Source organism: Bacillus sp. AR8-1 (assembly GCF_008042345.1).
Lineage (GTDB): Bacteria > Bacillota > Bacilli > Bacillales > Bacillaceae_G > Bacillus_A > Bacillus_A cereus.
This window is the reverse complement of record NZ_QNUB01000033.1, coordinates 1-50,598: the sequence shown is the minus strand read 5'-3', so window position 1 is coordinate 50,598 and position 50,598 is coordinate 1. Positions and strand designations below refer to the sequence as shown.

Below are 50,598 nucleotides of genomic sequence, written 5' to 3'. Positions count from 1 at the left end.
ATAAGTATATAGTAAAGGTTGGAGGAAATAAAAATGGGGTTAAAATCATAAAATTAATAACTACCCATACCATAACGACACTCGATCTTACACTGCCAGGCATCAATTTCTGAATAATTTGTTCTGTGCTTTTTCCGTGGTATTTTTCCATATTACTCTCCTAAAAACTAAAAAATTTTATCTAAAGTTGCTCCGATTCCAGATTTAACTCTATCTTTTATTGAATCCTGTTTACCATCATGATTCCAATCACCTTTGTTAAACTTAATTCCATCTGTTATTATACTAGCTCCTATAGAAACACCAAAGCCAATACAAGCTCCAGCAACAGTTCCGATTGGACCGCCAAAAACAGTTCCAACAGCTGCACCTAGCTTGGCTCCCGCAAAGGCACTTACAGCAGTTGTACCAACCCCAATTGCTGCATCACCAATAATATCACCAGCTATCTTAGTTTTTGACGCTTTATTTTCAATATTTTCCTTTGTATCATTAATTACATCCCATCCTACAGCTGCATAGCCTAAAGCATTTGTTTTTAATTTCAATGAATCTTTAAGAAATTCTTTTGGTGATAAAACATGTCTTTTTACATCGTCTATTTGCTTTACTTCGGCTAAAGGTAATTTTGTACGCCTTATCACATTAAGTCCATTTTTATCCTTTAGTACGGTCCGATTTTGAAATCTTACCATTTCTTTTCCTTTTCTATCTGTGTAGGGTGTTACACGCAAGCCTTTATTATGTAAAGATGCCAATTTATAGGCAGCTGCACCTTCCGTTACAGTACCCAGTAAAGTAAATGCAGACCCTGCAGGGTTATCTTTCCAATCACCAATATCGCCACCAAACGGTGCGAACCAATTTATATCAATTGCTTCTTCTCCAAATGAAACTTCTTGTTGATCAGCCTTCTCAAAACGATCAGCAGCTTTTCTTAATGAATCACTATGTTCTTTTAAAGCGGTCGTTATAGTAGCTAACATTGATCCTGCGTATTGGGATTGATTTAACACAGCATCTCTTCCAGATATCTGGAAAGGCAGATCGAATAACTGCTGATTGATACGTTGATATGTTTCAGATAGCTCATGAGCTGTTTGTTCTATATTAGAAGCCAGTTTCCTTAAATGGGCAGGAGTAACCTTAATTTCACCGCTCACCTTGTTTCACCGCCTAATGATTTAAGATAAAGCACCATCTTTTTTATCTCTTCAGTAAGAGTAAAGGTATCAAGACAAATAAAATTTGTTTGTGTTTGTTCATTATCTAATACTTTTTGGATTAGCCAATATTGGTTTTGACTATATAAAAACTGAATACAATCTGTAGACCATGAGTCCTTTATATAATAATGAACTTGAACAGTATTTAATTCTTCACGATTATGTATAATGTTTGCTAACTCTAAGGAAGCTTCATCATCTAAGTAAAGTTTCAAGTAATCTACTAATTGCTTGTTTGATTGATTTAAAATAGTTTCCTTATATGCAGAAGAAGGGATTTTAAATGTATAATTTGGACAAGAGAAAGTATTTTTAGGCTGTAATGCTTGATATATATATTGCCAAGCTACCTCTGGTGTCCCGCATTCTTTAAATGTACATTGTTTATCACCGTTAGCATCTGTTATTACATTTTGTATAACTTTTTTTTCACTAAAATAGAAAATATTTTTTTCTAAAGCGCTGTTTTTACCTATCTGTACTTCAATAACAAATCCTGTAGTTAAACAAATGCGGAAATATTCTAAAAGTTGTTTGTTACATAATGTTTCATCTTCTTTTATTATGAGTAGTTCTTCGTTTGTCCAATGCTCGTGCATTACATCTAATTCTTTGTCTATTTCTTCATCTGACCAATTTTCAAAGGGGTTCTCAATTCCAATCATAGTTTCACGGTCAAACATACCAGTTAATACATATACTTCTTTATTTGATAAAATAAGAGGTTCAATAGTCAAACAGTCCCACTCCCTAGCGTAATATGTAATCCCTAAGAAATATAATACAATAAAAAAATGGTTCAATCTAGTAATAGTCAACACTTAAAACTAAAAACTAAAAAAATTCTAATAACAAAAAAAAGAAAGAGAATTAATTTGCATATATCTTTATAATAATAATGTCTCTTCACTACACAATCTTTATTTTTTAAGCCAAAAAAATAGAAGTATCGTCCTATAAAAGACAATACTTCCTTAGTTACTTAAAAATCACATAATAAATTACTCATTACCTCCTCCAGCATTACATCTGGATTTACCACTGCTTTTTCTGAACGCCATCCAATAAAGCCATCTGGTCTAATTAGTACAACTCCTTCATTCTCTATCCCATATAATTCACAAAAAACATTTTCTTGAGCAATAAAATCTCCGCTTAACCCAACTCGATACACTTTAATATTTATCCCTAATTTAGATGAAACATCATATACAGCTTCAGCCCAAGAACTATTGTCTACTCCAGTAAGTAATACAAAATGGTTACCAAATAAGTCTAATATAGAAACTTCTTTCCCTTTATACATCCCCCAAAAGTGAGGTGCTCGTGTTCCAGGTCTTCCATTCAAATCTACGATATCCATTCTATGTGGAGTGGCTGATTCATCTAGTATTGCTTCTGAACAATACTGATACCCGACAGTTACAGCTAAACCATCCATATTATTCAAACTGCCTTCCTCTCTATTTGCAGCACGGAACAACAAACTACTCGCATACTCCGTCGTTAATTTTGCAACAGGATATCTCTCTTCACGATATGTTTCTAACAGTTTTGGTTTTGCCTTCCCTTTTATAACAGCCGCTAATTTCCAGGCTAGATTGTGTGCATCTTGTATTCCTGTATTGGAACCAAACCCTCCTGTTGGCGGCATAATATGTGCGGAATCACCAACTAAAAAAATACGATTTTCTTGAAATTTTGTAGCAGTACTTTCAGCCGCTTTCCACGGTAAAACACTTACTATTTCCGGCTCAACATTTGTGCTTCCAATTGCGGTTTGAATGATTTGTTTACAACGTTCTATAGTGAAATCCTCTGGTCGTTCTCCTTTTAATGGATCGTAGGATACATGGTAAATCCATCTTCTTTCGTTATCAACTGGAATAAGCGCACCAAGAACTTCCGGATGAAGTACCATAGAAAAACCAAATGCATCTCCTTGTATAAACTCACTTAAATCCGCTTCAAAATAAATATTCATATAATAGCCACCGATTGTACCTCGTCCCTCCGTACTTATCCCTAGTTGCTTACGTATTTTACTTTTCGCTCCATCCGCTGCAATTACATAATCACAATAAATAATACTTTCTTCTTCCGTTTCGCGATTCCGAATCGTTGCGATTACTCCTTGCTCATTTTGTTCATAAGAAACTAATTCATGATAAAAAGATAATTCTCCGCCTAGTGTTCTCGCTTCTTGTAACATCATCTCTTCTAAAATAATTTGATAACAAGCGGTTTGTTTTGATGGACTAATCTCTTCTATTTTTTGAAGTAACTTTTCATCGTTTCCATACTGAGCCGCCCTCATTTGTACCAATTCTTCCTTATTCGCCTCAGCTATTGTATGAACTGCTATTCTTCCGCGGCAATTTTCTAACGCTTTACCCGCTGATCTAATTCTTTGTTCTAAACCCAATTCTCGAAATAACTCCATCGTACGAAAAGTGATTCCACCTGCTTTTGGATGAATTGCAGTAGACGGGTGCCTTTCAACCAGTAAATAATCAACGTTATGTTTTGCAAGGAATAGCGCAGATGCTAATCCTGATAATCCTCCTCCAACAATTAAAACTGGTACATCATTCGATTTCATATATTTACCCTCCACATCATTGTTCTGAGCTCAGTGACATAAATATAATCAAAAAAACAACAAAGATATAGACTTATATTTCATTTTAAATTATCATATAGATAGATTACGCCCCAAATTACTTTTACTTTTTCATACATCTATAATCCACCTGAATTGTGTCTGTATGAAAGTGTAAAACAAAAGAACGTACTTTACGTTGAACCATGTTCTATCGTAAAAATCAAAAATAATACAAACATTATAAGCGATTGTAACCTTATGGATTATACAAGGTTACGACCGCTTATTTTATTGTTACATCATTTTTTGTTTTTAAAACCTCATCTATTGTGTTATGTAGTCCTTCCAATCCCTTTTCTATCTCCCTATAATTTTCAACAATAAAAAATTCATTCGTCTCGATTTTCTTTCTCAATATTGCACCTCATACAACAATCATGTAGCATTACCGTATCGAAGTAATGGTTCATCATCTTAAACCTTTCGACTAATTACCTGGAGGCAAAGTGATTGAAATGAATAAACAAGAACAATTAAATATTATAAAAAAAGATTTTATTGATTCTCAAAAAGTATTATTGGCAATTGGTGATGAAACGCGTCAAGCTATTTTATTAGTGCTAATGGAAACGGAATGTCAAACAGGATTACGTGTAGGAGAAATCACGAAGCAAACACACCTTTCCCGTCCAGCAGTATCACATCACCTTAAGATTTTACGAGAAGCTGGCATTATTTTAATGAGAAAAGAAGGTACAAAGAATTTTTATTATATTGATATACGTACAAAATTAGGTTTATTAAAAAATCTTGTATTAGATATTGAGAAGCTATTGCAAAACTTTTATTAAAACTTGGAGGTATAAGAAATGAAAGCAATGATAATTGATAGATATGGAAAAGTCCCAATGCGTATGGCAGAGGTACCTACTCCTGAAATAAATGAGTATGAAGTGCTCGCAGAAATTCATGCAGCTAGCATTAACCCAATTGATTTTAAAATACGCGACGGAAAAGTAAAAATGTTACTGAAATATGAAATGCCCCTAATCCTTGGTAACGACTTTGCCGGTGTCATCACGAAGGTTGGATCAAAAGTAACTCGTTTTAAAGTTGGTGATGAAATATATGCTCGTCCAAGAAAAAATAAGATTGGTACTTTCGCGGAGTATATAGCCATTCATGAAGATGATATAGCTTTAAAATCGAAAAATTTAAGTTTTGAGGAAGCTGCTTCGATTCCACTCGTTGGCTTAACATCATATCAAGCATTACATGACATCATGCAATTACAAAAAGGACAAAAGATTTTAATTCACGCCGGATCCGGTGGTGTTGGTACTTTCGCTATTCAGCTAGCAAAAATAATGGGTGCCATTGTTACAACGACTGCTAGTGAAGCTGGTGCGAATTTAGTAACGTCTCTTGGCGCAGATGAAATTATTAATTACAAAACAGAGAAATTTGAAGATATACTAAAAAATTATGATGCCGTATTTGATACAATCGGCGGTGCAACACTTGAAAAATCATTCAATATTATAAAAAGGGGAGGAAACATTGTTTCCGTTTCAGGCATGCCGAATGCTCGCTTCGGTAAAGAATTTGGTTCAGGATTCTTTAAAACTCTCTTATTTTCATTAGCCAGCAAAAAACTTACTGCACTTGAAAAAAAGCATAATGCTCAATATTCATTTTTATTTATGAAGCCAAGTGGGGATCAATTACGTACTATTGCAAACTATATTGAAGCTGGACAAATCAAACCTGTAATCGATCGAGTTTTTCCTTTTGAAGATGCGCAAAAAGCAATGGAATATTCAGAGTCTGGAAGAGCAAAAGGAAAAATAATTGTAAAAATTAAATAATAATAAAACCTCCATTTTTAAAAATGGAGGTTTTAAATTTGCTGTTAAATAGACATAGTACAATGAAGTCCTTACAATAGATTGCAAGGGGAAATATTGTATTATACTTTTAGTTAACTTTACAAAGAATACATACGTACAAATACATAATTTAAAATACAAAAAGGAGGAGATACAATGACTAAAAATAATGAAACAGGTTGGAATTTAGATAATAGTTATATGACTTTACCACAATCATTTTATACAGAAATCCCCCCTACTCCCGTAAGTTCACCGGAGTTAGTTAAACTAAACCATTCATTAGCGATATCTCTTGGCTTAACCCCTGAAGAACTGAAAAAGGAAGCTGAAATTGCCATTTTCGCTGGCAATGGACTTCCAGAAGGAGCTCATCCATTAGCTCAAGCATATGCTGGTCATCAATTCGGACATTTTAATATGTTAGGCGACGGTCGTGCTCTTTTAATTGGCGAACAAATTACTCCTTCAGGTGAGCGTTTCGATATTCAACTGAAAGGTTCTGGCCCTACTCCCTATTCACGCCGAGGAGATGGCCGTGCTGCACTCGGTCCGATGCTACGTGAATATATTATTAGTGAGGCAATGTATGCACTTGATATTCCGACTACTCGTAGTTTGGCTGTTGTCACAACTGGTGAACCTACATATCGTGAAACAAAGTTACCTGGAGCACTTTTAACTAGAGTAGCTAGTAGTCATATACGGGTTGGTACATTTCAATATGCTGCAGCTCGTGGTTCAATAGAGGACCTTAAATCGCTAGCTGACTATACGATAAAAAGACATTACCCAGAAAGTGAATCCCATGAAAACCGATATACTGCATTACTACAAAAAGTCATTAAAAAACAAGCAAGTCTTATCGCAAAATGGCAACTTGTTGGATTTATTCACGGCGTAATGAACACTGACAATATAACGATCAGTGGCGAAACAATTGATTACGGTCCTTGTGCATTTATGGACAATTACGACCAAGGAACCGTATTTAGCTCTATTGACACACAAGGCCGTTATGCATATGGAAATCAACCATATATGGCCGCATGGGACCTCGCCCGATTAGCAGAATCTTTAATACCAATTCTGCACGAAGATGAAGAAGAAGCACTAAAAATCGCCCAAGACGAAATCTCGAAATTTAGCGTACAGTATGAAAACCATTGGTTCCTTGGAATGAAAAAGAAATTAGGACTATTTAGCAACGAAGAACAAGATCAATCACTTATTGAGCAACTTTTAAAAATGATGGAGAAATATAAAGCGGATTATACAAATACATTCCGTTCATTAACTCTTGATGCTATCGAAAATACAGCTCTATTTGAAAGTCCTGAATTTAAAGAATGGTACAAACTGTGGCAATCTCGATTAGAAAGACAAGAACAATCAAAAGAAAACGCCTACGAGATGATGAAAAATAATAACCCATCAATCATCCCGAGGAACCACCGTGTAGAAGAAGCACTAGAAGCAGCTGTTACAAATGAAGACTATAGCGTAATGGAGCAACTTCTTGAAGCTTTATCAAACCCTTATGCGTATTCTACAGATCAAGAAGAATACTGCATTCCGCCTGCACCGACGAATCGCCCTTATCGTACTTTTTGTGGGACTTGATTGTTTAATATGTAAAAAGGTGCGTTCATATAAATTGTGTGAACGCACCCTTTTTATATCCCCCCACTCAACTAAAACTTTAAAATGCACATCCTCCGATGCCATTTCTTTAATCCAAAATAAATTCTACACTATTCCAATAGAATTACTCGTAAGCTTGTTAAACAAATATTGAGAAATATAAAACATCATTTCTAAATATTTTTATTTTTGATACTATATTTTATAAGAATATTCAAAAAGTGAGGGGATTTCATGAACGTTCAACTACAAGGTAATGAACAAATTACAAAATTATTTAATGACTGGTATTTGGCTATGCTAAAACAAGATGTGTCCCAAGCGACAAACTTAAAGCATGAAATTGAGGAAAAGGAACTAAACTTCGAGGAAGATGAAAATTTAGCATTATATCATTCCTTACTAGAGTTTCGACATAAAGTTTTGACAGATAGTTTAAGTATTTCAAAAGATAGCTTTGATAAAATAGATTCTTACGTAATCTCATCCAATCATCCACTGTCTTACTACTATCATTTCTTTAAAGGCATTTATGCAACTTTAACCACAGACTATAACTTAGCTAGCGAACATTATGAACAGGCTAAGTTATTATTAGTAAATAACACTGATAATCTAGAGCATGCTGAATTTTATTATCGAATGGCGATTTTCCATTATCACTTTTACCAACCAATTGAATCTATTGAATATGCAACTAAGGCTAAAGAGATTTTCGATAAACAAACTGGCTTTGAAGTTAAAGTTGGATTATGCAAAAATACATTAGGTGCCTCATTTGTATATTTAAAACAATATGAACAAGCGGAAGAGCAATATAATTCAGCAATACACCTTTTACAAAAATCTGATGAAAAAGAATTAATTTTAAGTGTACGTAATAATTTGGGTTGGTTGTATGCCAGTCAAAACCTCTCCACACTCGCAATCCGTCACCTATCAGAAGTGACCGAAAAGAAACCAACACATTTCAAGGCTCTCTTCTTGCAAGCAAGAGAACACTCTAAACTAGATGAAACAAGTATCGCTGAAGGATTAATCCAAAAAGGGTTAAAAATTTGTACGGAATTAAATAATGAAGAATATATATATCATTTTAAAATTCTAAACGAACTAAATAATAATGTTGCTTCTGAAGAATTAGAAACAATTATCCTTAAAGGAATTACGTTTTTCGACAAAGAATTATTATATAACTACACTCAAGAATACTCAGAAAAATTAGCTGTTAAATTTTATAGTGAAAATAACCACATTAAGGCAAGTGAATATTTTCATAAAGCGTTACAAGCAAAAGAAAAAACGTTTGAGAAAGGGGCATTGAAATGATTAAAAAAATTAGCTCTGTTTTTTTAGGACTATCTGTTTTCGGTATTTTGGCTACTGGCATTCATAGTTCATTTACATACCAAGCGGGTCATGCTGATCTTCCTGCACCCCAAAGACCTGACCTTGTTCAATCCGTTGACGTAAGTAAAGACTACAACTCAACAACAACTGAAAAAGCACTTTAAAAAACGGAAGACCTTCAATTAAGAAGGTCTTTTTAAATACGCTTATTTAGAATATTTTCCTTTCATGTAGACTTTATTTTCTCATCAACTCCGCAATCCTCTTACTCCCCTCACTACCAACTTTCTCAAGTTTCTCCACAACTAAATTTCGTCTCTCTACAGAATGATTTTGACTTAACTTCGCTTTTCCTTCTATTTTATTTATCTTTATTTTGAATCCAACTATTCCCTTACTTAATCCTCCCATATAATTTGGATCTACATCATTAAGTGAGTAGGTGCTCTCTGGACCTTCATATTTATTTACTAAATCTTGAAGAGAATCTACTAATGTCTTCTCATCTTCAACAATTTCTAATTCACCATATACATGCACTGCAACGTAATTCCATGTTGGTACTGCATTGTTTGTTTCATACCATGACGGAGAGATGTAACTATGTGGTCCTTGAAATATAGCTAGTACTTGCTGAGTCCCAATATCTTTCCACTGTTCATTCGGTCGTGCGAAGTGACCATGTAAAGTAAGAGTTTCCCTATTTAGCAACAACGGCAAGTGCGTTGCATATGGTTCTCCGTTATGTTGAGAAAATAATGTCGCAAAGCTATTTTGTTCCATTATTTCGTACTTCATCTCTTCATCTTGTATTGCGAAATATTTTGGTATGTACATAAGCTCCCTCTTTTCCACTCTTTTCTATTTTATTTCCTATTATATTTAGTAACCGCATCAATCAACAGGGCCAGTTTGTATTTGTTTTATAATGGCAGCTTTCTATTTCAAAAGAATAGGCAGCATGTATTCCATGCTGCCTTAGTTTATTTTTTCTAATATATTTGTAATAAATACGGTCTTACCTTCAATATAACTAGATCGATTTTTCGTCTCTCTCGCTAACTCTTCCTTTAAACGTCCATATTCAGCAGCAACATCGTCATGTTCACGAAGGTAATCTCGAAACGCTATATGCCTTCTCAACTCTTCACTATTTTTATCACACACATATAAATGATGTTCCATCCAAACTGTATTTCCCTCGTTCCATGGAACGAACGCATCCTTTCTTCCAAACGCCTCTCTGCCTTTAAATCTCCATTCTAACTGATGATAGTACCCTATCTTCTCAAGTTTTTTTACTACCTCATAAAAAATTTCGAACTCTTCTATTACAACATCAATATCTAGTATTGGTTTTGATGCAAGCCCTTTAACAGATGTACTCCCAACATGTTCAATAGATACAATGCTGTCTTCCATTACATTGTTAATAAGAGTGTGTATTTTATTAAATTCACTTTCCCATTTGACATTATATTCTTCGATAGCAATTCTCTGCTTCAACGTACCCCTCTTCTCAAAACAAATTATAACCGTTGAATATGAGTATCCTTAAAATCCGTCTCATATTTCAATCCATATCCAAACATTCGATCCATTCCAATATGTGCTGTCCATATTAAGCCAATCATTATAACGGTATCTATCTTAAAATAGACACCTATTAGAACAATTAATATGGATATGATATATGTGTGACATACATTATATATTTTCGCACCAACGTGATTATTGATCCCATACGCTAACATGGATAAATCCGGCGCTAAAAGGAATACAAAAAATATAATCCAACTAAACTCATATATCGAATACATATAAATCGTGGCTAAAAATACAACCATTCCTTCAAAATGTACAATACGTTTTTGCATTATTTATCATTCCTATTTTTCTATATTTATTGATACATTTTCATCGCTGAAAGTGTTCTTTGCATTTTTTGACCAGATGGTTGCTAATATTGGCCCTGCAATGTTATGCCATACTGCCGCTAATACACTTGGGAGTGCAGCAGCCGGTCCACAATGCAAAATACTTTCCAGCTATATTACTTATCGCTTCTAGTACTTTCATCCACTCAGCCCCTATCTTTTAATTGAAACACCTTATTCGGATTCAAAATATTTTGCGGATCAAGAGCTTTCTTTATTTTCTCCATTACAAATAATGCCGCCCCATGTTCTTCTTCTTGATACTTTCGTTTTCCGATTCCAACGCCATGTTCTCCTGTACACGTTCCTCCTCGTTTAAGAGCATACAGAACGATACTTTCGTTTATTTCGTCCGCCTTCTTTACTTCCTCTTTATCATTTGTGTCAATCATTAAGAGTACATGGAAATTCCCATCTCCAACATGACCTAGAATACCGCCAATAAGCCCTACTTTATCTAATACCTCTTTCGCATGTTGAATCGCTCCAGCTAATTCCGAAATTGGCACACATACGTCTGTACTCATTAGCTTTTTACCAGGATAACTATGCACGTAAGAGTACGCTAAGTTATGTCTTGCATCCCACAGTTTATTTCTCGCTGCTGTTTCCGTCTCAAACGTAATTTCTATACATTTATGATCAAGAACGATTTCTTTCGTAAATTCAATATCTTGCTTTAACCCTGCTTCATTGCCGTGAAACTCTAAAAACAGTGTCGGTTCTTCTCTGTAACTTGTTTCATTATAATAATTTACTTGTTTCATAGATAATTCATCAACGAGTTCAATTCTCGCGATTGGAATACCTGCTTGTAATATGTTAATTACAGCTTCTACTGCATCATTTATAGTTGGAAACGATGCCCTCGCAGCCATAACATGTTCTGGTATACCGTATACTTTTAAAGTTAACTCCGTGAAACATCCAAGTGTTCCTTCTGATCCTACGAAAATACCATTTAAATGATAACCTGATGATGACTTCGCCGCTAAATTCCCGGTATGTATTACTCCTCCATCAGCAAGAACGACTTCTAAATCTCGAACTTGATCACGCATTACACCATACTTTACCGCTGTCGTTCCGCTCGCATTTGTAGCAGCCATTCCTCCTAACGTTGCATCAGCTCCTGGGTCTACACTAAAAAATAATCCATACTTTTTCAATTCTTTATTAAGCTGAGAGCGCGTCACCCCTGGCTGTACTCTCACAAGAAAATCCTTTTCTCTTATTTCAAGTATTTTGTTCATAAGAGAAAAGTCCATTGTAATTCCTTTTTCGTAAGGAATTACATGTCCCTCTAAACTGGATCCTACTCCAAATGGAACGACAGCTGTTCCGTGCTGACTCGCTATTTTCATTATCGCGCTAACTTCTTCGGTCGTTTTTGGAAAAACAACTACATCAGGTAAACTACTAACGTGGTAAGATTCATCTTTACTATGTAACTCTCGTACTGTCATATTTATTACTACTCGATCTTCAGGAAGTATGCCTCTTAATTCATTTACTACATGTTCAATTGTTATTTCCATAATCAACTCTCCTTTTTAATTTTAAAACAAGTATACCATCTTTATACAAAATAATTAGAAAAATAAGATTATTTAACCTGAACATACAAAAAAGAACCCGCAGCACACGCTACAAGTTCTTTTTCACTACATTTTAAACGATTTCTTTATTAACAACATAAACCAAATTAAAGTAACTGCCATCAACGAATGAGAAAACCCTACAATATAAGTTAACCCTTTAAAGTCAGCTCCATTTAACTGAAGAAGCCCTCTCACTGCTAGCGAACCTAACATTAATGTTAATGCAATGTTATGTAAAACAAACCACTTATTAAACCCTTTCACTTCATGAAACGCGAATACTTTTGCTAATCCTAAAGCAATTAAAAAGAAGAAAAAGCCAAGTACAAGTGTATGTGTATGCAAAAGATTTAACAAAGTAGATCCTAAAATCCCTTTATACTTACCATACTCCCTAGCGAAAATCCCTGATAATAAACCGATAATCAAATACGTAAACGATGCATTATATAATTTCTTCATTATGTACCTCCTTGAGTAGAATGTGTAGTGTGTCATATTTAGTAATAATGATAGTTATATAGTAAAAACTCCTAGTCACCTAGGAGTCATTGTATAAGTATCTCACTCTTTACAATCAATCCTAATTATAAAATATCTCTCTATACAAAACAAACGAACTTTATGTGAACAAACACCCCCATTAAAATATGTTGCACTTTTGTTTTACACAATCCATACTAATTGTTATAACTTTTTAAAGGTGGTGTAATAATTGATAGTTCTTGAAACCGAACGTCTAAATCTTCGTTGGTTTGATATAAAAGACGCTTCTTTTATTCTTGAGTTAGTAAACGATCCTACATGGATTCAGTTTATCGGTGACAAAGGGGTTAGAAACTTAGAAGATGCAAAAAATTATATTGTAAACGGTCCCATCGATATGTATAACAAACTCGGATTTGGCCTTTACTTAGTAGAACGAAAAGAAGATCTCACTCCACTTGGTATGTGTGGCCTTATTAAAAGAGATTCATTAGAAGACGTTGATATCGGATTTGCCTTTTTAGAAACATTCCGTTCAAAAGGATATGGCTACGAGTCAGCTTCTGTAATAATCGAATACGGTGTACAAAAGCTCGGCATGAAACGAATTGTAGCAATTACTTCTATAGATAACATCGCCTCAGGAAAGCTTTTAGAAAAAGTAGGATTACGCTTTGAGAAAATCATTTCAGGGTCTGGAGAAGATTTAAAATTATTTGGGTATAACGCATAGTAAAGAAGGTCGCCGTGAATGGCGACCTTCTTTACTATTTTATTGATTTTGTAATACTATTTTTAGTTACATCATAGTTGCATCAATTCTTGTGATTACTAATATCCCTTTCACATCACATTTTTGGAACTTTATAGAAATAAAACTTCTACTTTCAAATAAATTATATTAATATATTAAACAAAGGAAGTGAGAATAAATGGAACAACCACTATTTTTGTTAGCTCTTCAATTCATTGCATTTGTATTAATCATTTGTATCGTATATGGAATCTTGTACAATACCGTATTAAATTTAAATATGCCTAAATGGACTGCACATATGGTAGCTACGGTCTTTTCCCTTGGTATTGCCTATCAAGCTTTTATAAATTTCATTTGAAAAACTTTTGTAGCATTTACTTCTACAAATATTGTTGATGCAGTAAAATTTGCAAAAAAAGTAGAATTGCAATTTGAGAGGATTATTTCAAGATCAGGAAATGTAACCATTTTTTATAAAGTCTGTCTAGCGCAAAATAGTGATGAAGTTATTTCCGCTGAAAATGTGTTTGCATAACAAGGAATGAATTTAATTGATCCTGCAAAAATTTTATTTTAATTCTGGTTCTATTGTTTGAAATCGTTCTAGGGTACCATTTGTGTGGACTTTAAAAATTTTCATTTGCGCACCAAAATATTGCGTTAAGTAAAATGTATCACCAGTTATTAAATTTCCAATCTTCCAATCAGGTTGATATGTACTTTCCTTGGAACTTTCTAAATCCCCGTTCATTATTAAATCGATATATAATGTAGATGAACTACGCAACATTTTCGTTAAAAATAGTCTATCAACCTCTAACTATCTAATGAACTCAAGTAAACGCATCTTCAGTCATTTTAAGAGGTACAAAAGGCACCCTTTCGGGTGCCTTTTGTATAAAAATTCCAATTTTTTATATTCGATACCAACCACGAACCTTTTTAAAATAATAGTATCATTATGTCTCCTTTTTAGAGATTATTTTTAATTACCTTGAATTTTTTGCACCAGAACCGGAAAATCCCTGACTACTCGAAATATCAACTATCAAGTGCTAATATTCAATAACGCGTACTGAAAATGATTAAACATTTTTATAAACCAGCGGAACGTTTAAGAAATCAATTTTTCTCTTATCGAAATTTAATTAGCTTACAGTAATACAGTGGTCATATATTTTTAAGAATAACGGAAGAATATATAGAAATTGCTACAGAAATGTGAAGTTTAATTAATTTAGGAGGAACAAACTTGTTTAATCAGCTTGTAAAAATCATACCGAATTTATTTACGATTGGAAATTTATTGTGCGGCGTTTTCTCAATCACCTTGAATATGAATGAATATTTGGGAGTAGCCTCCATTTTCATTTTCTTTTCAGCTGTTTTAGATTTTCTTGATGGAAGAATTGCGAGAAAATTAAAAGTGAACAGTGAGTTTGGCGTAGAATTGGATTCCTTAGCTGATATTGTTAGTTTCGGCGTCGCTCCTGCGCTTTTATTTCATACGATAGCAACACCTTCGATTTTAACTTCTTTAGCATTTATCCTTTTCCCAATAATGGGTGCTTTAAGATTAGCTAAATTTAGTATTAAACCAACTATTGGATATTTTAAGGGGTTACCTATTCCAGCTGCAGGATTATCATTGGCTGGTATGGGATTGTTTTCATATAGCAATGCATGGATTACTTTAATCCTCGCCCTCTTAATGGTAAGTCCCATTAGGTTTAAAAAATTTTAATTGAGGTCACGCCCAACGCCATTAAGGGAGCATTTCAAATGAATTTAACGCGTCAATAAGTATAAAAAAGCAGGACAATAATATTAAATTAAGTGCCATTTGTAAAAATTTAAACCTTGTTTTTAAGACTATTGGGTTAATTCATCGATATGTTGTTCTGGAACGTCAATATACTTTGAACAGGAGCTCCCTTTATCAAGAGAGCTCCTATTCTTATTTCTTCTTCTTTTCTGTCGGTTGACTTTGTTTAGCAAAATTAGATGAATCATCAAAATTCGGTTGCTTTTTCCCAGCATTATTACTTCTACCTTTTCCCATTTGTAATGCACCTCCCCTCACCCTTACTATTCCCAATAAAAAAATTCTCTTGCATCCAAGAGAATTTTTGATTGGGTTCTTATTGATAATACCTAAGTACTTCCAACACTGCCATTCGATAAAAGATGGATCCAATGTCAAATTCTTTAATGCTGAAACAAACATTACATTTTCATATTTAACTGGATAATCAATTAATAATCCTAATGTATTTCCTGAAGCTGCAACAATTATGCTTTCCTTGTCTAACACGTCATCTATAACTTCTTTTAATTATTCTTACCTGTCATATAATATTTTCCTACACATTGAGATTGCATGTTGTATAAGGAAGCCCTTCTTTTTTCCATGCAATAAATCCCCCCTTTAAATTCACTACTTCCTTTATACCAGCTTTTTGTAAAATGCTAGCTGCTATAGCTGAACGCAACCCGGTTCGACATTGTAAAACTATTGGGCAATCTTTTGGTATAGAATCTATCTTCTCAAATAGATTACCTAAAGTAATATGTATTGCATCATGAAGGTGTCCTTCCTCCCACTCTTTTTTACTACGCACATCGATAACCTTAACACTTCTATCTTTTATATGCCGATATAATTCAATTGATGTTTTTTCCTTGTAACTTTCTAATATATCAAATTTTTTTATTACTTTTAAAGGTACAAAAGCAACAATATTATCTAGCCCAATAGATTCAAAGTCCCTAATGACTTCCTCCACTTTAACCTTTTCCTCATCTAGAATGATTAAAGTCTCTGTTTTATAATCTAGTAACCATCCACACCAAGTTGTAAAAGAATTGTTATAAGGTATGTTAATTGATTTTTCAATGTGACCAGAAGCAAAACTCTCTACATCCCTTATATCAACTATTTGCTGAACACTCCTCATAACTTCTTGGAGTTCTTCTACTGTATTAATAGTAGTAATCTTTCTCTTCTTACGAATTGGAGGACCATACTTATTTAAATTCTTCATTAATGAAAAATACTTTGGAGGCTCTGGCTGTCCCGTCAATAAAATCGATACAAAATCACTTTCTTCATTACATTGAAATGCCCAATTGAACATCTTTTCATAACCTAATGTAGAAGTTGGAATTGCTCCTAATGCTTTTCCGCATGCGCTTCCTGCACCATGTGATGGCCATATTTGCAAATAATCAGGGAGTATTTTTACTTTTTGTATAGAATCAAATAATTGTTTCGCTCCTATTTGTGCTGTATCTTTCATACCAACAGCTGTTTCTAATAAATCAGGTCTTCCTATATCTCCTACAAATATAAAGTCACCTGTGAAAATCCCTATCGGTTTATCATTCGTAAAATTATTTTGACTTGTATCAGTTACTAAAAAAGAGATACTTTCAGGCGTATGCCCTGGGGTGTGAATTACATTAAACTTTATATGACCTACTTTAAACTCTGTGCCTTCATTAACTAATTTGTATCGACCTTCGTTAAGATATTGATATTTCCAATCACAATCTCCTTCATCAGATACATATAAATTTGCATGATAAAGATAAGAAAGTTCTCTAGACCCAGAAAGAAAATCGGCATGAATATGAGTCTCAGCCGCAGCAATTACTTCCATCCCCTCTTTCTTAGCAAATTCTATATATTGTTCTATATAGCGGCTAGGATCAATAACAATTGCTACGCCTTCCTTCTGACAACCAACTAAATAGGAAGCATGAGCTAATTTTTCATCATAAAAATATTTTAAAAGCATAACTATTCCCTCCGAATACTTATTTCAAATTACTTTTCAATTTTTACAACTACTCTCTATCTTTCCTTACATAATCCCTTTCAACATTAAATTCCAATACATATATGGCAACATATATCTTTTAAGTAAAAACATACTATACCGTTCTTTCGCTTGATTAAATGGAAACGTTTCTTGTGGCTCATGTTCATAGTTAAATTCAGCGAGTATAAGACTTTTATATCCTGTAACAATCGGACATGATGTATATCCATCATATTTAGCCTGCAAGTCTCTTCCGTTAAGTACGTCCATAATATTTTGTTTTAAGACAGGTATTTGCTTTCGAATTGCTGCTCCAGTTTTAGAGGTAGGTAAATTGGTACAATCTCCAAGTCCGAAAATATTCTTATACTGTACATGCTGCAAAGTATAAGGACTTATATCTACCCAGCCCTGATGATCACTTATCTCACTTTCTTTGATAAAGTTAGGTGGTCCCATTGGTGGAACAACATGTATCATACTATATGGTACTGTTTCTCTTTTCATTGTTTGCATATCTTCAAAAATTGCTTCTCTTTTTTCAGCGATAATCTCTACTAAGTTTTTATTATAGTTCGTTATAATTTGCTTTCTTTCTAGTACTTGTTCTAAAGTATTTGCATATCGCGGAACCTGAAAGATGTTACTGTTTGCAGAATAAAACATTACTTCACTTCTGTTTCTTACACCACTATTACAAAAATACTCCTCTGCTAAATACATAATTTTTTGTGGAGCACCACCGCATTTAATAGGAGTATTAGGGTGGGTAAAAAGCGCATTTCCTCCTTTAAATTTTTCGATTTCTCTCCAAGTAGAATCAACATATGTATAAGAATAATTGCTACATACCCCATTAGTCCCAATAGATTCTTTTAAGCCTTTAATACCTTCCCAATTTATTTGTATACCAGCTGCTACAATAAGAATTTCATACTCAAGCAGCAGTCCGTCATCTAACAGTATCTTATTTTCATCCGGAAATAACTTAACAACACTTTTAGGGATCCACGTTGCCCCTTTTGGAATAAGCGATTCTTGATCACGCATTGTACTTTCCTTTGAAACAATTCCTCCCCCCACTAAACTCCATAGTGGCTGAAAATAATGTTTTTTTGACGGATCAATAATCGCTATACTTTCTTTCAATAGGGGGATATTTCTTAATAAATGTGCAGTAGAAGATATTCCTGCAGTCCCAGCACCAATTACAATAATTTTATAAGTATCTCTGGTCTTCATTATCCTCTTCCTATCTAAAATTGATTTTTAAATTAACTAATTAGTAGCCATTTTTTCATCGTAGTAACATTATTATAAGTTAAAAACATCATAGCTTTATCTGATTTAAATGAAAATTTTGTTAATTTCACCATCAACATTACTATATGCGTAAATCCCCTATGTTACTTCCATATTTTAGTTTTAACACTAAAACTATATATTGTTATATAAAATAAAGATAATATATTAAAATACTTTTCATGAATCCGGATAAGTAATGTTTAAAAAACAACATCTAACATCTTAGATGTTACAATAAGCAAATTCACATACTTCACAAATATGAAAAGTATTAAATATCACTTAAGTTTCGTTACTTTTTTTCTGTATATATTGATAAAAAATTGTGAAATTTTATCGCATTATGCAAGACATTTAATATCAAATATATTACTTTTACTATGAACTAAATGTGTTTATAGGAAGTGTATAGATAAATAAAGTGCTAAATTGACTCTTATGCAGTAATGACTGTTTAATTTATCTAAAAATTGAAAAAATATGTGTAGATATATATCATTTAAAATACATATATAATTAATTTTAATTTTCCGACACGTTTTTCACATAGTTCTTAAACCAGTTTTTTGCGTGCATTATGAAAAAAATTGTACCGTGTCAATCTTAAAAAATTATATATCATAACTTTAAGAGAGGAAGGAAAACTATGAAGATGAAACGAAAAATCATGATGACAACGGCACTTGCAGCTACGTTAGCTACAGGTGCACTACCTACTACCTCGGTGTTTGCTGCAGAAAAGGAGGCTCCTATTCAACTAAAAGAGGCACAATTAAGTATTCAACCTTTTGCACAAAACAATTTGGAAACAGCCGTTCAAGCTGCCTTAAATGGTCCAGAAGTCAAAAAAATCAAAGTATTTGAACATGAATTTAATGTAAAGGAAATAGAAGTAGTAAATCTAGGTGCAGGAAAAAAATATGTTAAGGGGCAAATCTCTCATCATTTAAGTTTTCGTCCAGATGATCAATTTTATTATGAGTTTACAGTACAAGATGGAAAGGTACTAGATAAACCTGTATTTAATATTGATAGAGGTGGTTGGACACCATTTGCTGCTCCACTTTTATCAATTCTTGCTGCGTATAATGGAATTCCAGTTAATCCAAATGATTTAAATGCACTTGGTCAGCAGATTGGTAAAGTTATAGATGGAAGCTGGGAACATGCAGCCCAATCAATTGCAACTGTAGTTAGTCTAAGTTTTAATGAGTAGAATTTTTCAATTTTTATTAGCAGTGTAGAGATCCGCTTTTTGTAATCAGCCTTGTTATAAGAGATTCTAAAACAGCTATTAATAAATTTTTACCACTCAATCACATTATCTTGATTTGTTTACCACCTTATCATTCATTATATGTCACAAAATAGAAGTCTTTTTTAGGACTTCTGTTTTGTTTGTATTCAATACGATAAACAGTTATTTTTTGGAGGCTATACTTCGAGTTTTCAAGAATCCGCTTGGCTATTAGGGACAATTTATAATAAAAAATTATTAAAGTCTCAAATAACTTACTCCTCCTATTGTTAATTATTTTTAAATACAAAAATATATTATCTTAAGAATGAAAAACAATAAATATAGTAAAAAATCATCTAACAATTGTTTAAAGGTCAGGAGAGAAAAAATGAACAAAATAAAAATGAGAAATTTCTTTAAAATTAGCATCCTTACTTGTATTACACTAGCAAGTTTAAGTACACCATCTACTATTTTAGCTGATAGTCATCCAGGTTACTCCTATGAATCCAATATAGGGTATCAAAATCCATCGTGGATGTCGAAAATAGAAGGTTCAACAAAAATAAGTGAAATATCTATTCCAGGGACTCACGGTACGATGGCTTTACATGGAGCGAGTTTTCTTGATGAAAATTTGACAAGAAATCAAACTATGAGTTTATCCCAACAATTAAATTCTGGAATTCGATATGTAGATATGCGTGTTAAACGTGTAAAAGATTCTTTTGCAATGTATCATGGCGTTGTAAATCAAAAAGCTGTGTTTGAAGATGTATTAAAAGAGACCATTCAATTTTTAAAAGATCATCCAACAGAAACAATATTAATGCGCTTAAAAGAAGAAACTAATCCTGAAAGTGGATCTCTATCATTTGAGGAGATATTTTTAAAATATAAAAACGTTAATGCTTCATATTTTTGGGATCCTAATTCCGTACCAACTTCAGATAGAAATAACCCTACTTTAGGAGATACCCGCGGAAAAATTGTAATCTTACAAAACTTTACATCCGCTCAATTGTACGGGATTGATTACGAAGGTTTAAATATACAAGATAAATTTGAAATTGGAAGCGGACCAGACGAAATATATACAAAATGGATTGCGATAAAAAACCATCTACAAAATACAAATATTAATTTTAATAATGGAAAAATTTATCTCAACCATTTTAGTGGTACGGGAGGCGCAGCCGCATTTTTAAATAATGTATATCCTTGGTTTGTTGCAAGCGGAAAAGAGAGCAGGAATACTGACAGTAGTCCTAAATTGATTCAAACGAATTCCACTAATGCGTGGAGTGATTTCCCTCGTGATAGAAACGGACAAGTATACTATGGGGGGATGAATACACTTGGGACCGAACTCTTACAACAAGGCGCAATTAAACATTCTGGTATCATCGCAGCTGATTTTCCCGGTCCAGGTTTAATTGATAGTATCATTAAATTAAATGGTATACATTCAAATGAAAAAGAAATATTAATTTCACAAATATCATCTGAATCTAGTCCTTTATCAGGGCAACAAAATCGATCCAGCCAAAACTTTAAAATTGATAGTTTACCTGTAGGTACCAAAGAATTAAAATGGGTTATTGAGCCTTCAGAAAAAGATTATCCTTCTACTATTTCTTTCAATGTAATGATTGATGTTTCCCTAGGAATAGATTCTACTCGTTGGAAAAATATTTCACATGAATCTAGGACTGAAGCTTACACAAATACTAAATATTATATTGCAAGTCCAATTGGTGCCACTAGAAAATTCACAGTGAAAATATACGCTATTACAAATTAGAAAAAAAGAATCCCAATGGAATTCCATTGGGATTCTTTTTTAATTTCATTTCGTAAACATTAGGATGGCGTTTAAATTTTATCCCGCATTAACGGGCGCCCGTAAAAGCCCGATTGGTGAGGGATATCTAGGACTGAAGCTTACACAAATACTAAATATTATATTGCAAGTCCAATTGGTGCCACTAGAAAATTCACAGTGAAAATATACGCTATTACAAATTAGAAAAAAAGAATCCCTTCCATTGGGATTCTTTTTTAATTTCATTTCGTAAACATTAGGATGGCGTTTAAATTTTATCCCGCATTAACGGGCGCCCGTAAAAGCCCGATTGGTGAGGGATGATAATCAGTGGGGGATGAACAAAACCTTCACTGATTAAAATTTCACTTTATTAACATATTATTTAATCCATTAGATAATTATATTTGAAACAGCCCTTAATTTTTAAAGAGCAATCCAAATTTGTTAACTACCTTTTTCAGCTTATCATTTATTCAAAACTGGCTTCCAAAGCGATAAAGCAAAAATCCAATTTGAGTCGCCATTTCCTTGATGATTTTGAACCGCTTCGTACACTTTCCCCTCATGTATTACTCTATCACCTTTAGTATATGCTTTTCTTGCATCCCATTTTTCATATGCGGAATCCTCTAACTTTGTTGTTACATTCAAAACATCACTTCTACTAGATTCATTTCCAGCTAAATCAACCGCCGTCACTACATATTTATACGATGTATTAGCCTTCAAATCTTTATCCATAAAGGATGTATTAGCCGCCGTCCCAATTTTATTCATAACCCCAGCGCTTTCTCTATATACAATATAATGGTCAACACCTACATTATCTTCTGACGGACTCCACATCAAATCAACAGTTGTCGCCGTTGTACCCATACTATGTAATCCTTTTGGTTGAGTTGGAGCCTCTATATCTGGGATTGCATGTGTTGTCTTAACCTTTAGTTTTTCACTTTCTTTTGATATGTTTCCAGCAGAGTCTAATGCCTTTATTGTATAAGTATATTCCGTATCTGCTTTTAGTTTTTTATCAATAAAAGTTGTACCTGGTACCGTATTAATTACTTCTCCATTACGTAACACTTGATATTCTTTTACACCTATATTATCAGTAGAGGCCTTCCATGTTATTTCAACACTATTGGCAGAAACTTTAGAGGCATTTAATTCAGTTGGTTGACTTGGAGCTACTGTATCAGGTGTTTCATTATTTACTAAATTTACATCAATTACATTATAAAAGGCATTTGACGTATCTGCTACATCCCATACAGCTAAAATAACATGATAACCATTACGATCAGTTGGTACATTAATTGTATGTGTTAAATTATTTGATGCGGCCGAACCGTCATGTTTTACAGTTCCAATTGGTTCTAATTCCGCACGTGTTAATGGTTTATTAGGATCCCATCCTTTTTTTGTAATGTAATAATGCCATTTACTTGTAGAATGTGCTGCTGTATATTTCCATGTAAATGTATTTTCTCCACCCTTAATTGTGTTTTTGAACCAACGATTTGTTGTTTGTTGGTCAAGAGTTCCTCCAAATAGTCCTCCTGCCGAAGCGATTTTACCATCAATCGGTCCACCATCGGGAAACCCTTTAGGTGCTTCTAGACTTTGAGGTTCATACATTACATTTCCACAATTTAAATTTAATGCCCCATAATTCTGACTACATAAAGCAGCACGACTACTCGGCTTTTCAACAAACCCGTGTGCATACGCACTTTGAGGAGTCATTGTGATTGCTGTCATGCCTGCAGCCAAAACACAAGCACCAATCCCCTTTTTACTTGTTCTTAATCTTTCCAATTTAGATGTTAATTTCAATTTCATTTTTGTCCCCCCAATATATTGCTTTCGCTAATATAATAGCAATATAGGGATAAACGAACAAATCGTCAATTAATATATTAATATCTCTCATAAATTGGTACATTTATTATTATTTTTAATCTCCTATAAAAATAAAGTAAATACAATTAAGCAATTTTGTAACATTATGTATTAAAAGAAGAATAAAAACTCCATTTAATTTCACAAAAAATTCAAATATTAAAACAAAAAATTCCTCATGTAGGAAAAATAAATTTTTTATATTACAAAAAGCAAAAAAGTCTAGAAGAAACCGATTATATCCGTTTCTTCCAGACTTCCGCTACTTTTATACCACTCACAAATTCTTTAACCTTAAACATATACACTTGAGGTTAAAACACATATAATACCCCTACTAATTCAAACTAACGCTTAATTACTTATAAAATAACTTAAGGTATCTAGCTTAACTGTATTTTCTTTATTAATAGCTATTTTCTATCCTGTATTTCCTTACTTTAAACAGATTATCAAGAAATTGTTAATGTTTAAGAAAAGAGAAAAGGTTTAAAAATAGAAAAGATTTAAAAATACAATTTTAACTATCACATTCTAATAATTTATTGTGTTATTTTTATCTAATAAGGCACAGAAACAAAGGATGAACTTCAGTGTGCTTGAGAAAAGTTCTTAGGGTGAAACGTTTAAAGGGTATTTTAGTACTGAGTTTTTATTAAATGTTCCTGTACCTAATATTTAAATTAACGTATGTCAAAATATTTTACAATACGAGTGTTAAACGTTACATATTTCTATATAAAATGATACATTTCATCAGCACGCCTCCCTAATATTTATGCTAAATATAGAAAATTCAGCTCGTTAGGATTTAATTTTAGAATTCTCATAAAAGCATATGATAGATTAGGCACGTAATTGTCACAAATTAATAGTTTATCTACTTTTTGATTAGCTATGAAAACTTTATTACCACTTCAATATTTACCGCTAAACTAAAGCACCTCTATACCTACAATTTCTTAAAATTCTTTTAAATAATCTTTCAAAAGAGTCAATAGTTTTATATTTTTTATTTTTTTATTGTACATTTGTACATTTGATGTTAGGATTATGCCTATTAAAATTGAATCGTAACGATTCTTCTTTATAATTTCCATGTTTTAATTGTTAAATAAAAATATTGATTCTGATATATATTTAAAATCAGAACGAAAATGTCGTTATTTTACAATGATGTCGTGGAATACCTTTAGAATGGAAAGATATATGCAACAACGTGTTAAGGGGTTACAGGGGGAACAAAAATGAGAGACTTTTTTGATGATAAGTATAAAAATATTGAATTGAAAAGGAGGTTAATAAATTTAATAAGTGAAATTAGCGAATTCAAAGGAAAATTAGCTGCTTATCAGGAACAAAACAAGGACATATTTAATAGCTTAGAAAAAACTATACCACTACATTACATAAAAAATTTCACAACTATTTACGAGGATATAAAAGTTCCTAATAAAAGATTAAAAGAACTTATTTTAGATGATATCGTACCTCAAAATATTTCGGAAGATGCTATTTTCTGCTATTATCAAACACTTTCTTTTGTACATAAAAACTCCTGTACTTTATTAATCAATCCAGCAACTATACAGGAATTACATTTTCAACTAATACATTACATTACCTCTGACAGTGCCAAATGGCGTGAAAAACCTTTTATTATTCCAGGAATTCCAGAACATGGAATGCACTTGAATAGTTACCGCATTCTTCCACATGAACTTATTCCACAGTTTATGGAGCAATTATGTGATCAATACAACTCATTAAATACTAGTAAGAGGCTTCATTCACTTTTATTAATAGCTCGTTTTATATTAAATTTTTATTGCATAGTCCCTTTCAATCAAGGTAATAACAGGTTGGCATTTATGTTAATGCAATTGCTGTTAATTAAGAGTGGACATACATTTGTAAAATATGTATGTTTGGATAAATATATTAAGAAACATGAATCTGATTATTACAATTCAATTTATAAATCTTCGGTGAATTGGTACTGCGAGGAACATAATAATAGCTTTTGGTTAAAAACGTTTTTAACCATTATATTAGAGGCTTACAAAGATCTTCATAACACAGTTCTAGATTCTATATGTAAACATACTAAAGTTGAGAGAATTCAGGATTTTATACTTAAACAAAAACAACCCTTTACTAAGGAAAGTATTCGTAACACTTATCCAGACATTGCAGAGAGTACAATCAGTAAGGCTTTAAATTCCTTGCAACTGTTTGGCCATATTAAGCTAGTTACAAAAGGAAGAAACGCAAAGTGGATTAAAATTTGACCATACTTTCAAGATATCTGAGCTTCAAAAATTCAATAATAACTTTATCATTGAATTTCATTTTAATTTTAAGCTATTATTACTTTTTTAGTTATTTCTAATTCCAACAAAACAGTTTATAGGAAAAGGTCCGCTTCCCTCCGCCTTTTCCTATAATAAAATGAAATATAAACATAGAATGATTGTCGAAAAAAGTCGCATTTTAATATTTTTTCTTTATTTTCTGGTTGTAAACGTTTCACTTTCATGTTACCATCTTAATCAAACAATAGATGGTAATAAAAATGAAAGTATTTCTTTCCCTTAGAAACATATAAACGTGCGGTAATATCAAGAAAATAAGGCCAAAGAAATATTTGATACCTACCAAAATAATTAATAGGAATTTTGTCGTACTGTTTTTTCTGATAATTAAGAAAATGCATTTTGTCCCTAAACAAAATTTGTTGGTGCGCAAAATTCGAATACACTAGAACACCCAAATAAATGAAATTTCCTTTTTCATTGAGTATTAAGGTATGAAAAAAGAATTCTTCCTACAAAATTTAGCTGATTAACATAAAGACATCTAAATTACTACCTTTATCGCCATCTATTGTTGACAACATATTTACCAAATAAAAAGAACCTATCAAGGGTTCTTTTTATTATAATCATTCAAATTTCAATTCTATCTTAATACTGAAATTTCCACACAAATTACATCTACTTTTTGCTCTCAATTATTGAATTAATAATATAGCACATCAAATTTATTAATTCTTATCTCCAATTAGTTTAAATTAGTGAATAAAATTCAATCATATAAAAATAATAAATACAACTAATCGTTATATATTAAAGAGGTGTCAATTTTGTCCTTAAATGAAGAGACCTTAGAAACTAAGACAGATAAAACCATTGAAAGGATCCAAACAAATAACTTAAAACAATTTAAAAATACACTAGATAATATCTTTGATATTAGTGCAGATTTAATTGAACATCCTTTGCAATTAAAAACAAACACGAATATTTTACTATATTATTTTGAAGGCCTTACAGATGGTGTTGCATTAAAAACCAATGTTGTTACACCATTATTACAAGAAGTAAATGAAGACAGTCAAATATTTAATTCTAATATTATTGCTACTCATACCAAAATAGTATATACATGGAATGAAATTAAAGAAGGATTACTTGAGGGGCAATGTGTACTGTTTATGGAGGGAGAAAAGCGTTCACTTCTAATAAATACAAAAGGCTGGGCAGAGAGAGCAATTCAAGAGCCAATTTCAGAAGTTACTATAAAAGGATCCCATGATGGATTTATTGAAAATGCCACAAAAAATATAGGTCTTATCCGTCGATATATTCCTTCTACAGAGTTAAAAATCAAAAAGCTGACGATTGGAGAAAGAGCCACTTCTTTAGTCTATTTAATTTACTTAGGTGATGTAGCAAACGCAGATGTAGTCCAAGAAATTGAAACTAGAATCTGTAAAATCAAAACAGATGCGGTATTAAGTATTGGAGAGCTATCTAATTATACAAAAGATCAAAATTGGACTCCTTTTCCACAGGCTTATTTAAGCGAGCGCCCAGACGCCATTTCAAATCATATACTTGATGGGAAAGTAGCAGTATTAATGGATAGATCCCCTGGTGCAATGGTTGTTCCTATGAATTTGATTGGATTTTTTCAAACCCCAGATGACTATAATATTCATTGGCTCATCGCATCATTTTTTCGCTTATTACGATTTGCAGGATTTATTATAGCTATTTTTTTACCCGCATTTTATATTGCTATAGTCTCTTTTCACTTTGAAATTATTCCTATAGACTTATACACTTCTATTGCAACATCAAGAGTCAAAGTCCCTTTTTCTCCCTTATTGGAAGCTTTTGTAATGGAAATTACACTAGAAATGCTACGTGAAGCTGGCATTCGCTTACCACAACCAATTGGACAAACTATTGGAATCGTTGGAGGGATTGTAATTGGACAGGCGGCTGTTCAAGCTGGTCTTGTTAGTAACGTTATGGTTATTATCGTATCTATTACAGCCATTGCTTCATTTATTGTTTCTAATTATGATTTATCAAGTTCTATACGCCTTATCCGTTTTCCAATGATGTTATTGGCTTACTTTTATGGGATTGTAGGTATTGTTAGTGGATTAATGCTCTTATTTGCTCATTTTGTTTCACTAACTTCCTATGGTTCACCATACGGAATGCCAATCGCACCATTTCGTCTCCAAGAGTTAAAAGATTCTTTTGTAAGATTTCCTATTTCGATGATTACCACCCGCTCGAGTACAGGACAGCCGAAACAAAGAAAGAAAAAAGAAGGTGGTTAACATGGGGAATCTTAAGTTCCAAAAAGTAACTTTATTCGAATTTATTATTTTCATTCATTCGCTGCAACTCGCATCTGGTATGTTAATTATGCCAAGCCCACTTGCTACTACTGCTGGTACAGATGGCTGGATTTCGATCATTCTCGGATGGATAGTTACTTCTATAATCGGTGTATTTATTATATTAATGTTACAAAAAAATCCTAACAAAAATTTCTCACAAATCTTAAAAACATACTTTGGTAAATGGATAGGGACAATTCTTTTTCTTGCATATGCCTTTTATCTATTTTTTGCTGGATTTAATACTTTATTAAAGGTAACTGATATTGTAAAAGTGTGGATATTCCCTTCCACTCCTGCTTATCAAATCACCATATTATTACTATTACCTTTTATTATTTTAGCCCTGAGTGGGTTAAGGGCTCTTACTAGTTATTCTATGCTTGTTTTCTTCTTCACTACTTGGATGCCGCTATTTCTTCTTTTTTCACTAAAGACTAACTACAATCCTTTACACCTACTACCTATATTTAAAGAAGGATTATACCCTATTGTAAAGGCAACAAAAGAAACCATTACTCCTTATGCTGGCCTAGAAATTGCATATTATATATACCCATTCTTACAAAAAAAACAAAAAGCCATAAAAGGACTACTAATAGCGAATACTGGAACCATGTTTTTCTATCTATATGTTACTATCCTTTCTTATATATACTTTAGTCCAGAAGGGATAAAAGATGTAATCTGGCCAGTATTTCATCTGTTAAAAGGGGTTCGTTTTTCTTTCATGGAACGATTAGAAATTATATATATCGCTTACTATTTAATTGTATTTTCCACTACAATATATCCGTATTTATTTTTCAGTTTTGAATCTGTGACCATTTCACTTCAAAAAAACGCCCGCAATTGGGCGCTACTTGCTTTTATGTTACTTATAGTTGGCCTATTTATTTTCCTAAATCCCGATGTGGATCAATATTTGTTTATATATTATCTTATGGATATCTTAAATGTCGTTTTCTTTATTCTATTACCAATCTTATTTTTCGCTTACAGTATTCTTTTTACTTGGATTACTAGGAGGAAACAACTTTGATTCGAAAATGGATATGGATTGTAATTTGTTGTGTATATATAATTGGTTGTAGTCAGAGAATTCCTCTTGAGAAGGTTTCATTAATCCTGTTAATTGGCTTGGATAGAACCCCTAATGGAGACATAAAAGTTGGAACAAGCATACCACTCTTTCATCATAAACAACCAAAAAGTACTATAGAACATTGGACACAAGCATCAACTGTATATACTGGATTCAGTAAGATAGATACGAAGTTAACAGGCTTTATGACAGCTTCCAAAGCTGAAATCATTTTAATTGGGAAAAAATTAGCGCAAGAAGCAAATTGGTTGCAGGAGCTTGATTCTTCTTACCGTGATCCTTACGCTACCATTAATGCTAAAGTAGTACTTGTAGATGGACCTGCAGAAGAAATTTTTAAAATTCATAAGCCTAGTAAACCATCACTTTCATCTTATATAAATGGTGTAATTGAATCGTCAATTCAAAATAACCAATCCGTCTCTTCTACAATTCAACAATTAATGAGAGAACAAAATGAAGAAGGAATGACGCAAGCTGTTCCAATTATCAAAAAAACAAAGAATGAAATCGACACAGTAGGAATTGCATTTTTAAATCGAAAAGGGAAATATTTAACTCATATCCCTAAAAAAGATGTTAAATTTTTCAATCTTATAAATAAGCAAAAAAGTAGCGGGCGAATGATACTACACCTTGCGCTTCCTCCTAAAAAGTCCAACAAAAAAATAAACACTTCTATCTTCGTACAGAACGCGACAAGGAAGGTATTTGTTAATTTTCAAAACGGAAAGTTTGTATTTAATCTCGATATATATGCTAATGTAGCTTTAATAGAAAAAACCAATGCGAATTTAATTAAGGGGCACTATGATAATAAAAAAAATATAAATAATTTAAAAAGTGCCATTCAAAAAGAAATTAATAATAATTTACAAAATATGTTGTATGAAATACAGCAGAATAAAATTGATCCAATCGGATTATCCCTATATGCTAGAGCATTTCAATATAAAGAGTGGAAAAAAGTAAAAGGAGATTGGTTGCAAGCGTTAGCAGAGGCTAAAATAAATGTAAAGACACACGTCAAAATAAAAGATACTGGGACCATTAGAAATTAGACTAGTCTATTTTTCTGCTTAAAATTATTTCTAAGTGGAATTTTTCATCTTCTATAATTATGATGTAAAAGATAATAACTCAAAGAAAAATCTACTGGTTAAATGCTAACCAATAGATTTTTTTATCTAAGGATTCTTTTAAAGGTACAACAATTTTACTGTAGTAATCAAGGACTAGTTTCTAATTTTAGTTACTGGAGAGTATAATCCCTACCAGCTTTCATCCCAATAGCAACTCAATGATATAACATTAAAGATATAATCCCTTAACTTAGGGATTTTGACTTTTCAAATTTATACCATTGTCTTAGTTCTATGTACTTTGATATATATGTCCACATCAATATGTTATTGCATCATATACTGAATAGATAATTTAAATTACTTTTAAAAAGGATGATGAGGATGAACCTAGATGATATACAAAAATCCTATGGCGTAATTGTAAGTTTAGGAGGATTGTGTCAAGTCACTAACCAAATCAAAAGGCACCATTTAAGAACATTTTCTGGACCTTTAGATTGGTTTTATTATCCATCACTTTCAGATGTAAACAGATTACTTCAAAATCGATTTGAAAAATTTATGAAGTTGGAAAATATGGTCATAGAAGGTTCAGAAAGTTACGGTCTTATTGAATCAGAATTTGATAATCAAACTAAATGGGCAGAACGAATTACCTATTGTATAAAGGACACTTATTATAATTGTTTTTCAATGCATGACTTTCCTATTGAATCAGAAAAGGATTGGAAATCAACTTATCCTTCTTTTAAAGCTAAATTAGACACTAGAATTAATCGATTCCTTGAAAAAATAAATAGTAGTGAATCGATTTTATTCATTAGGATTTGGGGAAATCGAGATGAAGCGATTGAATTAAAAAACGTATTATCCGAAATTACAAATAAAGATTTTAATATTCTTATTGTCAATTTTAAGGAGGATATATCTAATATCGTTGAACAAAATTGGGGAATATCAAGGGTTTGTTCAATTGAACTCCCACGTTATCAGGATAGATGGGAAGGTGATGATTCCGATTGGGATTATATTTTAAATAAAATAACATTAACTTAATACTCTTCTTTTTACTTTTAACATGATTTTGCCAGTAAATTAAAATAGGTGTAGAGAAATAAAATTCCCATCTAATTGATACACACTTAATTAATAAACCGTTCATATAATAATTCATAAGTCCTTCTTTATTGAATAAATGGTTCTTTACAAAATTGATTCCATCACTAGAGCACCTTTATACGGTGCTCTTTTTTAAATTTGTAAAATCTACAATTTAATATTTGTTCACTTTTCCTTTAAATAGTTAATTTCCTTCTTAGATTTTTCATTATAAGCTTCTTCAATTCCTTTGATTCACCTCCCCTTCTTTTATCTTATAAACAAGCAATTTCTTTCATTAGTATTAAATAAAATAAAGCATTGATTTTAAAATAACCTAATTTACATAAGATTGAGAATAAACTACAGTGCGTATTCTTCACGTTTAATCAGCATTTGAATTATAAATCTAACATATATTTTTTAGTTGATTGTCATTATGGTACAACCGTGTATACATTTATCAAACAAACTACATAGTTTAAATTAGTAAAATATATAGAGAGGAAGGAAATAAATCTATGAAAGTCATAATTTTGTGTGGCGGAAAAGGGCTTCGGATGCAAGGAATTTTAGAGGACATTCCCAAACCATTAGTTCGAGTTCAAGGAAAGCCTCTCCTCTTGCATATAATGAATTGGTATAGAAAATATGGACATTCTGATTTCATTTTGCCCTTAGGATATAAAGGTGAGAAAATTAAAGAATATTTTATGGACTTTAGCTGGAAAGAGAATGACTTTAGTTTGAATTTTAAAACCAGTCAATATACGCTACTTCAGGAATTAGAAAATTGGAATATACACTTTATAGATACAGGAATTGATACAATGACCGGGGCAAGACTAAAAAAACTTGAATCCTTTGTACAGGGGGAAACCTTTTTATTAACTTATGGTGACGGATTAGCCAATATAGATATTGATCAACTAATAGCATTCCATAAAGAAAAAGGAAAAATTGCTACATTAACTGGAATTAAAAAAAATAGTCAATACGGCCTATTGGAGGTCGAAGATGGAATTGCTATTGATTTTAAAGAAAAACCATTACTTGATGAAGTAATTAATGGCGGGTTTTTTGTATTTAACAAAGAAATATTCGATTATTTAAGTAATAATGATGATTGTGTTCTAGAAGAAGATCCTCTTCGAAATTTAATAAAAGACAATGAGCTCGCAGTCTATGAACACAATGACTTTTGGGCTAGTGTCGATACACCTAAAGATTTAAAAACTGTAAATGAAAGTTGGAATCCAAATAAATTTTAGTGGAGAGGACTGAATAAGCATTGAACTCTAATGATAAAAAAATAAGTTTACCTCGATTGTATATCCCCTCTAATGAGAAAATAGTTAACCCACTTTCAACAGGAATTAAAGCTTCAAATCTCTCCAAAAAAAATACTCAAAAAAGACATCCCCAATTCTATAATCAACAACATGATCTAAATAATCATTTCTGCGTCATTGTAGGTAGTGAGTATGTCTTGAAAATTATTGCTTTACAGCAATCACTAATGCAGTACTCAGAAAAATTCACATTGTGGATTTGTTGTATAGATCCTTTTGCATATTCACTATTAAAAGAAATGAGTTTAATTAATGTAAACCTTTTACAAGTTGAAGAATTAGAAGATCGTGAACTAAAAGCAATTAAGAGAAAAAGAAAAGTAAATGAATATTGTTGGACTTTAAAATCTGTCTTGATAGAATATTTATTGGTCAATTATGATTTACCATCTATTCTATATTGTGATGGTGATTTATGCTTTTTCTCTGACCCTAATATTATTTTTGAGGAATGGGGTGACCATTCTATTTTCCTAACCCCTCAAAGAGATCGTGATTGGGTAGAAAAGATGTATGGAAAATATCAGGCCGGTCTAATTGGATTTAAGAATGATCTCTATGGACTAAAAAGTGTAAGATGGTGGAAAAATAAATGTATAGATTGGTGCAGTGCCGAGGCTGAGGAGGGGAAATTTGGAGACCAAAAGTATTTAGATTATATCCCTATATATTTTCCAAAAGTAAAAATTTCAAATAACTTAGGTATAAATGCTGCGCCTTGGAACTGTATATATAATAACGATTATAAAATTGACAAGACTAAAAACGATGTATTTATTGAAAATGACAAACTAGTTGTTTACCATTTTGCATGTATTACTATCTTTACTGAAAATGATTTTGACCTTTGGTCTTTGGGAGAAATTTCAATACCCAATAATATATTAAACCATATTTACACTCCGTATTTAGAGAGAATTCAATTTGTTTTAAAGCAATTAAAGGATAAATTCAATAAAGATACTAAACAATTTTTAAGTAAAAAAGATATAAATAAAGCTCAAACTTTATATAAAGATTCACAATTAAGAAGAAAAATGAATCAATCCAATCATTTTATGAACTTTTCCATGATTATAAGTAAAGAACGATTAATTCAAGGATTGACCTCTTATTATTCCTTAGAAAATTTCAACGCTAAATTTACTGTATGGATCTGTTGTATGGATGATTTAACTTATCAAATATTAGAGAAATTAAAATTAAAGCACGCCATACTAATTCCAGTAAAAGAAATTGAAAATCATGAACTCCTCAGTATAAAAAATGATAGAAGTTTACAAGAATATTGTTGGACATTAAAAGCGCCCCTATGTCTACATGTCCTTAGTCTTTATCCGGAAGTTGATCACATTATATATTGTGATGCTGATATGTATTTCTTTACAGCACCTAATATCATTCTTGATGAGTGGTGGAAATACTCTGTATTCCTTTGCCCTCAAAGAAGTTCTACTGCAATTGAAAGCATACACGGTATATACCAAGCTGGTTTAGTAGGCTTCAAAAACGATCAAAATAGTAAAGAAATTTTAACATGGTGGAAAGATAAATGCCTAGAATATTGTAATAATCATTATGATGTTGAAATGAATAGATGGGGTGACCAAAAATATTTAAATCACATTCCTAACATCTTTTCTAATATAAAAATTATGACTCATAAAGGTATTGATGCAGCACCTTGGAATGTCATTTTAAATAGCAGTTCTATATCCAAAACAGATAATAAAGTTTTTATTGATCAAGATGAATTAATAGCTTTTCATTTTGGAAGTATGCAAATTATTAATCCAAACGAGTTCGATTTATGGAAACAAGAAACTTTAGAATTACCTCCAGCAGTTTTAGATTATATATACATTCCTTATATTGAACAATTGAACAAGACATGTCATACCCTTCATAATACTTTTCAAAAATCTCCCTCCTCTTTATTTGCTGACCAAATTGATACAACAACAATAAAAAATTATTTTAAATACCCCTCCCCTCATCACAATTAAGACTGATACTTTCATTATTTAAAAATAAATCTATTTATTTCAGCAACTAAAAATACATCTTAATAAAGGATAGATTATCACTATGATTGCTTCATTTAAAAATAAAACTTTCCTTATTACTGGTGGATACGGTTTTATTGGTTCTCACTTGGCACGAAGACTTTTAAATTTACAAGCAAAAATTGTTCTTTTCATAAGAACACCATCAAACTCTTGGAGACTAAAGGATATTCTAAAATATATTGAAACCTATGAAATAGATATACGAGATAAAAAACAAGTACAAGATGCAATAAAGAAAATTAATCCCGATTATATCTTTCACCTGGCAGCCTATGGTGTAAATTCTGCCCATACAGATTACATCCATGCTATAGAAACAAATGTTATAGGGACTTGTAACATTATTCAAGCAGCAAAATTGGTGAATTGTAAAAAAATCATCAATTTTGGGAGTAGTTCTGAATACGGTAACAAGATGGAACCTATTCATGAAAATATGTTACTAACTCCTGTGGACATCTATGGAAGTACCAAAGCTGCTGCTACTATACTCGCCCATCAAATTGCTAGCGAAAACAATACTAATCTTATAACATTAAGACCTTTTGGCATATTCGGAGAAGGCGAAGAGCCGCATAAAATTTTTAGCTATATAATCTTGCGAGTATTACAAAACAAAGATGTAAATTTAACTTTATGTAATCAATTAAGAGATTATTGTTATATAGAAAATGTAATAGATGCCTGTATCCTAGCAGTAGAAAATACTACTGTACAAAATGAAATCTTTAATATTGGGAGCGGCACTATTCACCCCTTGAAACATTATGTAGAATTATTATTCAAACATTTGAAAACCAATTCCAGACCAAATTACGGTGCAATTTCCTCTAGAACAAATGAAAGATGGGTTCCTGAAGCAGATGTGCAAAAAATAAAAAACTCTCTTTCCTGGGAACCTAGAATTAATATTGAAGAAGGAATTATAAAAACTGTTAATTGGTATAAAAATAATAAACATTTATACCTAACCCCCTAAAAATAGGGTACTAAAGGAGGTGGACTAATTGTTAAACCAAAACTTTAATAATGCTTTTTACGGAAAAACAATTTTAATTACTGGACATACTGGTTTTAAAGGTTCTTGGTTATCCCTATGGTTGAATGAATTAGGTGCTACTGTAATCGGATATTCATTAGATCCTAAAAATAAAAATGATAACTTTAACATTACTAACCTTCAAAATAATATAATTGATATTCGTGGAGACATTAGAGACTTTAATAAATTAAATAAGGTTTTTACAGATTATAAACCTGAAATTGTATTCCATTTAGCTGCCCAACCTCTAGTTAAGTATTCATATGAATATCCTAGAGAAACATACGAGGTAAACGTTGTAGGAACTATGAATGTACTAGAGGCAATTCGATTACATGAATCAGCTAAAATAGGAATTATGGTGACAAGTGACAAGTGCTATGAAAATAAAGAATGGCATTGGGGTTATCGTGAAATTGACCCTATGGGCGGCCATGACATATATAGCTCAAGTAAAGGATGCTGCGAACTTTTAATTTCTTCCTATCGAAATTCTTACTTTTCAGAAGAAAACTTTTCTCAACACAAGAAAATAATTGCAAGCGTTCGAGCTGGTAATGTAATTGGTGGTGGCGATTGGTCAATAGATAGAATTATTCCTGATTGTATACGAGCATTAGAATCAAACAAAAACATTATTATTAGAAACCCTACTGCTATTAGACCCTGGCAACATGTACTAGAACCCTTAAGCGGGTATTTACTCCTTACAGAAAAAATTATAAATAATGGTATCCTTTATTCAGGAGCATGGAACTTCGGGCCATCCCTAAGCAATATTGTTCCAGTAGAAAAATTAGTGACCAGTTTACTAGATATTTGGGGCTGCGGGGATTGGACAGCAGAAAATATAGGTCCAATAAATTTCCATGAAGCAAATTTACTGAATCTTGACATTAGCAAAGCAAAATTCAATCTTAATTGGCAGCCAAAATGGTCCCTACAACAGACTTTAGAAAATACAATAGAATGGTATAAACATTATAATTCTTACACCAGTTCTGAGATGATAAATCTATGTATTAGCCAAATCAAACAATATTGCATGCTTTGAACTACTCCCACATGCTCATACTTGCTGTGAGTTCCTTATGGAGTGAGTCTTCTTGGTTAAATAATAAAAGACACATTAATTTTTATAGTCTAAATTATAAACCTACTATACCTAAAATTATGTGATTGTCCATTAACAAAGATTTTATTTCTTCGGTTATTTCAAATCAACTATTGATATTATATTGAAGAATAAAGGAATCACGTATTTTTCTAGTGATTCCCTTGTTCTGAGAAAATAATGTCTTGCTTTAACGACAATACAGTATATGCGATTATTAATTTATTTGTTCTAGTTATGAAAAAATCTATTCCTGTCAAAAGAGCTTTCTTCAAAGAAAAACTTCCTATTTTTTTCTACTTATCCTACCTGAAAAGTAACTAAGATGAAAATTCCGATAATTATATCTACTATTATAGAATTATCCCCTTCTTGTAGCTATTCCACTAGAGTTCATGCTTATATATTGATTCTCTGATTTATTAGCACCAATGTTGATGAATTCATGCATTGCTTATTCTATACACAAATTTCTTTTTGAATTATCTTTTCAGAATAAGTAAAGAAGGATTTCTCTTTTATGCACTTCTTCCCTACCAGTCTTTAATTTGCCCTTAATCAACAATAAGAACAAATCTTCTATAAAACCAAGCCATAAGTAAGATAATTTCCCTATTAAAAATAATGAGGTATTCTGTTTCACCTTTTTACATTATCTAAATAAGGACTTGTAGGAATTCTTACAAGTTCTTTTTTTGTTTTCTTTATTCTCTTCTTATTTACACACACAAGATTTATATATTTGTTTGTAATACATACTATAGTATCTGATAAACAATTTAAAAAGTAATATGTAATTGATCCGTTTTAAGAAAAGGAAATTTCATAAATCTTCAATCACAGTTTCTTAGTTCACCTAATAGAACGTATAAAGACTCATATCATCTTTTGATAATTTTTGGATGTTTTATTCTAAGTACATTCGACAACAATTGATTATTTTCTGAATTTTCTTGAAAAAGTTGTAAAATCATACTATTTTTTCTTCTATTTTGCTATGATAGTTACAATTAAATTGGATTAGGATATTTCTATAAGATGGGGGCGTATATTATGAGTGTCTCAGTAAAAGGAAATGAGCAGTTAACCTCTCTATTAAACGACTGGTATCGATCTATGCTATCTCAACAAGTTATAAAAGCTACTAATCTAAAAAAGAAAATTGATGAAAAAATCAGCAAATTAAGTACTGAGCCAAATCAAGAACATCAAGATCAAAATTTGTTACTATATTATTCACTACTTGAATTCCGTTATAATGTCTTAACAGATAGCCTTGGTATCCAACAAAATAGCTTTGATGCCATTAGTGACTATGATATGCCTACAGACCATTTTCTACGCTTCTATTATCACTTTTTTAAATCCATTCATTCCACTTTTATATCAAATTTTACTGAGGCAGAGGAACATTATAAACTGGCAGAAAAGATATTAGTAGACATACCAGATGAAATTGAACACGCTGAGTTCTACTATAGAATTGCTACTTTTTATCACCATACCTATAACATGCTTGCTTCTATCGAATACGCAAATAAATCGAGAGTAATCTTTTCAAAATATGAAGGTTATGAAGTAAAAACAGCCTTTTGTAATAGTTTGTTAGGTGGTTGCTGCATCTATTTAAAACAGTACGAACAAGCAGAAGAATATCTACATTGTGCAATTGATTTACTACAAAAAAATAGGGAAGAAGATTCCTTGTTATACGTAAAAAATACTATGGGGTGGCTGTATTCTGATCAAAGTATGTCTACTTTAGCCATTCGTCACCTTTCAGAAGTAACAGAGAAAATCCCTACACACTTCAAGGCCATCTTCCTACAAGCTAAGGAACATTATAAGTTAGGAGAACAATCAACGGCCAGCCAACTCATTGATAAGGGACTACAAATTTGCAGAGAAATTCATAACGAAGAATACACACACCACTTCTCTATTTTAAAAAGATTAAACGAAAATATTCCATTGGAAGAATTAGAAAAAATCATTCAAGAAGGAATCTTATACTTTGAGGAAGAAGAATTATGGGAATATGTTGTCGAATACGCTGAATTATTTGCCACAAAATGTAGACAATTAGAGAACTACCAAAAGGTAAGTGACTATTTCCATATTTGTTATCAGGCAAGACAAAAATCAATCGCAAAAGGAGTGTTAAAATAATGAAAAAAATTAGCTTATTATTATCAGGCATTGCTTTTATTGGGGTATTAACGGTGGGAATTTTTCAGTTTTCTAAAACAAATCAGCTTGCTACTCATGGTCATTATCCTACTCCTTCATATAGTGTTGGTGGTGCACCACAACAAATTTAATGTAAATGTATTTAAAAACCCTCCAAATGGAGGGTTTTTAAATGGCTTATCTGCCTGTTCAATACGTGTAGAGAGTACGTATTATACTTATATACTATGTTATAAGATTTTTCATTTCCACTCTGTAACAAGATTCTAGCATTCTCTCCTAGAATCTCAACTTAAATCTTAAATCCACCAATTAACTCTTGAAGTTCTTCCGCCATCTGTGCTAATTGTATTGCTGAAGAATTTATCTCTTCCATAGAAGCATGTTGTTCCTCAGATGAACCAGCTATCGTTTGCATACTTGAAGAATTCTCTTTTACAGCCATAGCTATTTGATCAATCGATGTATCGACTTTCATTGCATCAGTTGTCATTTTATTTGATAGTTCTACCATACCATGTACTTTTGATACAATTTCATTTGCAGATTTTGAAATCTCATAAAAACTTTGTTTTGTATCATTCGCAACCTTAATTCCCGACTGTACTTCTACTCCTACTTCATTCATAGCTTTTACAGTCTCATGTACGTCTGCTTGTATTTCCTTAATTAAACTTCCAATTTCCATCGAAGAATCGGATGATTGCTCTGCTAGCTTCCTAACTTCATCGGCAACAATTGCAAATCCTCGCCCCTGTTCTCCTGCTCTAGCTGCTTCAATTGCTGCATTTAATGCTAATAAATTTGTTTGTTCCGCAATATTTTGAATCGCTTCTAATATACTTCCAATTTGTTGCGATTTCTTATCTAATAATTTTATTACATTATCGGATTGAGAAACAGAGTGATGGATAGACTGCATTTGTGTTACAGTTTGTTCTACTAATTGTTCACCTTCATTGGCTTTTTGTTTTGTGTATATGGATGAAGCCGATACTTCAGATGCATTCTCAGCTACATATTGAATATTTCGTGTTACCTCACCAATTAATTCAGCTCCAGACTCAACTTCATTATTTTGAACCTCTGCACTATTCGAGATCTCTTCCATCTCTTTTGTAATTTGTTCCGTCGCAACGCTTGCTTGTTCTACACTAGCAGTTAGTTCCTCAGAAGACGCAGCTACATGTCCTGCAGATGTGTTAATTTGAGAAATAATATTACGTAACGACTCTGCCATTGTATTGAAACTACCGCCTAATTGACCAAGTTCATCCTTTGAACGAATATCTATTTTCTCGGTTAAATCTCCCTGACTAATTCTTTGGGCCGAAATAACTAATTGTCTTAGTGGATTAATAATAGATCTAAGTATGAATAAAATTACAATTCCACCTAACAATAATGAAGCCCCTATTATAGTGAGCGTTTTATAAAAAATAGGATTGGTCGCTTCTTCAATTTCTTTCGTAGGCATTACGCCAGCTATTTTCCAACCTGTTTTTTTGTTTGTCTTAAAGCTTATGTTTCGATCTTCCCCGTTAAGGCTATAAGTAATTACGTCATCTTCTTTTTTGTACAGTTCATCCGCTAAAGTTTTCTCTAATTTCTCTCCTGGTTTTAGTGATGGATGAACAACTATTGTTTTATCTTGACTGACTATAGATACAAATCCTTGCTTTCCAATTTTAATCATTTTGGATGTTTTTACTATATCTTTAATATTCAAATCTACGCCAATGACACCACTTTTATCTGCATTTTGCTTTGCAATTGCTATTACCATATTTCCTGTAGACTTTGATTTATATGGAGATGAAACAATAATCTCTCCATTTGCTTTTACTGCATCCTTATACCAACTGCTTTCTAACGGATTAAACCCTTCTGGTATTTTTCCAACAGGTGCATGAATAAATTGATTGTTACTGGATGCCGTATAAATCGTTTCTATCTCTGGATGTAACTGTATATATTGATCAAATTTACTCTGTACATTTTGCGATTGTTCAGGATTATAATCCCCTTGTGTGAGTACCTTTGCAAAATGAGAGACATCTGTTTGCTTATTTTCTAATTCATCATCAACAATCTTATCTAAAATACTTATATTATCTTTTGCTGATTGTAGAATTGTTTCATTAAGATCTGTTTTTGCTTTATTATAAGATGATACTCCTACGATAAGGCTTGGTATAATTAATATTGCTATAAATGCCATAGACAACTTCGTTTTAAGCTTTATTTGTCCCAATCTTTCTTTTATATTAAACACTAGATACTTCTCCCTTTCACTTTTACTACTGATATAGTTTATTTAAATTTTTCTCCTTTATTTTTTCTACATATATTTACAGTACCATTCGAAATGAAACCCCTATTAAATCCTATCATCTCAACTTCCTTATTTAACGATTTAAATTTCACAGGCAGCGTTTTATCTATCCTCCTTTCGAATATGTTATCTTTCCATATTCAGCAATTCTAAAACTACGAATTGTTCCCAATAAAATGGATGAAACATAACCTTCATTTAACAGATATTATTTGACCTTGATTGGATAAAAATTTTAATTTAGCGCTATTCAAATCGGATGAAGTCTTTACCATAATAAATTCTCTAAAAAATAACTACATAAATTTATTCTTTGTATGATTATGTTTAACAGCCTTTGAACCATTCTAAATGCATCACACTATTCATGAATCATTTACTACGGCCGATTTTGTTGTAAGAGATAACTAAACCATAAATTCTATATAAAAGAATAAAATAAATTGGAGAAATTCATTGTAACACGTATACATAAGTAATAGATATAAAATCCGATAATATATTATTACCTTATAATAAATAAATAATTCAGTATAAACTGTATTTTATTTCTATAGAAGAATCTTTCCCTATATGCAATATTACATATAATCTACCTTATGTAGTTTGTTATACTATGCATGTGGATTTTTCATCCAAAAATCCACCCAAACGCATATTTATGTATATGCCACCCTAATTGATGAAAGTGAGAAGAATGTTTATCATTTTTCTCACTTTTTTATTTAGGCTCTGTTAATATTGTATTAAATAAGGGAAGACACCTTAGAGTTGGTGCTTCCCTTATTTGTTGATTATTCAAATCTAAAATAGGTATTTTCTAAACCTATTCTTTGCTTTAATGTTCTGCCCAAAGCATAATTATTTGGTAATTCTTTTTCAATGACACAAATAATATAACCTGCTTTTCCTGTTGTTAAATTAGTTAGTTGTAAGTAGTTAGTGTTGTCGTAGATATAAGAAATAATATATTCATAGAAATTATTTTCTTTATCTTCTCTATTCATACCAACATTGTACAACCTAACTCTTGCTCCTGCCCAAATTTCCTCATCATCATCAACATTACTTAAAGGCATCCATTTCGAGTTTTCCAATATTTCACCCTTTTCTTAATTCATTCGTTTATACACGAATGTTGCTAGATACAAACTATCATAAGCATCCGTCATTTCATTGATTAGACGACCACCGACAGAGAAAAAAGACTCAACATAGCTTTTTACCCATTGAAACACTTGCTCTTTTAGTTATTTTTACATTTTGAATCTATGAAAATGAATTCCCTTATAAAAACTCTAACAGAGAATCTTCCTTCCAAATTTCATCTAGGGAATTATTTGTTTTCCAAAAAACCTACCAACATCTTTATCAACTCATTTTAGAATATTTAAACAATAATTCCATATACATTACCTGCATAAATTATTCATTTTCTTTTATATAAGACCTACCTTTTTACTTTTGATAGATTATTAGACATTGGATTATTATACATAAATCCCAAAAACATGCGGTATTTTGTAGAATTTTGTCTATCAATATGTATGTACACCCTTTTGTAGTGGATATAGACTGTGAGGTGTAAGGAGATACCTTACAAAATAATAAAAAGGAGATTATAGAATGAGTAGATTAACAAAATTCTCAAAGTTAGTATTTGCAACTTTAATCGCGGGAAGTAGTCTAAGCACCTTTGTTTCGTCACACAGTGTACAAGCTGACACCTTAGATCCTAATTACCAAGACAATGTAAAATTCATACCACCTTCTAGTGCTAGGCCAACATTGAAACAAAAAAACACTATTGTTCCAGAAGCAAAAGTTGTTAAAAACCATTATGTAAAGTACTCTAAAGCACATTTCCAAACTAAAGAAAGTATACCAAAAGAGATTTATTATTCTTCAGAAGGCTTTAAGGGCTATATACAGGCAAGTACCGTTTGGGATATGGGAGATCATTTCGCAACACTATATTCCGGAACCGTTATTCGATGTTAGACTTTTAATCCATTCTCCCCTAATGCTTAAAATGATTAATAGCTCACTGCCAATACTGTAATATCTATTGTTCATAAAATAAACCACAAAATCTTTCGATTTCATGGTTTATCAAATATAAAGATAATGCTAAACGAATACTCTAACATTACCTTCCCCAAAGTTAATTATAGAGTATTTTCAAAAAAAAGACACTCTTGTAGTGTCTTTTTTATAGTATTTTAAAAAGAATTCCACCTACTAACACCTTTTTGTTGCGCCTATTCGTTTATTTCAATATGATACTTTTCCATCTCGTATATGCAATAGACAATAATAGCTAAACTCCAACTGACACTATAATAATTATGTGTGTAGAAGTCATATCCCGCTTTAATACCTTTCTCTATTACAACTAATGTAAATCCTAAAGCCACCCATCTGTTAATTTTCATCTTTATAAACGTTAAAGAGATAATTATTAAAAATAAAATATTTGTAAGATGATTTATCATTAGCTCATATTTTTGAATATATACTGCCATTATACAAGCAACGATATTAGTCGCAATGCCAAAGGCAATCACCGCTCCCCAAACCCTGTCCGAAAGTCCCACTCCTGAGTCAGTCCCTTCCTAAACAAATATCCCTTTCTTTAATTCATTCCTACACCCTATTCAAGATATGCTAAATTATCCTTGTCTGATGAATATCTATTTATCTTTTCATATAGAGCAAACAAAATTTCTACTCATAATTTTTTCTTTATTAGACAAACTATGTCTAAGCCGTTTGAACTAACGGCTTCAATCTTCTGGTAATGGGATAGCACAATTTATTGAATTGACTAACTCATTCAACCCACTGGCACCGGCAGGCAACAAAATAGTTGTCTGCCATTTTCATGTATACTTTTTCTAATTTCATTTCGAACCAAGTGTGTGCTGTACTGATTTCAAAAGGACAGAATTTCATTTTTTAAAATGTAAAAAAGATAAGATCCTGTCTACTTTTGGTATAGGACTTTTTCTTTTCACACATACTATTTTTGAACCTGTTTCCAATACGTGTCCTAATGGTGTCTTGAGTTCCTCCTAAAAAGGGCTGCAGATACTACTGCATGCCCTTTTATTTACGTTGCTTCTCTATATTGAATAAAATAATTAAAAACTAAAAATGTAATATTACATATTTTTTCTGTTCAGATTATGTTAGGATTTACTTCGTAGTCGAATTATGGTTTCGTATCTAATTCAGCAATATGTGAACTGTTTACCTAAAGAAAAGACACCCAAAAGGTGTCTTTTCTTCTTTTAATCTAAAAAACATTTTTTCTTTTCAGTAAGATCCAATTATCCCTCTAACCTAAACCTCATAATTAAAGGCAATTTAATCATGGTACTCAAGAGTTTTCATCCATTTCAATATACCTATAGCTTAATTTAAAATCACATTTCCAGCACTATATTTGCTTTCCTACAGATTTTCTGTCTTGTTCTTAATTCTGTCAAAATCCTCATGTAGCTATACAAAGAATATATGCTACTATGATATTAAGAAACTATGCGTTCCCTTAACCCTGTATCCGGCCCTGTATTTATTACAGGGTCTTTGTCTATTTTATTTAATACACATCCAATTTCAGTTAAAATTGTTTAAATGTTAATTAATTTTTGAAATGATATAACTATAAGCTCTTTTAACAAATAAAACATAATATTAGACATATTTAACCAACTTGGGGCTATTATTAGTTTTCTAAATATGTACTTCATTAACACCATACAAATAGTATTAACTATCTTAATTGAATATTAGTAATAGTAAGTATAAACATTATCAATTTACTACATCTTACATTTATGTAAAAATAAATACGTGTTAAGCTTTTTCAAAATCTTTCCCCTAATAAAGATTTGAAGTAGCATTTCATGATTCTCCTTACTGTTAATATGCCTTGAAAAAGAACCCTATAGGGTTCTTTTTCTTCTCATTATAATCTCAGTAAGTCCATGCAAAAAGGACTGCTAATTATTTGCAGCCCTTTTACACGTTAATATACACTTGTATTACATGCTTAAAACTTTATTGTATTAGGTATTTATACCAACTAAACATGCCATTATCATTTAGATATATAACACTTCAAAGTTTAGAAGTATACAATAACAAATCTTTCCCAGCTTCCAGCTACATAACTAGTAGCTGTTAATTCTCTACCACCATTTGCTGATATATATCTACCATTACTTAGTGCTTGTAATACATATATCCTATTGTCTCCACCATTATATAAGATAAACTTTTCCCATGCACCAATTGATGTACGATCTGCTACTACTCTACCATTTGGCTCAAACGAAACATACTTCCCATTACTTTTAGCTTTTAAAGCGTACGTATATAATTCCCCAGTCGAAATTAATTCGAATTTCTCCCATCCATTAACTGCATTACGATTTGCTATTATATTTCCCGAAGGCTCAGCCGAAACATATTGTAAATTTGCTGCCTGTATAGCAACTGTCCAACTTCCATTAAATAAATTTACGCCTTTTAGTGAACCTGCTTTTGATAGATTGGCTGCCGATACATCATTCGATGGTGTAATCATCAATATCATTAAAACCATCGACAACACCATTAAAACTAACCTTTTTGAGATTGTATTACCACTTGCACGTGTTATGAAACTTTTCATTCTCATTCCTCCCTTAATATACATAGAACTCATATATATCATACCAGATATGTAAAATATTGTAATGACAGAGAGGGTTTATCAACAAATACCTTACTATTCTGTTTCTTTTTTCTCAAATCTATAACACTTAAACATTTATCAATTCTCAAGCACATTTTTAAAATCCCTCCCCTGATAAACAAATGTAGCAGTTGATGGCAAGGAGAGTATATACAAAAGAGAGAGTATTTTCATTTCACTTTTCTTTAAATTAAAGCCAAATAGCCGTTCATAATGAACGACTATTTGCATCTAACTAATAATTAGAAGGTTCTTCATGTTAATCTATTTTGTTTAATCCCGTTGAAGTAACTTGATAGGTTCTTTTTTTGCCTATATATTCTTGTTTATTATTCTCAAGGTTAATAAGTGTAGCGCGTGTCTTTTCCTTTACTGCTTCCCCTTCTATATGGGTAATCTCAATGTAATCTCCCGCTTTTACGGGCACCTTTTGGATTTCAGCAGTTTGTTGTCTATTTCCTACTATTTCCTTATTATACACAACACTACCGGTCGAATTCTTTACTGTAATACTTGCATACGTATTATTAAAGTAAGAATGTGGTACGCCTGCTTCTAAATTCACCTGCATTTTCTCTGTTGTCCTATTATAATCAACTTTTGCGATTTCTCTATCACTATATCCTTTTAATGACCACCCAAAATGATTTCCATCTAAAACCGTTGTTTCTGGCATTTTCTCTACTTTCTTCAAGCCTTCTTTTGTCACTTGATACCTCGCTGTCTTTCCAATGGTTTCATTTTTGTTATTTTCAAGGTTAGTTAAAGTTGCTCGCGTTTTTTCCTTTGTTGCTTCTCCTTCTATATGGATAAATTCAATGTAATCCCCTACCTTGACGGGCACAGTTTGGTTTTCAGCATTTTGTTGTTTATTTCCCACGATTTCCTTATTGTACAGAACGTTACCAGAAGAATTCTGGACCTTAATACTCGCATACGTACTAGCAAAATAGGAATGTGGTACACCTGCTTCTAGTTTTACCTTCATCTCTTCTACCGTTTTATCATAATCTACTTTTGCAATTTCTCTATCACTATATCCTTTTAATGACCAGGCAAACTTGTTTCCTTCTAAAATTGTTGCTTCTGGCATTTTTTCTACTTTCTTCAGGCCTTCCTTTGTAACTTCGTATATTGCTTTTTTTCCAAAGCTCTCTTGTTTACTATTATCTACATTTGTAAGAGTGGCTCTATGTACACCTTCTAGATGTGTTAACTCTATATAATCGCCTACTTTGACTGGAACTTTTTGCGATTCAGCATTTTGCTGTTTGTTTCCATAAATATCTTTATTGTATACTACTTTCCCTGTTGCATTTTGCACTTTAATACTTGCATATGTACTATCAAAGTAGTCATGTGGTACACCTGCTTTTAGATCAATTTGCATTTCTTCTGTTGATTTATTTAAATTTACTTTCGCAAATTCAAAATCTCCAATCCCTTTCAGCGACCATGCAAATTCATTACCTTCAAAAATGTTTGGAGATTCATTTTTGATTTGTACCTTTTTCTCAACAGTTTGATCAAATATATCCGTTAATACAATTTTTGCATAAGCATTTGTTGGTAATGATATAGATTGACTGATTCCATTTTGATAAGATTTAATATCATTAATTACGTTAATAGGTTGGCCCGTCATATTTTCATTGTTATAAATTTCAATTTTCCCCTTAAATTGCGGTGTACTATTTTCTTTTAGTTTCCAAGATACATTTAATTTTTCGTTTTCATAATATATAGATTGGATATCAAAATCTAGTTTTCCTATTTCAGGTTGAGTAGGTTGATTTAGCGTGAATATTTTTCCTGACCCAATAGTAGACTGCGTATTACCTCCTGCTTTGACCCATACATATTCTGAAGTAGATCCTCCATCATATTGATAAGTATTATCATGCGTTCCAGAAATACTTTGATTATTCCAAGAACTCCATTGTTTATCAACTAATTTTCGGCTATAACCATTTTTTAGGCGCGCTTCTCGAACATTCTGTCCACTATCAGCCCAGTCTTCTTGAAACATTCCTAATCCATGATTAAATGCAACATTAGCAACCGGAAAGTCCATAATTGCAATCTGATGCCATTTATTCTTTGTTACATCTTTCATCCATTGTCCAAATTTAGTATGACCATTTTCTTGCCATGAACGCATTGTCATTGTGTACCAATTGTAGTCTTTCCAACCATAAGTTGTTTGAACCTTCATTCCTGTTCCTTCTCCCCCAAAGGGTCCAGCTTGCGAATTCGGAGATAAGTATTCGGCCTTTATTGCTTCTTTAGAGGAAATTGGATCCCATAAGGCAAAATGTAAAGTACGTTTTCCATTTTCATCAAACCCACTTTGTTGTTGAAAACCAGCATATCCTCCAGCTTCACCACCTGCATTCCAGTTGTGTACAGCCCAGTACGTATAAGGTGGAGTCTGAACTGGTGACCAGTCTATACTAATAATATCTGAGGCAGGTATATTTTGGGGACTCACATAAACTGCTGGAGCAGCTGAATGTGTTGCAGCTTTAGTGTGCGAAATAGACGCTCCAAACATAGAAAACATGCTACATGCTGCGGTCATTATAATAACTTTATTAAATCTTTTCTTCGTTTTCTGACTAATCACTAATCTACATCCTTTTCTAATTTTTATTATTGAATAATAACTTAGTAGAGAAATCTATCAAAATTCAAACAACATCCAGTAAATCTTTAAAATACTGCCCCAATTTTATGTTGTTCTATCTTCACATCTAATTCTTACATGTTATTTGATTGTAAGTGGTTTCCATAAAGATAACGCAAATATCCAATTCGGGTCACCATTTCCTTGATGATTTTGAACCGCTTCATACACCGTCCCTTGATGTTCTACTTTATCGCCCTTTGTATATGCCTTCTTTGGATCCCATTTTTCATAAGATACATTTTGATCTTTGGTTTTTACCGGAAGAATTTCACTTTGAATTGATGTATTTCCAGCTGCATCTACAGCCTTCACTGCATATTTATATTCCTTATTAGCTGTTAAGTTTTGATCAATAAATGTCGTTCCTTGTACGGTTTGAATCAATTGTCCATCACGTAATACCTGATATTCTTTTACACCTATATTATCTGTAGAAGGATTCCATTTTAGCTCTACACTGTTAGAAGTAAGGTTACTTGCATATAATCCTTGTGGCTGTGTGGGCGCTTCTGTATCTGGTTTCGGATTAACAATTTGATTTACTTTTTTCAGGCCATCCTTTGTAACTTCATACATTACTTTTTTATCAAGGTTTTCACGTTTATTGTTATCTAAATTTATTAATGTTGCCCTCTCTCTGCCTTCTAAATGTGTAAGCTCAATAAGATCACCGGTCTTTACTGAAACTTTTTGTGTTCCAGCATTTTGCTGTTTATTCCCATAAAACTCCTTGTTATATACTACTTTACCTGATGTGTTTTGCACTTTAATACTTGCATATGTACTATCAAAGTAGTTATGTGGTACACCTGCTTTTAGATCAATTTGCATTTCTTCTGTTGATTTATTTAAATTTACTTTTGCGAATTCAAAATCTCCAATCCCTTTCAGCGACCATGCAAACTGGTTTCCTTCTAAAATATTATTTACATCAGGCATATCTGGTTTAATTGGATTAGAATCCGTACCCTTCCAAATCTCTGCTGTTAAAATTGGATATCCTAATGCAGCTACCTTTTGAATGGTATCGTTATTTGGACGTAATCCCCACTTCTCAAAGAAAGGAATCAAATTTTGTTTGGCTACTTTTGATGCTGAAATCATAAATAATTGTTTTTTATTTTCATCAGTTTGTGGAAGTTCACTTGAAGGCATGTCTCTATACAATTGATGCAATTTAGGATAAAAATCCTCTCCATACGCTAACTGTAGTTGCCAAAGCATAACAAGCTTTACAAAAACATCGCTAATTTCATCATAATTTTTATTCACTTGTTCTAAATATTGAAATGCTTTTGGATAAATTCCACTTTTCTCTAAGTTGGATGGTTGATTAAATGCTTTTTCTACAGAAAGGCTGTATATATTATTTTGTACTTCTGTCATATTATAAAACTTCCAGGGCGATTGTTGTCTCAAATGTCCTGCCTCATGCCAAGGGCCCCAGCCATCTGTTATAAATTTATTAATATCTAACAC

The 50,598-nt window shown here is 32.0% G+C and carries 42 protein-coding genes and 1 pseudogene; 22 read left to right on the top strand and 21 right to left on the bottom strand.

All coding sequences use genetic code 11. The features are described from left to right. Positions 1-167 precede the first annotated feature (167 nt). The 4 genes from DN400_RS21750 to DN400_RS29985 form a co-directional block, all read right to left on the bottom strand. A complete protein-coding gene (locus DN400_RS21750; RefSeq protein ID WP_000012250.1) occupies positions 168-1,163 on the bottom strand; it encodes a WXG100 family type VII secretion target in 996 nt (331 codons plus the stop codon). Next, positions 1,160-1,963 (bottom strand): hypothetical protein, encoded by an 804-nt coding sequence (locus DN400_RS21745; RefSeq protein ID WP_000151461.1) that lies wholly within the window; start codon positions 1,961-1,963, stop codon positions 1,160-1,162. The genes DN400_RS21750 and DN400_RS21745 overlap by 4 nt, the downstream gene beginning before the upstream one ends. A 245-nt stretch (positions 1,964-2,208) precedes the next feature. Next, entirely contained in the window at positions 2,209-3,828 is a 1,620-nt protein-coding gene (locus DN400_RS21740; RefSeq protein WP_000839990.1) for an FAD-dependent oxidoreductase, read from the bottom strand. 286 nt (positions 3,829-4,114) lie between these two features. Beyond that, the gene (locus DN400_RS29985) at positions 4,115-4,246 is read right to left on the bottom strand and encodes a hypothetical protein (protein ID WP_001227549.1); all 132 of its coding nucleotides are present in this window, start codon (positions 4,244-4,246) and stop codon (positions 4,115-4,117) included. Positions 4,247-4,337: 91 nt separating this feature from the next. Here DN400_RS29985 and DN400_RS21735 point away from each other — a divergent pair, with 91 nt between their 5' ends. From DN400_RS21735 to DN400_RS21715, 5 genes are all read left to right on the top strand, one after another. Further along, positions 4,338-4,682 carry an ArsR/SmtB family transcription factor gene (locus tag DN400_RS21735; protein ID WP_000571870.1) on the top strand — a complete coding sequence of 115 codons (345 nt, stop codon included), beginning with the start codon at positions 4,338-4,340 and terminating at the stop codon, positions 4,680-4,682. A gap of 18 nt (positions 4,683-4,700) precedes the next feature. Beyond that, positions 4,701-5,699 carry an NADP-dependent oxidoreductase gene (locus DN400_RS21730; RefSeq protein WP_098661600.1) on the top strand — a complete coding sequence of 333 codons (999 nt, stop codon included), beginning with the start codon at positions 4,701-4,703 and terminating at the stop codon, positions 5,697-5,699. A gap of 177 nt (positions 5,700-5,876) precedes the next feature. Beyond that, the gene (locus DN400_RS21725) at positions 5,877-7,343 is read left to right on the top strand and encodes a protein adenylyltransferase SelO (RefSeq protein ID WP_147801920.1); all 1,467 of its coding nucleotides are present in this window, start codon (positions 5,877-5,879) and stop codon (positions 7,341-7,343) included. A 255-nt stretch (positions 7,344-7,598) separates the two neighbouring features. Further along, entirely contained in the window at positions 7,599-8,693 is a 1,095-nt protein-coding gene (locus tag DN400_RS21720; protein ID WP_016512493.1) for a response regulator aspartate phosphatase, read from the top strand. Next, positions 8,690-8,878, top strand: coding sequence for a Phr family secreted Rap phosphatase inhibitor (locus DN400_RS21715; protein WP_000592016.1), 189 nt, complete (start codon positions 8,690-8,692; stop codon positions 8,876-8,878). The genes DN400_RS21720 and DN400_RS21715 overlap by 4 nt, the downstream gene beginning before the upstream one ends. 73 nt (positions 8,879-8,951) lie before the next feature. On the opposite strand, the gene DN400_RS21710 is transcribed toward DN400_RS21715, so the two are convergent. The 6 genes and pseudogenes from DN400_RS21710 to DN400_RS21685 all read right to left on the bottom strand — a co-directional run bounded on the left by DN400_RS21710 (position 8,952) and on the right by DN400_RS21685 (position 12,714). Beyond that, positions 8,952-9,551 (bottom strand): FMN-binding negative transcriptional regulator, encoded by a 600-nt coding sequence (locus tag DN400_RS21710; RefSeq protein ID WP_000275797.1) that lies wholly within the window; start codon positions 9,549-9,551, stop codon positions 8,952-8,954. A 141-nt stretch (positions 9,552-9,692) separates the two neighbouring features. Continuing rightward, positions 9,693-10,220, bottom strand: a complete 528-nt coding sequence (locus tag DN400_RS21705) for a GrpB family protein (protein ID WP_071714625.1) — start codon at positions 10,218-10,220, stop codon at positions 9,693-9,695. A 23-nt stretch (positions 10,221-10,243) separates the two neighbouring features. Continuing rightward, the gene (locus DN400_RS21700; RefSeq protein ID WP_001172063.1) at positions 10,244-10,591 is read right to left on the bottom strand and encodes a DUF4260 domain-containing protein; all 348 of its coding nucleotides are present in this window, start codon (positions 10,589-10,591) and stop codon (positions 10,244-10,246) included. Positions 10,592-10,603: 12 nt separating this feature from the next. After that, positions 10,604-10,747 (bottom strand): annotated as a pseudogene (locus DN400_RS21695) (bile acid:sodium symporter family protein); the annotation flags it as partial. A 50-nt stretch (positions 10,748-10,797) separates the two neighbouring features. Beyond that, positions 10,798-12,189 carry an FAD-binding oxidoreductase gene (locus DN400_RS21690; protein WP_098277404.1) on the bottom strand — a complete coding sequence of 464 codons (1,392 nt, stop codon included), beginning with the start codon at positions 12,187-12,189 and terminating at the stop codon, positions 10,798-10,800. Between the two features lie 126 nt (positions 12,190-12,315). Beyond that, on the bottom strand, positions 12,316-12,714 hold the full coding sequence (locus tag DN400_RS21685; protein ID WP_016512487.1) for a DUF2871 family protein: 399 nt from the start codon (positions 12,712-12,714) through the stop codon (positions 12,316-12,318). Between the two features lie 253 nt (positions 12,715-12,967). Here DN400_RS21685 and DN400_RS21680 point away from each other — a divergent pair, with 253 nt between their 5' ends. Both DN400_RS21680 and DN400_RS21675 read left to right on the top strand, forming a co-directional pair. Continuing rightward, entirely contained in the window at positions 12,968-13,471 is a 504-nt protein-coding gene (locus DN400_RS21680; protein WP_147801919.1) for a GNAT family N-acetyltransferase, read from the top strand. A 199-nt stretch (positions 13,472-13,670) separates the two neighbouring features. Beyond that, positions 13,671-13,853, top strand: a complete 183-nt coding sequence (locus DN400_RS21675; RefSeq protein WP_016512485.1) for a hypothetical protein — start codon at positions 13,671-13,673, stop codon at positions 13,851-13,853. A gap of 210 nt (positions 13,854-14,063) precedes the next feature. On the opposite strand, the gene DN400_RS30170 is transcribed toward DN400_RS21675, so the two are convergent. Then, complete coding sequence (locus DN400_RS30170; protein ID WP_043352867.1) at positions 14,064-14,246, bottom strand: DUF5065 family protein; 183 nt, start codon at positions 14,244-14,246, stop codon at positions 14,064-14,066. Positions 14,247-14,747: 501 nt separating this feature from the next. On the opposite strand from DN400_RS30170, the gene pssA reads away from it, so the two are divergent. Then, the gene (pssA, locus tag DN400_RS21665; protein ID WP_016512483.1) at positions 14,748-15,239 is read left to right on the top strand and encodes a CDP-diacylglycerol--serine O-phosphatidyltransferase; all 492 of its coding nucleotides are present in this window, start codon (positions 14,748-14,750) and stop codon (positions 15,237-15,239) included. Positions 15,240-15,452: 213 nt separating this feature from the next. On the opposite strand, the gene DN400_RS29980 is transcribed toward pssA, so the two are convergent. From DN400_RS29980 to DN400_RS21650, 3 genes are all read right to left on the bottom strand, one after another. Continuing rightward, positions 15,453-15,809 carry a hypothetical protein gene (locus tag DN400_RS29980; protein ID WP_000884563.1) on the bottom strand — a complete coding sequence of 119 codons (357 nt, stop codon included), beginning with the start codon at positions 15,807-15,809 and terminating at the stop codon, positions 15,453-15,455. A gap of 49 nt (positions 15,810-15,858) precedes the next feature. Continuing rightward, entirely contained in the window at positions 15,859-17,295 is a 1,437-nt protein-coding gene (locus tag DN400_RS21655) for an MBL fold metallo-hydrolase (protein ID WP_098284735.1), read from the bottom strand. 66 nt (positions 17,296-17,361) lie between these two features. Next, positions 17,362-18,561 (bottom strand): FAD/NAD(P)-binding oxidoreductase, encoded by a 1,200-nt coding sequence (locus DN400_RS21650; RefSeq protein ID WP_061661125.1) that lies wholly within the window; start codon positions 18,559-18,561, stop codon positions 17,362-17,364. Positions 18,562-19,270: 709 nt separating this feature from the next. Here DN400_RS21650 and DN400_RS21645 point away from each other — a divergent pair. Together DN400_RS21645 and DN400_RS21635 are read left to right on the top strand one after the other, a co-directional pair. Beyond that, entirely contained in the window at positions 19,271-19,840 is a 570-nt protein-coding gene (locus DN400_RS21645; RefSeq protein WP_000782798.1) for a hypothetical protein, read from the top strand. A 412-nt stretch (positions 19,841-20,252) separates the two neighbouring features. Beyond that, positions 20,253-21,668, top strand: coding sequence for a phosphatidylinositol-specific phospholipase C (locus DN400_RS21635; protein WP_065229160.1), 1,416 nt, complete (start codon positions 20,253-20,255; stop codon positions 21,666-21,668). Between the two features lie 489 nt (positions 21,669-22,157). Here DN400_RS21635 and DN400_RS21630 read toward each other — a convergent pair whose 3' ends face one another. After that, the gene (locus tag DN400_RS21630; RefSeq protein WP_147801918.1) at positions 22,158-23,534 is read right to left on the bottom strand and encodes a lytic polysaccharide monooxygenase; all 1,377 of its coding nucleotides are present in this window, start codon (positions 23,532-23,534) and stop codon (positions 22,158-22,160) included. Between the two features lie 1,307 nt (positions 23,535-24,841). Between DN400_RS21630 and DN400_RS21625 the strand changes: the two genes are divergently transcribed. The 11 genes from DN400_RS21625 to DN400_RS29600 all read left to right on the top strand — a co-directional run bounded on the left by DN400_RS21625 (position 24,842) and on the right by DN400_RS29600 (position 39,482). After that, positions 24,842-25,885: a Fic family protein gene (locus DN400_RS21625; RefSeq protein ID WP_065229161.1), complete on the top strand. Its 1,044-nt coding sequence runs from the start codon at positions 24,842-24,844 to the stop codon at positions 25,883-25,885. A gap of 854 nt (positions 25,886-26,739) precedes the next feature. Further along, a complete protein-coding gene (locus tag DN400_RS21615; protein ID WP_071714633.1) occupies positions 26,740-28,233 on the top strand; it encodes a spore germination protein in 1,494 nt (497 codons plus the stop codon). A gap of 1 nt (position 28,234) precedes the next feature. Further along, complete coding sequence (locus DN400_RS21610; RefSeq protein ID WP_147801917.1) at positions 28,235-29,338, top strand: GerAB/ArcD/ProY family transporter; 1,104 nt, start codon at positions 28,235-28,237, stop codon at positions 29,336-29,338. Continuing rightward, positions 29,335-30,462 carry a Ger(x)C family spore germination protein gene (locus DN400_RS21605; protein ID WP_000619978.1) on the top strand — a complete coding sequence of 376 codons (1,128 nt, stop codon included), beginning with the start codon at positions 29,335-29,337 and terminating at the stop codon, positions 30,460-30,462. Before DN400_RS21610 ends, DN400_RS21605 begins: the two co-directional genes overlap by 4 nt. 405 nt (positions 30,463-30,867) lie before the next feature. After that, positions 30,868-31,542, top strand: coding sequence for a papain-like cysteine peptidase (locus DN400_RS21600; protein WP_071714635.1), 675 nt, complete (start codon positions 30,868-30,870; stop codon positions 31,540-31,542). A 563-nt stretch (positions 31,543-32,105) separates the two neighbouring features. Then, complete coding sequence (locus DN400_RS21595; RefSeq protein ID WP_000864429.1) at positions 32,106-32,855, top strand: sugar phosphate nucleotidyltransferase; 750 nt, start codon at positions 32,106-32,108, stop codon at positions 32,853-32,855. A gap of 20 nt (positions 32,856-32,875) precedes the next feature. Further along, a complete protein-coding gene (locus DN400_RS21590; protein ID WP_016512476.1) occupies positions 32,876-34,942 on the top strand; it encodes a hypothetical protein in 2,067 nt (688 codons plus the stop codon). A gap of 82 nt (positions 34,943-35,024) precedes the next feature. Then, entirely contained in the window at positions 35,025-35,984 is a 960-nt protein-coding gene (locus DN400_RS21585; RefSeq protein WP_071714636.1) for an NAD-dependent epimerase/dehydratase family protein, read from the top strand. Positions 35,985-36,012: 28 nt separating this feature from the next. Next, entirely contained in the window at positions 36,013-37,101 is a 1,089-nt protein-coding gene (gene rfbG, locus DN400_RS21580) for a CDP-glucose 4,6-dehydratase (protein WP_071714637.1), read from the top strand. A gap of 1,113 nt (positions 37,102-38,214) precedes the next feature. After that, positions 38,215-39,330, top strand: a complete 1,116-nt coding sequence (locus DN400_RS21575) for a Rap family tetratricopeptide repeat protein (RefSeq protein ID WP_016512475.1) — start codon at positions 38,215-38,217, stop codon at positions 39,328-39,330. Further along, complete coding sequence (locus DN400_RS29600) at positions 39,330-39,482, top strand: hypothetical protein (RefSeq protein WP_000724110.1); 153 nt, start codon at positions 39,330-39,332, stop codon at positions 39,480-39,482. The genes DN400_RS21575 and DN400_RS29600 overlap by 1 nt, the downstream gene beginning before the upstream one ends. A gap of 161 nt (positions 39,483-39,643) precedes the next feature. Here the strand turns inward: DN400_RS29600 and DN400_RS21570 are convergent, their stop codons facing one another. Then, positions 39,644-41,626, bottom strand: a complete 1,983-nt coding sequence (locus tag DN400_RS21570; protein ID WP_000481866.1) for a methyl-accepting chemotaxis protein — start codon at positions 41,624-41,626, stop codon at positions 39,644-39,646. Between the two features lie 854 nt (positions 41,627-42,480). Then, positions 42,481-42,765 (bottom strand): hypothetical protein, encoded by a 285-nt coding sequence (locus tag DN400_RS21565; RefSeq protein ID WP_016118415.1) that lies wholly within the window; start codon positions 42,763-42,765, stop codon positions 42,481-42,483. A 547-nt stretch (positions 42,766-43,312) separates the two neighbouring features. On the opposite strand from DN400_RS21565, the gene DN400_RS21560 reads away from it, so the two are divergent. Further along, complete coding sequence (locus DN400_RS21560) at positions 43,313-43,687, top strand: hypothetical protein (RefSeq protein ID WP_147801916.1); 375 nt, start codon at positions 43,313-43,315, stop codon at positions 43,685-43,687. Positions 43,688-43,947: 260 nt separating this feature from the next. Here DN400_RS21560 and DN400_RS21555 read toward each other — a convergent pair whose 3' ends face one another. The 4 genes from DN400_RS21555 to DN400_RS21535 form a co-directional block, all read right to left on the bottom strand. After that, a complete protein-coding gene (locus tag DN400_RS21555; protein ID WP_000524431.1) occupies positions 43,948-44,283 on the bottom strand; it encodes a hypothetical protein in 336 nt (111 codons plus the stop codon). 1,535 nt (positions 44,284-45,818) lie between these two features. Continuing rightward, positions 45,819-46,367: a fascin domain-containing protein gene (locus tag DN400_RS21550; RefSeq protein WP_000834557.1), complete on the bottom strand. Its 549-nt coding sequence runs from the start codon at positions 46,365-46,367 to the stop codon at positions 45,819-45,821. A gap of 322 nt (positions 46,368-46,689) precedes the next feature. Further along, positions 46,690-49,056 (bottom strand): putative mucin/carbohydrate-binding domain-containing protein, encoded by a 2,367-nt coding sequence (locus DN400_RS21540; protein ID WP_098675366.1) that lies wholly within the window; start codon positions 49,054-49,056, stop codon positions 46,690-46,692. Positions 49,057-49,197: 141 nt separating this feature from the next. Then, positions 49,198-50,598 (bottom strand): M60 family metallopeptidase (locus tag DN400_RS21535; RefSeq protein ID WP_218944510.1); only part of this gene is annotated, 1,401 nt, incomplete at its 5' end.

What these genes read in the sequence shown, in the direction of transcription:
- DN400_RS21635 (WP_065229160.1), top strand. Translation starts at nt 20,253, where the DNA reads ATGAACAAAATAAAAATGAGAAATTTCTTTAAAATTAGCATCCTTACT.
- DN400_RS21655 (WP_098284735.1), bottom strand. Translation starts at nt 17,295, where the DNA reads ATGCTTTTAAAATATTTTTATGATGAAAAATTAGCTCATGCTTCCTAT.
- DN400_RS21650 (WP_061661125.1), bottom strand. Translation starts at nt 18,561, where the DNA reads ATGAAGACCAGAGATACTTATAAAATTATTGTAATTGGTGCTGGGACT.
- DN400_RS21560 (WP_147801916.1), top strand. Translation starts at nt 43,313, where the DNA reads ATGAGTAGATTAACAAAATTCTCAAAGTTAGTATTTGCAACTTTAATC.
- DN400_RS21675 (WP_016512485.1), top strand. Translation starts at nt 13,671, where the DNA reads ATGGAACAACCACTATTTTTGTTAGCTCTTCAATTCATTGCATTTGTA.
- DN400_RS21645 (WP_000782798.1), top strand. Translation starts at nt 19,271, where the DNA reads ATGAAGATGAAACGAAAAATCATGATGACAACGGCACTTGCAGCTACG.
- DN400_RS21550 (WP_000834557.1), bottom strand. Translation starts at nt 46,367, where the DNA reads ATGAAAAGTTTCATAACACGTGCAAGTGGTAATACAATCTCAAAAAGG.
- DN400_RS21600 (WP_071714635.1), top strand. Translation starts at nt 30,868, where the DNA reads ATGAACCTAGATGATATACAAAAATCCTATGGCGTAATTGTAAGTTTA.
- DN400_RS21610 (WP_147801917.1), top strand. Translation starts at nt 28,235, where the DNA reads ATGGGGAATCTTAAGTTCCAAAAAGTAACTTTATTCGAATTTATTATT.
- DN400_RS21685 (WP_016512487.1), bottom strand. Translation starts at nt 12,714, where the DNA reads ATGAAGAAATTATATAATGCATCGTTTACGTATTTGATTATCGGTTTA.
- DN400_RS21725 (WP_147801920.1), top strand. Translation starts at nt 5,877, where the DNA reads ATGACTAAAAATAATGAAACAGGTTGGAATTTAGATAATAGTTATATG.
- DN400_RS21595 (WP_000864429.1), top strand. Translation starts at nt 32,106, where the DNA reads ATGAAAGTCATAATTTTGTGTGGCGGAAAAGGGCTTCGGATGCAAGGA.
- DN400_RS21565 (WP_016118415.1), bottom strand. Translation starts at nt 42,765, where the DNA reads ATGCCTTTAAGTAATGTTGATGATGATGAGGAAATTTGGGCAGGAGCA.
- DN400_RS21575 (WP_016512475.1), top strand. Translation starts at nt 38,215, where the DNA reads ATGAGTGTCTCAGTAAAAGGAAATGAGCAGTTAACCTCTCTATTAAAC.
- DN400_RS30170 (WP_043352867.1), bottom strand. Translation starts at nt 14,246, where the DNA reads ATGAACGGGGATTTAGAAAGTTCCAAGGAAAGTACATATCAACCTGAT.
- DN400_RS21710 (WP_000275797.1), bottom strand. Translation starts at nt 9,551, where the DNA reads ATGTACATACCAAAATATTTCGCAATACAAGATGAAGAGATGAAGTAC.
- DN400_RS21585 (WP_071714636.1), top strand. Translation starts at nt 35,025, where the DNA reads ATGATTGCTTCATTTAAAAATAAAACTTTCCTTATTACTGGTGGATAC.
- DN400_RS21720 (WP_016512493.1), top strand. Translation starts at nt 7,599, where the DNA reads ATGAACGTTCAACTACAAGGTAATGAACAAATTACAAAATTATTTAAT.
- DN400_RS21730 (WP_098661600.1), top strand. Translation starts at nt 4,701, where the DNA reads ATGAAAGCAATGATAATTGATAGATATGGAAAAGTCCCAATGCGTATG.
- DN400_RS29600 (WP_000724110.1), top strand. Translation starts at nt 39,330, where the DNA reads ATGAAAAAAATTAGCTTATTATTATCAGGCATTGCTTTTATTGGGGTA.
- DN400_RS21740 (WP_000839990.1), bottom strand. Translation starts at nt 3,828, where the DNA reads ATGAAATCGAATGATGTACCAGTTTTAATTGTTGGAGGAGGATTATCA.
- DN400_RS21625 (WP_065229161.1), top strand. Translation starts at nt 24,842, where the DNA reads ATGAGAGACTTTTTTGATGATAAGTATAAAAATATTGAATTGAAAAGG.
- DN400_RS21630 (WP_147801918.1), bottom strand. Translation starts at nt 23,534, where the DNA reads ATGAAATTGAAATTAACATCTAAATTGGAAAGATTAAGAACAAGTAAA.
- DN400_RS21690 (WP_098277404.1), bottom strand. Translation starts at nt 12,189, where the DNA reads ATGGAAATAACAATTGAACATGTAGTAAATGAATTAAGAGGCATACTT.
- DN400_RS21700 (WP_001172063.1), bottom strand. Translation starts at nt 10,591, where the DNA reads ATGCAAAAACGTATTGTACATTTTGAAGGAATGGTTGTATTTTTAGCC.
- DN400_RS21715 (WP_000592016.1), top strand. Translation starts at nt 8,690, where the DNA reads ATGATTAAAAAAATTAGCTCTGTTTTTTTAGGACTATCTGTTTTCGGT.